Origin of the sequence: Pseudoxanthomonas broegbernensis, from assembly GCF_014202435.1 — a bacterium.
In the GTDB taxonomy this organism is placed as follows: Bacteria; Pseudomonadota; Gammaproteobacteria; order Xanthomonadales; family Xanthomonadaceae; genus Pseudoxanthomonas; species Pseudoxanthomonas broegbernensis.
The window spans coordinates 224,744-282,414 of the sequence record NZ_JACHGU010000001.1; the positions used below are offsets into that span (position 1 = coordinate 224,744).

Sequence of the window (57,671 nt, forward strand, 5' to 3'; positions counted from 1 at the left end):
GCCCGCCTGGGCGCGCGCGTGGGCGATGGGGGGTACCACGATTTCTCCGCCCGGCTGGAGGACGCGCCCATCGCGGCGGTGCCGGGCCCGGCGGCGGCGCGGCCGGCGCCCGTCGTGCCGGCCCCCGTGCCGGCCGCCGCCGAGGCGCCCAGGCCGGTGTCGGCGGTCCCGCCCGGTGTAGTCCAGGCCGAGCCGGGCAGGGACGCGGCCGCCCAGGGGGCGGCCAAGAGTTCGCTGGAACGGCTGTTCCAGCGCCTGGCCGAGGGCGGCCCGGCATCCCCCGAGCGCGAGGAAAGCCCGCTGCGGCGGATGCGTTTCCCCTGATCCACCGTTGCCGGCCTGTCCCCGGGACGTGGGGATGGGCGGCTCCACATGCACGAATTGCGACCGGACCCGCCACGAACGGAAGGGTCCGGCGGAGGAGAATTGATGGAACTGCGACCGGCCCCGCGCGAGGGTGACCTGCTGGCCACGATCGCGACGGCGTTCCTGTGGATCGTGGGGCTGCTGGCCCTGGCGTTCGTGGTCACCGTGCCGCTGGACGCGTGGCAGCAGTTCGCGTTTTCCGCGGTGGTGTTCGCGATCGCGCTGGCCCTGCGCAACCGCCGGAGCCGGCTGGTGGTGCTGGTGCTGATGGGCCTGTCGCTGGCGATGTCGGCGCGCTACATATGGTGGCGCCTGACCCAGACCCTGGGCGTGAGCAGCTTCGTCGACCTGACCCTGGGCTTCGGCCTGGTGGCGGCCGAGCTGTACGCCTTCATGATCCTGATCCTGGGCTACTTCCAGGTGGCCTGGCCGCTGAACCGCAAGCCGGTGCCGTTGCCGGAGGACCGGTCGCTGTGGCCCACGGTGGACGTGTTCATCCCCACCTTCAACGAGCCGCTGTCGGTGGTGCGCAACACCGTGCTGGCGGCCACGGTGCTGGACTGGCCGGAGGACAAGCTCAACATCTACCTGCTCGACGACGGGCGCCGCGAGGAGTTCCGCGAATTCTGCGAGGCGGTGGGCGTCCACTACCTCACCCGCACCAACAACAGCCACGCCAAGGCCGGCAACATCAACGCGGCGCTGAAGAAGACCTCCGGCGAGTTCGTCGCCATCTTCGACTGCGACCACATGCCGGCGCGCTCGTTCCTGCAGGTGTCGATGGGCTGGCTGGTGCGCGACCCGAGGATGGCGGTGGTGCAGACCCCGCACTACTTCTTCTCGCCCGACCCGTTCGAGCGCAACCTGGGCACCTTCGGCAAGGTGCCCAACGAGGGCGAGCTGTTCTACGGCCTGCTGCAGGACGGCAACGACGCCTGGAACGCGACCTTCTTCTGCGGCTCCTGCGCGGTGATCCGGCGCGGCCCGCTGGAGGAGGTGGGCGGGGTGGCCGTGGAGACGGTGACCGAGGATGCCCATACCGCGCTGCGGCTGCACCGCGCCGGCTACCGCAGCGCCTACATCCCGATCCCGCAGGCCGCCGGCCTGGCCACCGAGAGCCTGTCGGCGCACGTGGGCCAGCGCATCCGCTGGGCGCGCGGCATGGCCCAGATCTTCCGGGTCGACAACCCGATGCTGGGCAAGGGCCTGAGCCTGGTGCAGCGGCTGTGCTACACCAACGCGATGATGCACTTCTTCTACGGCCTGCCGCGCATCATCTTCCTGACCGCGCCGCTGGCCTTCCTGTTCTTCGGCGCGCACGTGATCCACGCCTCGGCGCTGATGATCCTGGCCTACGCGCTGCCGCACATCCTCCAGGCCAGCCTGACCAACCTGCGGGTGCAGGGCAAGCACCGCCACCTGCTGTGGAACGAGGTCTACGAGACCACCCTGGCCTGGTACATCCTGCGGCCCACGCTGATGGCGGTGATCAACCCGAAGCTGGGCAAGTTCAACGTCACCGCCAAGGGCGGCCTGGTCGAGCGGTCCTACTTCGACGCGCAGATCGCCAAGCCCTACCTGTTCCTGCTGGTGCTCAACCTGGCCGGCGTGGCCGCCGGTGCGATCAGGCTGCTGGCCAGCGATTCCAGCGGCGAGATCCAGACCATCTGGCTCAACCTGGGCTGGACCCTCTACAACGTGCTCATGCTCGGCGCGACCATCGCCACCTCCAGCGAGGAGCGGCAGATCCGCCGCGCGCACCGGGTGCCGCTGCAGATGCCGGCGGTGCTGCACCTGGCCGACGGCCGGGCGCTGCCGTGCAAGACCCTGGATTTCTCCAGCGGCGGCATGGCGTTGCAGTTGGACGAGCCGCGCCCGGTCGAGCCGGGCAGCGCGGTGGAGATCGAACTGATGAACCGCGGCCGCAGCCAGCACCTGCCGGCGGTGGTGCGCCAGGACCGCGACGAGCGCGGCCTGAGCATCGAGTTCGGCGCGATGAGCCTGGAGCAGGAACGCTGGCTGGTCGCCTCGACCTTCGCCCGCGCCGACCTGTGGGTCTCGCTGTGGGGCCGCCACGACCGCGACAGCCTGCTCGGTTCGCTCGGCGGCGTGCTCAAGGCCAGCGCGCGCGGCTTCCAGCGCCTGGGCCGGCACATCGTGTCCAGCGGCAGGCAGGGTTTCCGTGCCCAGCCGCGCGGGGATTCGGCATGACCGCCCGCCCGCACCTTCCTTCCCCTCCATCGCCCGGTTTCAGCATGCGCCTCCAAGCTCCGGCTGCCTTCGTCCTCACCCTCCTGTTCGGCCTGGCGCATGCGCAGGCACCGGTCGCGCCCGCGGCAACGGCCGGTGCGGCCGATGCCGCGGCGCTGGCCGCGCCCGTCGCGCCGCCGGTGTCCAGCCGCCAGGGGCGCTCCACGCTCAAGCAACTGGGCATCGACTACGAGATCACCCTGCGTGGCGTCCAGGGCACGGCCGGGGTGCCGTTCTCGGTGCGCAACGACCAGGTGGTCGACCGCGCGGTGCTGCACCTGAAGTACAGCTACTCGCCGGCGCTGCTGCCCGACCTGTCGCACCTGCGCGTGACCGTCAACGACGTCACCGTGGCCACCGTGCCGGTGCCGCTGGAGGATGCCGGCCGCCAGCTCGAGCGCGACATCCAGGTCGACCCGCGCCTGATCGTCGACTACAACCGGATCAACCTGCAGTTGATCGGCCACTACACCCGCGATTGCGAGGACCCGGACCACAGCAGCCTGTGGGCCAACATCGACAGCGCCAGCTACCTGGAGCTGGGCTGGACGCCGCTGCGCCTGAACAACGACCTGTCGCTGCTGCCGGTGCCGTTCTTCGACGCGCGCGACACCGGCCGGCTGGTGCTGCCGTTCGTGTTCGCGGGGCAGCCGGGCAGCGGTTCGCTGCAGGCGGCGGGCATCGTCTCCTCGTGGTTCGGCGCGCGTGCCGGCTATCGCGGCGCGCAGTTCCCGGTGGCGATCGACACCCTGCCGCTGGAAGGCAACGCGGTGGTGGTGGCCACTCCGCGCAACCCGCCGGCCGGCCTGGCCCTGCCGGAGATCGCCGGCCCCACCGTGGCGGTGATGGCCAACCCGCAGGACGCGGACGGCAAGCTGCTGCTGGTGCTGGGCCGCGACGACGAGGAACTGCGCATCGCGGCCAGCGCGCTGGCCCTGGGCATGCCGCTGACCGGCGAGGTGGCCAGGATCGCCGACTTCCAGGATGCCGCGCCGCGCGTGCCCTACGACGCGCCCAACTGGATCCCGGACGACCGGCCGGTGCGCTTCTCCGAACTGGTCCAGCACGGCAGCGAGCTGAACGTGGCCGGCTACCACCCGGACCTGATCCGGATCGGCCTGCAGTTGCCGCCGGACCTGTTCGTCTGGCGCCGCGACGGCATCCCGCTGCAGCTCAACTACCGCTACACGCTGCCCGAGGGCGCGGACAAGTCGGCGCTGAACATCAGCATCAACGACGCCTTCGTCACCACCCTGCCGCTGAATGGGCGCACGTTCGCGCAGTCGGTGCCGGCGCAGATGTGGCACGACCTGCGGCCGCGGGGACCGATGCCGGTCCGGCAGGCGCTGAAGCTGCCTACCGGCCCATTCTCGGCCAACAGCCAGTTGCGCTTCCACTTCTTCTTCGACCGGCCCCAGGCGGAAGCGTGCAAGAACACGTTCCCGGACGTGTCGGCCGCGATCGACGGCGACTCCAGCATCGACCTCAGCGGCTTCCACCACTACATGGCGATGCCCAACCTGGCCGCCTTCGGCAACGCCGGCTTCCCGTTCACGCGCATGGCCGACCTGTCGGAGAGCGCGCTGGTGATGCCGGACAACGCCAGCGCCGACGACGTGAGCAACGCGCTGACCCTGCTCGGCCGCCTCGGCGCCTCGACCGGCCTCCCGGCCCTGCGCAACCGCGTGATCCTGGCGCGGCAGGTGGACGAGTACGCCGACCACGACCTGCTGGTGCTGGGCTCGCGGCGCTCGCAGCCGCTGTTCGAGAAGTGGGCCGGGCACCTGCCGGTCGGCGATGCCGGCGGCGCGCGCCGCTTCAGCCTGTCGGACTGGGTCCACGCCAGGCTGCCGGACTTCCTGTCGCCCGATGCGCGCCGCACCGACCTGCCGACCACCGCCGACGTGGCGGTGAAGCCGGACGAGGGCGATGTGGTACTGATGGGCTTCCAGTCGCCGCTGCGCGACGGGCGCAGCGTGGTCGCGCTGATGGCCGACGACCCGGCCCAGGTCGGGCGCCTGTTCGAGGCCTGGTTCGATCCGGACCGCCTGCGCGACTTCCAGGGCAGCGTGGTGTTGCTGCAGAAGGAGAAGGTGTTGAGCCTGGCCGGCAACCAGACCTACTACGTCGGCCACCTGCCGCCGCTGACCGCGATGCGCTGGTTCTTCGGGCACAACCCGGTGTGGCTGGGGGGGGCTGGTGGGCGGGGTGTGCCTGTTGCTGGCGCTGGTCGCGCGCTGGCTGCTGCGCCGCCGTGCGGCGGCGCGGCTGAAGGCCGGCGGCTGACCATGCCCGGCCGCGGCCACGCCCACGACCCGTCGCGCCGCCTCGCCTTGCGCGGGCTGCTGGCGGCGTTGGCCGCCGCCGGCACGCTGCCGCTGCGCGCGGCGGTGCCGGCGGCGCCATCGCCATCGACGGCATGCAAGCCGTGGGACGCATGGCTTGCGTTCGTCGACCGCCACATCGAGGACGACGGCCGGGTCGTGGATTTCGTCCATGCCGACCGGCGCAGCACGTCCGAGGCGCAGTCGTACGCGCTGTTCTTCGCCCTGGTCGACAACGACCCGGTGCTGTTCGAGCGGGTCCTGGCCTGGACCCGCCGCCACCTCTGCGGCGGTCGCGCGGACCTGAACCTGCCGGCCTGGCTGTGGGGCCGGGCGGCCGACGGGAGCTGGCGCGTGCTCGACCCCAACACCGCCTCCGACGGCGAGCTGTGGATCGCCTACGCGCTGGCCGAGGCCGGGCGCCTGTGGAACCGGCCCGGCTTCCTCCATGCCGCCCGCCAGATCCTGGCACTGATGCGCACGGCCGAGATCGCCGACCTGCCCGGGTTCGGCCCCATGCTGCTGCCGGGCAACCGGGGCTTCGTCCAGGCCGGGCGCTGGGTGCTCAATCCCTGCTACCTGCCGCTGTTCGCGTTCCGCCGCTTCGCCGCGCTGGACCCCAAGGGGCCGTGGCCGCGGCTGGCCGAGCGCAGCGTGGACCTGCTGGGGCGCAGCGCGCCGGTCGGCTTCGCCCCGGACTGGACGGCGTGGGACGGCCGGGCCTTCGTGCCCGATCCGGCCAAGGGGCCGGGCGGCAGCTACGACGCCATCCGCACCTACCTGTGGGCGGGCATCACCGATGCCCGCGATCCGCTGCGCCCGCGCCTGCTGGAGGCGCTGTCCGGCCCGTTGCGGATGCTGCGCGCGCAGGGCACCTTCGCCGAGAAGATCGATACCCGCAACGGCGTCGGCAGCGGCACCCCGCCGCCGGGCTTCGCCGCCGCCCTGCTGCCCTACCTGAGCGCCTGCGGCGCGCCGGCGCTGGTGCGCGCGCAGGCCGCGCTGATCCCCGCGTCCGGCCCGGCCGCCGAGGCGCTGACCTACTACGATCGCTGCCTGCTGCTGTTCGGCAAGGGGTGGTTGGACGGCCGCTATCGCATATCCGCCGATGGGCGGTTGCAACCCGCCTGGAGTTCGCAATGTTCCGCAACAAGCTGAAGCCGATCGTCCTGGTCGGCCTGCTCGACCTGTGTGTGCTGGCCGGCCCGGCCATGGCGCAGGCCTCCGCCACCCAGCAACTGGTCAACCAGGGCAACTACTGGCAGGACCAGGGTCGCGAGGACCTGGCCGCCGATGCCTGGCGCAAGCTGCTGGCGGTCGATCCGGACCAGCCCGACGCGCTGCTGGGCCTGGGCCTGATCGACCTCAACCAAGGGCGCCGCGGCGAGGCGCAGCGGCGCCTGCAGCAGTTGCAGGCCAGCCACCCAGGCGCGCCGCAGGTCACCCGCCTGCGCATGGCCCTGGGCGGTGGCGGCAACAGCCCCCTGCAGAACGCGCGCCGCGCGGCGGCGGCCGGCCGCTACGTCGAGGCGGTGCAGGCCTACGACCAGGCTTTCGGCGAGGGCGGGCCGCCCGACGACCTGGCGCTGGAGTACTACCAGGTCCTGGCCGGCACCCCGGACGGCTGGGAGCGGGCCCGCGACGGCCTGCGCCGCGTCGCCGCGGTCCGCGACAACCCCGCCGCGTCGCTGGCCCTGGGCCAGGTGCTGACCTACCGTGAACCGACCCGGCGCGAGGGCATCGCCAAGCTGCGCGAACTGGCCGGCCGCAGCGACGTCGGCGGCCCGGCGCGCGCGGCCTGGCGCCAGGCGCTGCTCTGGCTCGACGCCCGCGCCGCCGATGCGCCGCTGTACCAGGCCTTCCTCCAGGCGCAGCCCAACGACCGCGAGGTCGCGGCCAAGCAGGCGCAGCTCCAGCAGCAGGCGACCGCGCGCGCGGCGCAGGACGATCCGGGCCAGCGCCTGCTCGGCGAGGGCTTCCGCGCCCTGGATGCGGGCGACCTGGCCACGGCCGAGGCGCGCTTCGCCCAGGTGCTGCGCGCACGGCCGCGCGATGCCGAGGCGTCGGGCGGGCTGGGTTCGGTGCGCCTGCGCCAGGAACGCTTCGCCGAGGCCGGCGAACTCCTGCAGCGGGCCGTGGCGTCCAATGCCAAGTGGCGGCCGGCGGCCGACACCGCACGCTACTGGCAGACCCTGCAGGAAGTGCGCGCCATGCCCGGCAACGGCGATGCGCTGGCGCGGGTGGAGCAGGCCGTGGCCCTGCGTCCGCAGGAAGCGGCCGGCTACGTCGCCCTGGGCGACCTGCAGGGCGGCAGCGACCCGGCCGCGGCCGAGCGCAACTACCGCAAGGCACTGGAACGGGACGCGGCCAACGCCGGTGCGCTGCAGGGCCTGATCGGCCTGTACGGCCGGCAGGGCCGGGCGGCGGAAGCCAGCGCGCTGTTCGACCGGCTCAGTCCGGCCCAGCAGGAAAAGGCCGGCGGCGCCGCCGCGCTGCGCGCCACCGTGTCCCGCGCCCGCGCGCAGCAGGCGCTGGCCGCCGGCGACGTGGACATCGCCCGGATCGAACTCGAGGACGCGCTGCTCGAACAGCCGGCCGACCCCTGGGTGCGCCTGGACCTGGCGCGCCTGTACCAGCGCGGCGGCCGCCCCGACCAGGCGCGCGGCATCATGGACGGCCTGCTGGCGCAGGACGATGCGCCGCAGGCCCTGTTCGCCCGCGCGCTGTACGCGCAGGAGCAGGACGACTGGGCCGGCGCGTACGCCAGCCTGGAGCGCATTCCCGCCGCCGCCCGCGACGCCGAGATGGCCGCGTTGCACGACACGGCCTGGATCCACCTGCAGGCCGCGCAGGCGCGCGCGCTGATGGCGCAGAACCGCGCCGGCGAGGCGCAGTTGCTGCTGGCGCGGGTGGAGGCCTCGCTGGGCGAGCGCCTGCGGCGGCCGGCCGCCGCCGCCGCGCTGGCCGGCGCCTATGCCGACATCGGCAGCCAGCAGCGGGCGCTGGTGCTGGCCCAGACGCTGGTCGCCGGCCCTGCGCCCAGCGTCGAGGATCGCCTGCAGTACGCCTCGGTGCTGCTGCGCGCGCGCCAGGACGCCGAGGTCGCGGCCCTGCTGCGGCAGTTGCGCGACGCGCCGATGTCGGCCGCCCAGGCCGGCCGCTACCGGGACCTGCGCACCGGTTACGTGCTGCGCCAGGTCGATGCCTTGCGCGAGATGGGCAACCTCGAGGGCGCGTACGAAGCGCTGGCCCCGATCCTGGCGCAGCAATCGCAGGACCCGCGCACCATCGCCGCGCTCGCCCGCCTGTATTCCTCCGCCGGCGACGAGCGGCAGGCGCTGGTGCTTTACCAGCAGCAACTGCAACTGGCTCCAGGCGACCTGGATGCGCTGGTCGCCGCCGCCCGCAGTGCCGCGGCGCTGCGCGACATGGACACGGCCGAGCGCTACCTGGAAGCGGCGCTGGCGCAGTCGCCCGAATCGCCGGAAGTGCTGGCCGCGGCCGGGCGCATCTATCGCGCCGCGGGCAAGAGCCGCAAGGCCGAGCGCTATTTCCGCGCCTCGCTGGCGGCGCAGGCGCGCGGCAGCGGCCAGCTCGACCATGGCTATCCGCTCGCCAGCGGCGCATTCGCCGGCAGCGGCGGACGCGCGTTCAATCCCTTCGCCGGGCTGACCGGCCCGGGCGCGCGCAGCGCCGCATTGCGCGGCGACCCGCTGCCGATGCCCGCGCCGGCCGCGCGCCTGGCGGCCGCTCCGCTGCCCGGCTACGCGTCCGCCGCGCCGGTCGAGGCCTACCCGCCGGTGGCCACCGCCGTGATCGATGCGGACGGCTTGCCGGCCCCGGTGGCGGCGAGCGCGCCATCGGCCGCCGGCGTGGCACTGCCGGTGCCGAACCCGCGCAGCGTGCCGGCCGCGTCCGCATTGCCGGCCGCGCCGTCGCCGGCGGCCGCTGCGTTCGCGCGCCCCTTGCCGGCCCCCGCCGGCGGCGGCGACAGCGTGCTCGACGAGCTGCGCGGCCTGCAGGGACAGAACAGCAGCAGCCTCGGCGTCGCCGCGGCGTACCGCACCCGCGACGGCGAGGCCGGCCTGGGCCGGTTGGACGACCTGGAGGTGCCGCTGGAGGGCCGCTTCGCCATGGGCGAGGGCAAGCTGCGGGTCGCCTTGACCCCGACCATCCTCGATGCCGGCAGCCTCGGCGCGGACTATCCGCTGGCCAGCCGCTTCGGCGCCGGCCCCGAGGCCGCGCTGGCCGGTGCGCTGACCGCCGACAGCACCCCGGTCGACGACCTGATCGGCTCGTCGCTGTACCAGACCCTGCTCACCCGCGGCGAAAGCAACGCCACCCGCAACCTGATCTACGAGAACGCGCTGGACAGCGGCCGCTACCAGGAGCTGTTCAACCAGACCGATGGCGCCCTGACCGCGGCCGAGCGCCGCGCCGCGGCGCTGGAGGCGCTGTACGCCGACCCGCTGCCCAGCTACATCCTCGGCCGCGACTTGGCCAACACCCCGATCGGCGCGATCGCCGACCAGATCCTCGGCAACGCCGTGCTGATGCGCGGGCTCACCGCGGGCGAGCAGGCGCAACTCAAGGCGCTGGCGCGGGGCAGCGCGGCCACGCAGACGCCGCTGTCCTTCCAGGACACGCTGTACGCGATGGTGGCCAATGCCGCGGGCGCACGCCCGGTCGACAGCCAGGACGCCAGCGGCGCCGGGGTGTCGGTCGGCTATGAGCAGGGCGGGTTCCGCGCCGATATCGGCACCACGCCGCTGGGCTTCCAGGAGTCGCAAGTGGTCGGCGGCATCGGCTATCGCGGCCAGGCCGGCGATGCGCTGACCTGGTCGGCCGAGGTCTCGCGGCGCGCGGTGACCGACAGCCTGCTGTCCTTCGCCGGCGTCGAGGATCCGCGCACCGGGCTGCAGTGGGGCGGCGTGGCCGCGGCCGGCGCCAAGCTCGCCGCGACCGTCGACAACGGCCTGCTGGGCGGCTACGCCAGCCTGGCCTGGCACCGCCTGGAAGGCGAGAACGTCGCCAGCAACGACCGCCAGGAACTGGGCCTGGGCATCTATGTGCACGCGCTGGAAACGGCCAGCCAGTCGCTGACCGCCGGTCTGAACCTGACCGCGATGCGCTACGACCGCAACCTCAGCGGCTTCACCTACGGCCATGGCGGCTACTTCAGCCCGCAGGAGTACGTGGACCTGGGCTTCCCGGTGCACTGGAACGGCCGCGGCCTCGGCCGCCGCTTCGCCTGGCAACTGGACGCCAGCGCCGGCGTGCAGCACTTCAAGGTCGATCCGGCGCCGTACTTCCCGGACGATCCGCAACTGCAGCAGGCCGCCTACGACGCCGCATCGATGGCGGCGCTGCTCGGGCTGACGCCGGAGTACGTGGAGCCGGTGTACCTGGGCCAGACCAAGACCGGCCTGTCGTACAACCTGACCGGCGCGGCCGAGTGGCAGCTTTCCAGCCAGTTGTTCCTGGGCGGGCGCATGGAGTTCAACAACGCGCGCGACTACCGCCAGTTCGGCGCCAACCTGTACCTGCGCTTCCTGCTGGACCGCCTCGGCGCGGCCCTGGGCAAGCAGCCGCAGCCGATCCGCTCGCCCTTCGCCAGCGGCGAGTAGGCGGGCCCGCGGACGGCGGCGGCGCCCTCCGGGCGCGTGCCGTCCACGGCGCCGCGGCGCCGGTGCTGGCGAAGGGGTCCGGCATCGGCCGGCCTCCTGGCTTCGACCGCCGCGCCGTGTTCGCGCGCGGCTATGCTGGCGACGGCGCGAACGGCGCGGGAGGGAACGACGGCATGACACGCATCCTCGGCATTTCCGGCAGCCTGCGCGCCGGTTCGTTCAATACCGCCCTGCTGCGCGCGGCGCAGTCGCTGCAGGTGCCCGGCGTCGAACTGGAACTGGCGACGCTGCACGGCATCCCGCTCTACGATGGGGACCTGGAACGCGACGCGGGCATGCCGCCGGCGGTACAGGCGCTCAAGGCGCGGGTGCTGGCGTGCGACGGCCTGCTGCTGGCCACGCCGGAATACAACAACGGCATCCCCGGGGTGTTCAAGAACGCGGTCGACTGGCTGTCCCGGCCCGCCTCGGACATCCCGCACCTGTTCGGGGGCAGGCCGGTGGCGCTGGCCGGCGCCTCGCCCGGCGGCTTCGGCACGATTCTGGCGCAGAACGCGTGGCTGCCGGTGCTGCGCACGCTGGGCGCGCGCCTGTGGTCCGGGCGCCTGATGCTTTCCCGGGCCGGCCAGGCATTGACCGACGACGGCACCCTGGCCGACGAGCGGGTCCAGGCCCAGCTCGCTGGGTTCCTCGCCGGCTACCGGGAGTTCATCGGTCCCTGATCGCGGCGGTGCGTGGGTCGGCGCAACATGGGACACGGCAAAAGTTTGCGCAGTATCACGCTTCGGACCCTTTCGGCTGCACGAATTCGGTGGCGTATGCCGATCTTCTTGCAAGGGCGATGGACCGGCGCCGGGAACTCAGGGGGCGCCAAGGCGGCCGGCCTTGCATACGTCGGCGCACGGATGACGGCCCCTCATTCTCGCCCTCGATAATCCTTATGGATGTCAGGGTCTTGTCCGATACGGATGCCGTTTGCGGCAGCAAAATGTCCGGCCCGGCATCCCCATTCGCCACCGAATTGCCTTCCGGTGTCATGAAGCCCTGGGTTTTCAGCGCCGGACCGTTGCTCCCGGAACTGTAAAAATTCTGTTGCGCTGCAGGGTGACACCCGTGTTAGCAGCGTGTTATTCCTGATTACGCATCATTTGATAGTGCTATCGGATATCGGGATGCACGCGGGACCATGCAACCGGCCTCGTGCCATGGAACAAGGCTCCAGCGGGTCGCCGCCGGCAGGCGGCGCATCCGGGTTCTGCCAGGGGGGCATGGAACCGTCTTGCCCGGGAAATGCTGTTTTCCGGGCGAATTAAGAAGCAGGCCCATTGCCTGTCAATGGCCCCACAAGGGGGCAGTTACATCAACCAAAGTTCCAAGGGGAGGGAAAGCACATGAATCTTTGCAGCTGTCGATGTCCAGCGCTGTCGAAGGGCGCGCCCACGGCTGGTGCCGTGACGCGTACGAACAATGCGCCGACCCACGTCCAAATCCAGTGCTGAGGACAATTGCATGAATCACAAGCTCAAGCGTTTCAAGTCCGCGGCGATGTTCACCATCGTCGGCGGCATCATCGTCATCAACCCTGCGTTCGCCCAGGACCAGCAGGACGCCACCACGCTCGATACCGTCGTCGTCTCCGGCCTGCGCAGCAGCCTCGACAACGCGATGAACATCAAGCGCGACACGCCCGGCATCGTCGACGCGATCAGCGCCGAGGACATCGGTAAGTTCCCGGACACCAACCTGGCCGAGTCGCTGCAGCGCATCACCGGCATCTCGATCGAGCGCCGCGACGGCGAAGGCGCCCAGGTCACCGCGCGCGGCTTCGGCCCCGGCTTCAACCTCGTCACCCTCAACGGCCGCCAGGTTCCGGGCGCGGACGGCTTCGGCAGCGGCCAGGCGGTAATCGGCGGCGTCGGCGCGGGTACCCGCGGCTTCAACTTCGCCCAGTTGGCCTCCGAGGCCGTCAACGGCGTGACCGTCTACAAGACCGGCCGTGCGGCGCAGCCCAGCGGCGGCATCGGCGCCACCATCGACATCCTCACCGCGCGTCCGTTCAACAACCGCGGCGGCGACGTGGTCGCCAGCGCCGGCGTCAAGGCGCTCTCCGACCAGTCGCAGACCATCGGCGACAACATCACCCCGGAAATCTCCGGCATCTTCAGCTACGCCAACCCGGACAAGACCTGGGGCGTGGGCCTGAGCGCCAGCTACCAGAAGCGTCGCGGCGGATCGGTCCAGGCCACGGAAGACACCTGGAACGTGGCCCGCTGGAGCGGCACCGACTCGCGCCTGCTGCCGGGTGCGGTGGTCGAGAACGCGCCGGCCATCGGCCAGCTCTACTCCATGCCGAACGACGTGCGCTACGCGTACCAGGACTTCCAGCGCGAGCGCATCAACGCGCAGGGCGTGCTGCAGTTCGCCCCGACCGACGCGCTGACCTTCACCCTGGACTACACCTACTCGACCAACGAGATCGCACAGAATCGTGGCGAGCAGACCATGTGGCTGCAGAACAACCTGACCCACGTGACCTTCGACGGCCACCCGGACGTGGCCACCCCGGTCTACATCCGCGACCTGGCCGGCGGCGGCAAGGACTTCGGCTTCGAGCAGCAGCGCGACGAGCAGAAGTTCACCCTGGACTCGCTGGGCCTGAACGCGAAGTGGGACGTCACCGACCGCTTCTCGCTGACCTTCGACGCGCACAACACCAAGGTCGCCAGCCGTCCGAACGATCCGCTCACCGGCGGCAGCTCCACCGCGTTCAGCTTCGGCGGCTTCGCCCCGGATCCCAGCACCAACAACTGGACCCAGGAATACTGGTTCAACAACGGCCTGCCGATCATGGCCCGCACGCTGTTCCCGACCACGGCTGACGCCCAGGCCAACACCAATGGCGTGGTCAACCCCGACTTCACCGTGGACCAGTTCGGCAGCCAGATCATGCGTATCTGGACGACCCGGCAGGATACCGAGGTCAAGCAGGGCCGCATCGACGGCGAGTTCGCCTTCGACAACGGCCGCTTCCTGTTCGGCGTGGATTCCTCCGAGACCAAGATGCGTCGCCTGGGCGTGGACGGCCATGCCCACCTGATGACCCTGGGCGACTGGGGCTCGAACGACCGCGGCACCCTGCAGAGCATGGGCCAGCTCCTGAGGCAGGTCAGCATCACCGACATGTTCAAGGACTTCAGCACCCGCGGCGCCGACTCCAATGCCTGGATCGGCAACGCCAGTGCCCTGGCCCAGTGGGCCGAGAACGTGTGCGCCGATGGCTCCGCGCCGGCGTCCTGGGCGGCCAACAACCGCTGCGACGACATCTCGTCGCGGGTCCGCTCGGTGTACGACAACGACAACATGGTCGAGGAGAAGACCCGCTCCTTGTACGTCCAGTGGGAACAGGACGGCATGCTGGGCGATTTCCCGACCTACCTGGTTGCCGGCCTGCGCTACGAGAGGACCGACGTGACCTCCACCTCGGTCATCCAGGTGCCCAGCGCCATCGTCTGGATGTCCAACAACGACTTCCGCAACCAGTCGTCGCCGGATGCGCAGCCGTTCAGCGAAAAGGCCAGCTACAGCTACCTGCTGCCGAACCTGGACTTCAGCATCGACCTGACGGCCGACCTGAAGGGCCGCGCCTCGTTCAGCAAGACGATCGCGCGTGCGCCGTACGGCAACCTGTTCGCCGGTCCGGGCGCGGGCAATCCCAGCGGTTCGACCCTGTACGGCGAGCAGTTCCGTGCCACCGGCGGTGCGCAGAACCCGTCGCTGCTGCCGCTGGAGTCGGATAACGTCGACCTGGGCATGGAGTGGTACTTCGCTCCGTCCAGCTTCATCGGCGTGACCTACTGGAACAAGCGGGTGAAGAACTTCATCGGCAACACCGTGGCCAGCGAGAACCTGTACGGCCTCACCGACCCGACCTCGGGCCCGGATGCGCAGGCGGCCAACGCGTTCCTCCAGAGCGCGGCTTGCGCGGCCCAGGTCACCGCCGCGGGCGTGGACCCGGAGATCGGCTGTAAGCAGGACTACACCACGCTGTTCGCCGCGACCGCGCTGCTGCGCTACGCGGCGGAGACCGGTGGCCTGGCCGCCTACGACGGCACCGACGCCCAGTCCCTCGCCCTGGAAGACAGGTACGACATCCTCGGCACCGCGGCTGACCCGCTGTACATGTACGACGTGAACAAGCCGGTCAACCAGCGGGCGGCCACGCTGCACGGCTGGGAAATCGGCGGCCAGTACTTCTTCGGCGACAGCGGCTTCGGCATCCTGGCCAACTACACCATCGTGAAGGGTGACGTGGGCATCGACCGTGCCGCCGACCCGGGCGCGGACGTGTTCGCCCTGACCGGCCTGAGCGACACCGCCAACGCCGTGCTGATGTTCGAGAAGTACGGCTGGTCGGCGCGTCTGGCCTGGAACTGGCGTGACGAGTACCTGCAGGCGGCCAACCAGCACGGCAACAACCGTAACCCGTTCTTCGTCGAGGCGTACGATCAGTTCGACCTGAGCGTCAGTTACAACATCACCGACAACCTCACCGTGTCGGCCGAGGCCATCAACATCACGGGTGAGGACGTGCGCTGGAGCGCCCGTACGCATAGGCAGCATCTGCGCGTACTGGACCAGTCGCCGCGTTACATGCTGGGCCTGCGTTACACGTTCTGATGCAAGCAGGGCACCTCGTGCCTGAGTGTTGAAGTCCGGGGACCGCTGCTTCGGCAGCGGTCCCTTTTACCTGAGGTCGAAGAGCCGATATGGCCCGATACGAACTGCTCAACAACATCGCGCACAAGGACTTGCGTGTTTCCACGCGCTTCGGCGAGGAATTCGGCGACAACATCGGCGTGGTCCAGGTGTTTCCGACCGAGTTCGCCGAGTTGCAGCGCGAATACCCGATCTTCTTCCGCGAGGTCGCGGAGGGCGGGTTCGAGACCGTGGCGCTGCTGGGGTTCGACCAGCGCGAGAACCTGTTCGTGCAAGACGGCGGCTGGCATGCCGCCTACCTTCCGGGGGCGATCGCCCGCGGACCTTTTCTGATCGGGTTCCAGGAGCAGATGGTGGACGGCCAACTGCGCAACGAACCGGTCATCCACGTGGACCTGGAGCATCCGCGCGTGGCGCGGGACCAGGACGGGCACCCGGTGTTCCTCGCCCAGGGCGGCAACAGCCCCTACCTGGAGCGGGTCATCGCCGTGCTGCGCGGCATCAACGACGGCGTGCAGGCCTGCAAGGCCATGGTCGCCGCGTTCCAGGCGCTGGATCTGATCCAGCCGATGCAGATGGAAGTGCGCTTCGACGAGGCGCACGCCGTGAACCTGACGGGGCTGCATGGCATCGACCGCGAGCGCCTGGCGGCGCTGGACGCGCCGTCGTTGCATGGGCTGCACCGGTCCGGCTGGCTGGAGGGCGCCTACCTGGTGAGCGCCTCGCTGTACAACATGCGCCGGCTCATCGCCGAGAAGCAACGCCGCCTGCGCGAGCAGGAGGCCACGGAGGCGGAGCAGGTCGCCTGACGCCATGTCCTGGGAGGCCGCCAGTGTCCGCGTCATGGAAGGTTCCAGCCCCGGTGCGCCGCCCTTGCAGACGCTGCTCGGGGACGGGGTGCCGACCCTGCTCAGGGGATTGGCGCGCGACTGGCCGCTGGTGCAACGCGGCCTGCAGTCGCCGCAGTCGGCGATGGACCACCTGCGCGAGCACTACAACGGCCGGCCGGTGCAGTATTCCTGGGGCGATCCCTCCACCCGCGGGCGCCCGTTCTACAACGCCGGCTTCACCGAGCTGAACTGCGAGGTCCGGCGCGGCGGCCTGGACCGGGTGCTGGAGGAACTGGCCTCGCACCTGGACGATGCGCACCCGCCCACCTACTACGTGGCATCGCTGCTGGTCGACCAGTGCCTGCCCGGCCTGCGCGCGGCCGGCAACGACCTGGATTTCTCCGACGCCGGCGTCCAGCCGCCGCCGAGCATCTGGATCGGCAACCGGGTCACCGCCTCGTGCCACTACGACGCGCCGAACAACATCGCCTGCTGCGCGGTGGGGCGCCGGCGCTTCACCCTGTTCCCGCCGGAGCAGATCGCCAACCTGTACCCGGGGCCGCTGGAGCCCACGCCCGGCGGCCAGGCCGTCAGCGTGGTCGACTTCTCCGCGCCGGACCTGGAGCGCTACCCGAGGTTCCGGCAGGCGATGCAGGCGGCCCGGTCGGTGGTGCTGGAGCCGGGCGATGCGCTGTTCATCCCCAGCATGTGGTGGCACCACGTGGAGGGGTTGGACCCGTTCACCGTGCTGGTGAATTATTGGTGGAGTAGCATGCCTGCGTGGATACCCACGCCGATGCATGCGCTCTACCATGCGATGTGGGCGATCCGCGACCGGCCCGAGGGCGAGAAGCGGGCCTGGCGCGAGGTGTTCGACCACTACGTGTTCGGCCCGGCGCCGCGCGCCGGCGAGCACCTGCCGGCACCGGCCCGCGGCATGCTGGGGGAGATCGACGAGATGCGCGCCCGGCAGTTGCGGGCGATGCTGATCGACAAGCTCAACCGCTGACGTGGGGGAGCATGCGAAGGGACGGCGATCGGGTGCGCCGCCCCGGCCGCGCCGGAAGGCGGCGGCGCGGTACCCGAAGGACGCGGCCATGGCCGCGATGTTGCAGATATCGTTGGGGAGAATCGAGTTGAACGAGAATGGCAGGATTCGCAAGGTCGTCATCGCCGGTGGCGGCACTGCGGGCTGGGTGGCCGCGTGCGCGCTGACCCATCAGTTCCGCGACCTTCTGGACATCACCCTGGTCGAGTCGGAGCAAGTCGGCACCGTCGGCGTGGGCGAGTCGACGATCCCGACCATCCGAACCTTCCACAAGCTGTTGCAGATCGACGAGCGCGAGTTCCTCAGCTCGGTCGCCGGCAGCTTCAAGCTGGCCATCTCGTTCGAGAACTGGATCCGCCCGGGGTCGCGCTACATCCATCCGTTTGGCACCACCGGTGTGAACACCTGGTCGGTCGACTTCCACCAGTTCTGGCTGGAGAGCCGCCGCCGCGGCATCCAGGGTGAACTGGGCGACTACTGCCTGGAGACCGCCGCCTCGCTCAAGGACCGCTTCGCCCTGCTCAACACCGGACAGAATAACCAGCAGTGGTCGATGCGCTGGACCAAGGCGCCCTCGACGATGGAGCGCCGCGACGTGAGCTACGCCTACCACTTCGACGCCGGGCTCTATGCCGCGTTCATGCGCGTCAAGTGCGAGGGCCGCGGGCTCAAGCGCATCGAGGGCAAGATCGCCCAGGTTCGCCAGGATCCGGAGAACGGATTCGTGCAGGCGCTGGTGCTGGAGGACGGACAGGTCATCGAAGGCGACCTGTTCCTCGACTGCACCGGCGCGCGCGCGCTGCTGAGCGAGCAGGCGCTGCAGACCGGCTACGAGGACTGGAACCACTGGCTGCCAAGCAACCGCGCGGTGGCGCTGCAGACCGAAGCCGATGGCCCACCGGTGCCGTACACCCGCGCGATCGCGCACGAGGCCGGCTGGCACTGGAAGATTTCGCTCCAGCACCGGATCGGGTGCGGCATCGTGTTTTCCGATGCGCACATGTCCGACGACGAGGCGACCGCCAAGCTGCTGGCCGAGAACCCGGCCAAGCGGCTGCGCGAGCCGTGGATCATCCCGTTCCGCACCGGGCGCCGGCGCAAGGCCTGGAACAAGAATGTGGTCGCCCTGGGACTGGCGAGCAGCTTCATCGAGCCGCTGGAGTCCACCAGCATCCACCTGACCCTGAGCGCAGTCACCCGCCTGGTGCAGTTCTTCCCCTTCGAAGGCATCAGCGAGGCGGCGGCGGAGCGTTACAACGAGGTCAGCCGCCAGGAGCTGGAGCACGTTCGCAACTTCGTCGTGCTGCATTACCACCTCAACCAGCGCGACGAGCCGCTGTGGAAGCAGTGCCGCGAAATGGAACTGCCGCCGGGCTTGGCCGAGCGCATCCAGGTATTCCGTGAGACGGGCTACGCGTGGCAGGGGGAGGACGAACTGTTCCGGCTCGACTCCTGGACCCACTGCATGCTCGGTCAGGGTGTCATGCCCCAGAACCACCACCCGCTGACCCGCGCGCTGTCGGACGCCGATCTCAAGGCCCTGCTCGACGGCGTACGCAAGCCGATCGATGCCGCAGTGGCGGCCATGCCCAGCCAACAGGACTTCATTGACAGCTACTGCAGGGCGCCGGACTCGGCCTGGGAGCAGATGTACGCACGCGCCCGGCAGCATGAGCAGGTGACCGGCAAGATCGCCGGCGTCGGCGGAGGCCTGAAGCAGTGATGCGCGGATGCTGATCGAGACGCACCCCGGACTGTGCCTCCAGCTACGGCGGATCGGTCTGGAACAGCATCACCCGCTGCCGCGGGCGATGTCCAACCAGGAGCAAGGGCATGTTCGAGCACATCCGCAAGCCGCTTGTCCAGGCGATGGCGCAGATGCCCTCGCACGTGGACTTCCTCAACAGCTACTGCAAGGCGCCCGACTCGGCATGGAACTCCCGCGGCCGCTCCACGGTGGGCTGAGCGGGCCGCCATGATCCTGGACCTGAGCCCGGACCTGCGCATCCAGCGGCGCTCCCTCGGCAACGAGGGGGCACCGCTGCTGATCGTCGACAGCCTGCTGGTCGACCCGGATCGGCTGGTGCGCAAGGCCGCGCGCAGCCAGTTCGTACCGCAAAGCAGCATGTTTCCAGGCATCCGCGCCAACGCGCCGTCGACCTACCCGCGCATGCTCGAACAACTGCTCCGGCCGCTGCTGGAGGAACACTTCGGCCTGCCGCGCGACGGCAGCCTGGCGTTCCCCATGTGCCACTACTCGCTGGTCACCACGCCCCCGGCGCAACTGGCGTTCCTGCAGCGGGTGCCGCACATCGACTCGCATGCGCACAACGGCCTGGCCACCGTGCACTACCTGTTTCGCGGCGACTGGGGCGGCACCGCGTTCTACCGCCACCGCAGCACCGGCTACGAATACGTGGACCATGCGCGCAAGCTGGCGTACTTCACCCGGCTGGAGGAGGAAAGCCGCAGCGAGGCCGCCACGCCGCCGGGCTACATCGGCGACGACACGCCGCTGTTCGAGCGCATCGACCGCGTCGACGCTGTGTTCGACCGGCTGGTGGTCTACCGGCGCAACTCGCTGCACTCGGGCGCCATCGACAACCGCAACGTGCCGCCGCCTGACCCGGTGGCGGGGCGGCTGTCGGTCAACAGCTTCATCGATGTACTGGACTGAGCGGACCGGGGACCGCATGCGCGGCACCGGCCCCGGCGACGGAATGGCCCGCACCCGCACGGCCCCGGCCGCCGGGCGCGGCGCCTTCCCGCAGGGATGCGACGACCTCTCCGGCGTCCGCCGGGCGATGCATCCGGGAGTTCCGACTTGAACACCACCTTGTTGCTGTTGATGCAATTGGTCGTGATCCTGGCCCTGGCGCGGCTGTGCGGTGCGGTGCTGGCCCGCGTCGGCCAGCCGCCGGTGATCGGCGAGATGGCCGCCGGCCTGCTGCTCGGCCCGATCGTGTTCGGCGCCTGGATGCCGGAGCTGCACGCGGCCCTGTTCTCGCCGGCCTCGCTGCCGGCGTTGTCCGGGCTGGGGACGATGGGCGTGGCGTTGTTCATGTTCATCGTCGGCGTCGAGCTGCGCGCGCCGGAGGGCAGCCGGGCGCAACTGCGCGCGGCGTTCTCCATCGGCATGCTCGGCATCGCCCTCCCGCTGGCGCTGGGCCTGGCGATCTCGCCGGTGCTGTACGACCGCTTCGCGCCGGCGGGCGTGGGCTACTGGCCGTTCGCGATGTTCATCGCCGCGGCGATGTCGGTCACCGCCTTCCCGGTGCTGGCGCGCATCCTCAAGGACCGTCGCCTGACCCACACCACCCCCGGCCGGCTGGCGCTGAGCGCGGCGGTGATCGACGACGGCTGCGTGTGGATATTCCTGGCGGTGGTGCTGGCCCTGGCCGGCGGTGGCTCCCCGGCCGGCGTCGTGCTTGCGATCGGCGGCGGGCTGGGCCTGGTCGCGGCGGTGTTCCTGGTGCTCAAGCCGCTGTACGCCTGGCTGCTGCGCCCGGCCGGGGTCGAGGGCGACCCGGCCGCATCCGGCCTGGTGTGGATCCTGGTGGGCATGCTGGGCTGTGCCGCGGTCGCCGAATGGATCGGGCTGCACGCGGTGTTCGGCGCATTCCTGTTCGGCGTGTGCCTGCCGCGCGAGGACCGCCTGCTGGCGTGCCTGGCCCGGCGCATCGAGCCGGTGGCGATCCTGCTGCTGATGCCGGTGGTATTCGCCCTGGCCGGGCAGAACACGACGCCGGAGGCCTTCGCCGGCGCGGGCATCGGCATGTTCGGGTTGATCCTGCTGGCGGCGGTCGCCGGCAAGGTGATCGGCTGCTCCGCCGGCGCGCGGCTGAACGGCTACGGCTGGCGCGACAGCCTGGCGGTGGGCTCGCTGATGAACGCGCGCGGGCTGATGGAACTGATCGTGATCAAGATCGGCTTCGACGCCGGGCTGATCGGGCCGGCGCTGTTCACCCTGCTGTTCGCGATGACCCTGGCCACGACCCTGATCGCTTCGCCGCTGCTGAGCCTGTTCTACCGGCACGGCAGCGGGCGCCTGGCGGGCCACGTCGCCGGGGCGGTGCCGCCGCCGCGCTGACCCCGCGTGTAGCGAGCGCTCGCACGCGGCCCCCTGCGCGCCGCGCGAGCCCGCAGCCGGAGCCCCGCGCGACACGGGCGTCCGGCCGCGTGCGCTATCTTCGGCCGGTGTTCCCGCGCGTGGCGGGCGAGGAGGGCGCGTGATCCGCGACATCGTGAGGATGGGCGAACCGGTGCTGCTGCGGGTGGCCGACCCGGTGGAGCACTTCGGCACCGGCGAGCTGCGCGACCTGGCCGCGGACATGTTCCAGACCATGGACGCTGCCGAGGGCGTGGGCCTGGCCGCACCGCAGATCGCGCTGGCCCGGCGGGCGATCGTGTTCGGCTTCGAGGCCAATGCGCGCTATCCCGACGCGCCGCCGGTGCCGCGCACCGCGCTGTTCAATCCGGTCCTGGAACCGCTGTGCGACGAGGTCGAGGACGGCTGGGAGGGCTGCCTGTCCATCCCCGGCCTGCGCGCGAGGGTCCCGCGCTGGCGGCGGGTCCGCTACGCCGGCTACGACGTGGAGGGCCGGCGCATCGAACGCGAGGCCGAAGGCTTCCACGCGCGCGTGGTCCAGCACGAGGTCGACCACCTGGACGGCATCCTGTACCCGTCGCGGATCCGCGACTTCCGCACCTTTGGCTTCACCGACGTGCTGTTCCCGGAGGTCGGGGAGGGGCGGTAGCCGCAACCTCCTCCGTTACCTCCCGTCTCGGCAGGCATCGCACCGGGGCGCTTGGAGGCGGCCGGTCGTTCGATGAAAGGCACGGCGCTTCGGCCTGCGCGGGACGGGCGGTGTCGCCGGGAAGACGATTCCCGGCCCGGGTCGCGTTACTTCAGCGCCTTGAACCGCAGCCGCTTGGGGCCGGCGTCGTCGCCGAGGCGGCGCTTCTTGTCTTCCTCGTACTCGCGGTAGTTGCCCTGGAAGAACTCCACGTGCGAGTCGCCCTCGAAGGCGAGGATGTGGGTGGCGATGCGGTCCAGGAACCAGCGGTCGTGGGAGATCACGAAGGTGTTGCCCGGGAACTCCAGCAGCGCGTCTTCCAGCGCGCGCAGGGTCTCGATGTCCAGGTCGTTGGACGGTTCGTCCAGCAGCAGCACGTTGCCGCCCTGCAGCAGGGTCTTGGCCATGTGCAGGCGGCCGCGCTCGCCGCCGGACAGCGTGCCCACCAGCTTCTGCTGGTCCTGGCCCTTGAAGTTGAAGCGGCCGATGTAGGCGCGCGACTGGATCTCGATGCCGTTGATGTTGAGGATGTCCAGGCCGCCGGAAATCTCCTGGAACACGTTGTGGTCGCCTTCCAGCTTGTCGCGGCTCTGGTCCACGTAGGCCAGGTTCACCGTCGGGCCGATGTCGATCTCGCCCGAATCGGGCTTGACCTGCCCGGTGATCATCTTGAACAGGGTCGACTTGCCGGCGCCGTTGGGGCCGATGATGCCGACGATGGCGCCGGCCGGCACCGAGAAGCTGAGGTCGTCGATCAGCAGCCGGTCGCCGAACCGCTTGCTGACGTTCTTGAACTCGATGACCTTGTTGCCCAGGCGCTCGCCCGGCGGGATGAAGATCTCGTTGGTCTCGTTGCGCTTCTGGTACTCGACCGACTGCAGTTCGTCCAGGCGCGCCAGGCGCGCCTTGCCCTTGGACCGGCCGCCCTTGGCGTTCTGCCGCGACCACTCCAGCTCCTTGGCGATGGCCTTCTGCCGCGCCTTCTCCTGGTTCTCCTCCTGCTTCAGGCGCTCTTCCTTCTGCATCAGCCACTCGGTGTAGTTGCCCTTCCACGGGATGCCGCGGCCGCGGTCCAGTTCGAGGATCCACTCGGCGGCGTTGTCCAGGAAGTAGCGGTCGTGGGTGACGGCCACCACGGTGCCGGTGTAGCGGGCCAGGAACTGCTCCAGCCATTCCACCGACTCGGCGTCCAGGTGGTTGGTCGGCTCGTCCAGCAGCAGCATGTCCGGCTTCTGCAGCAGCAGGCGGCACAGGGCCACGCGGCGCTTCTCGCCGCCGGAGAGCTTGCCGATCACCGCGTCCCACGGCGGCAGGCGCAGGGCGTCGGCGGCCACCTCGAGCTGGTTCTCCAGGGTGTGGGCGTCGCCGGCGGCCAGGATCGCCTCCAGGCGCTCCTGCTCCTTGGCCAGCGCGTCGAAGTCGGCGCCGTCCTCGGCGTAGGCCGCGTAGACCTTGTCCAGCGCGGCCTGGGCCTGCAGCACCTCGCCCACGCCTTCCTCGACCGCCTCGCGCACGGTCTTGGCCGGGTCCAGTTGCGGCTCCTGCTCCAGGTAGCCGACCTTGATGCCGGGCTGCGGGCGGGCCTCGCCCTCGAAGTCCTGGTCCACGCCGGCCATGATCCTGAGCACCGTCGACTTGCCGGCGCCGTTCAGGCCCAGCAGGCCGATCTTGGCGCCCGGGTAGAAGCTCAGCGAGATGTCCTTGATGATCTGCCGCCTGGGCGGGACCATCTTGCTGACCCGGTTCATGGTGTAGATGTACTGCGAGGACATGCTGGCTCCTGGGCGCGCGCCCGGCCCGGCCCGCGCAGGCGGGCAAGGCAGTGGTAAAGGGAAACGGGGATTATAGCGGGGTTCCCCTCCGCGGCCCCCCATGGCCTGGCCGGGCGGCCGGGACGGGCGCCGCGGCCCAGGGCCGCCCAGGTTCGTACGGCGCGGCGCGGGGGCTTACAATCGGCGGCCCGCCTTTCCCCTTCCCGGCTGCCTGGAGCTTCCATGTATTCGCGCGACGTCCTTCTCGAAACCTACGACCCCGAACTGGCCAGGGCCATCGCCCAGGAGTGCCGCCGGCAGGAGGACCACGTCGAGCTGATCGCCAGCGAGAACTACGCCAGCCCGGCGGTGATGGAGGCGCAGGGCAGCCAGTTGACCAACAAGTACGCCGAAGGCTACCCGCACAAGCGCTACTACGGCGGCTGCGAGTACGTGGACATCGCCGAGCAGTTGGCGATCGACCGCCTCAAGCAACTGTTCGGCGCCAGCTACGCCAACGTGCAGCCGCACAGCGGCTCGCAGGCCAACCAGGCCGTGTACTTCGCCCTGCTGCAGCCGGGCGACACCATCCTGGGCATGTCCCTGGCCCACGGCGGCCACCTGACCCACGGCGCCAAGGTCAATGCCTCGGGCAAGATCTTCAACGCCGTCCAGTACGGCGTGAACGACCAGGGCCTGCTGGACTACGAGGAGATCGAGCGGCTGGCCGTGGAGCACAGGCCGAAGATGATCGTGGCCGGCTTCTCGGCCTACTCGCGGGTGATGGACTGGGCGCGCTTCCGCGCCATCGCCGACAAGGTTGGCGCGTACCTGTTCGTGGACATGGCCCACGTGGCCGGGCTGGTCGCCGCCGGCGCCTACCCGAACCCGCTGCCGCACGCGCACGTGGTCACCTCCACCACCCACAAGACCCTGCGCGGCCCGCGCGGCGGCATCATCCTGGCCCTGGACGCGGGCGAGGAGATCGAGAAGAAGCTGCAGTCCATCGTCTTCCCCGGCATCCAGGGCGGCCCGCTGATGCACGTGATCGCGGCCAAGGCGGTGGCCTTCAAGGAAGCCCTGGAGCCGGAGTTCAAGGGCTACCAGCGGCAGGTGGTGAAGAACGCGCAGGCGATGGCCAGGACCCTGGTCGCGCGCGGCTACAAGATCGTCTCCGGCGGCACCGACAACCACCTGATGCTGGTGGACATGATCGGCAAGGACGTGTCCGGCAAGGATGCGGAGGCCGCGCTGGGCAAGGCCCACATCACCGTGAACAAGAACGCGGTGCCCAACGACCCGCGCTCGCCGTTCGTGACCTCGGGCCTGCGCCTGGGCACCCCGGCGGTGACCACCCGCGGCTACGTCGAGCAGGACTGCGTGGACCTGGCCAACTGGATCGCCGACGTGCTCGACGCGCCGGGCGACGCGGCGGTGATCGAGCGGGTGCGCGGGCAGGTCGCCGCGCAGTGCAAGAAGTACCCGGTCTACGGATGAGCCGCCGCGGCACGCCGCCCTGGGGTGCCCCGTCCGGGCCGCGCGGTGCCGCCGCCCGTGGCGGGTCCTGGTGACCGGCGCCGCCGTCCGCTGAGCCGCCGAACGCCGCCATGCATTGTCCCTATTGCCAGCATGTCGATACCCGCGTGATCGACTCGCGCGTGTCCGAGGACGGCGCCACCATTCGCCGCCGCCGCGCGTGCGAGGCCTGCGGCGAGCGCTTCAGCACCCTGGAGACGGTGGAGCTGAAGCTGCCGGCCATCGTCAAGGGCGACGGCCGGCGCGAGGCTTTCGACGCGCGCAAGCTGCGGGTGGGTTTCGACCGCGCCCTGCAGAAGCGGCCGGTGTCGGAGGACCGTATCGAGGCGGCGGTGCGCGCGGTGGTGCACGCGGTGCGCATGAGCGGCGAGCGCGAGCTGCCCTCGCGCCGCATCGGCGAGTTCGTGATGGACGAGCTGCGCAAGCTGGACCACGTGGCCTACGTGCGCTTCGCCTCGGTCTACCGCAGCTTCGAGGACGTGGCCGACTTCCGCGAGGAGATCGAGAAGCTGGAGCGCGACCTGCCGGCGGACAGCGGCCAGCTTCCGCTGCTGCAGGGCGGGGACGCGGCGGCGGCCGCGCCGCCCGGCGAACGGGCGAGGAAGCGCTGAGCCAGCGCTTTCCTGCAGGAGTCGGCTTCAGCCGGCGACCGCCAGGGCCCGCAAGCCGGCTTCTGCAGGGGGAATGTTGGCGCATCCCCGCCACGCTCCGCTGGCCGCTCACCCCGGTCTTTGTCAGACTCCCCCCGGATGACGCCTTTCGACGCCACCGACCATGCCCTGATGGCGCGGGCCCTGCGCCTGGCCGAGCGCGGCCTGTACACCGCCCGTCCCAACCCGATGGTCGGCTGCGTCATCGCCCGCGACGGCGAGGTGGTGGGCGAGGGCTGGCACCCGCGCACCGGCGAGCCGCATGCGGAAGCGTTCGCCCTGCGCCAGGCCGGCGAGCGGGCGCGCGGCGCCACCGCCTACGTCACCCTGGAGCCCTGCGCCCACCATGGACGCACGCCGCCCTGCGCCGGCGCGCTGGTGGACGCCGGCGTGGCGCGGGTGGTGGCGGCCATGCGCGATCCGTTCCCGCGCGTGGACGGGGCCGGCCTGGCGATCCTGCAGGCGGCCGGGGTCGAGGTCGCGGCCGGGCTGATGGAGGCCCAGGCGCGCGAATTGAACCGTGGCTTCCTCTCGCGCATCGAGCGCGGCCGGCCCTGGTTGCGGATCAAGCTGGCCGCCAGCCTGGACGGGCGCACCGCCCTGGCCAGCGGCGAGTCGAAGTGGATCACCGGCGCGGCCGCGCGCGCCGACGTGCAGCGCTGGCGCGCGCGCAGCGGCGCCATCCTCACCGGCGCCGGCACGGTGCTGGCCGACGACCCGGCGCTGACCGTGCGCATGGCCGACGCCGCCGCGTTCGTGCCGCCGCTGCGGGTGGTGCTCGACCGTCTCCTGCGCAGCCTGTCGATGCGCAAGGTGCGCGAAGGCGATGCGCCCACCCTTTACCTGCACGGCCCCGATGCACGGCCGCCGGAGGATGCGGATGCCCGGTTCGCCGCGCTGCCGCTGCGCGAGGGCGGCCTGGACCTCGAAGCGGCGCTGCGCCTGCTCGGCGAACGTGGGGTCAACGAAGTCCAGGTCGAGGCCGGCCCGGTGCTGTGCGGCGCGCTGCTGCGCGCCGGCCTGGTCGACGAGCTGCTGCTCTACCAGGCGCCGGTGCTGCTGGGCGACGGCGCGCGCGCGCTGTTCGCCGGCATGGGAATCGAAACCATGGCCCAGCGCCTGCATCTGCGGCGGGTCGAGGAGGCGGTGGTCGGCGAGGACCGCCGCCTGCTGCTGCGGCCGTAGAGCGCCGCGTGCGCGGGAGGTTCGCGTTTCGCCCTCCTCCCGTTGCGGGACGGCTGCGGTCGACCATGACCGCTCACGCGTTTTAATGTCGTCTTCACATCTCGGGGCGGGGTGCCGGCGCGGTGCTAGAATGCGCGGGCCGGTTCGCCGGCATGTCCAAACCATGTAGAACGTCTTCAGGGCGGGGTGGAATTCCCCACCGGCGGTAGGCGCGGCGCTCCGGCATTGCCGGGGAACCGGGCGAGCCCGCGAGCGCTTCCGGCGGCAGCGGCTTCCCCATCGAAGCTCGCCGCCTATGCGGGCAGACCGCATGCCGGAAGGTCAGCAGATCCGGTCCGATGCCGGAGCCGACGGTTGTGGCGTGGCCTCCGCTGCGGCGGTGCCGCGCCCTAGAGTCCGGATGAAAGAAGACGCCGCCGCTCGGCCATCGCCGGGCGTCCGTGCGTGTCCCGGGACGTTTTTCGCCACCTGCGGGAAACGTTATGCATCCGATCGAAAGCGCGGCCGTACACCCTCCCTTCCCTCCGTGCCGATGCGGCGCCCGCGTCCGGCCGGCGGAGGGGCGCTGATGTTCACCGGGATCGTCGAGGGCGTCGGCCGCCTGGCCGCGCGCGAGCCGCGCGGCGGCGACGTGCGCTTCGGCTTCGCCACCGGCACGCTGCCCTGGTTGAACGAACGCGTCGAGGACGTGCGCCTGGGCGAGAGCATCGCGGTCAACGGCGTGTGCCTGACCGTGGTCGCGTTCGACGCGTCCTCGTTCCAGGCCGATGCCTCCACCGAGACCCTGGCGCTGACCACCCTCGGCACGCTGGCCGAGGGCGCCGCGCTGAACCTGGAGCGGGCGATGCGGCCCAGCGACCGGCTGGGCGGGCACCTGGTCAGCGGCCATGTCGACGGCGTGGGCCGGGTGCTGTCGGTACACGAGGACGCGCGTGCGCAACGCTGGCGCTTCGCCGCGCCGGCGCCGCTGCTGAAGTACATCGCCAGGAAGGGCTCGATCTGCGTCGATGGCGTCAGCCTCACCGTCAACGAGGTCGACGCCGAGGGCTTCGAGGTTGCCCTGATACCGCATACCGTCGCCCATACGCGCTTCTCGGAGACGGGCGCGGGCGATGCGGTGAACCTGGAGATCGACCTGGTCGCGCGCTACGTCGAGCGCCTGCTCGGCGCGCGCGGCACCGGAGCGGCGGCATGAACTTCGCCCCGGTTCCCGAACTGCTGGAGGAGATCCGCGCCGGCCGCATGGTCGTGATCGTCGACGACGAGGACCGCGAGAACGAGGGCGACCTGATCATGGCCGCCGAGCGGGTCCGGCCGGCCGACATCAACTTCATGGTCACCCACGCGCGCGGCCTGGTGTGCCTGTCGCTGACCCGCGAGCGCTGCGCGCAGCTCGGCCTGGCGCCGATGGTCCGGCACAACACCGCCCAGTTCCGCACCAATTTCACCGTCAGCATCGAGGCGGCCGAGGGCGTGACCACCGGCATCTCCGCCCACGATCGCGCCCACACCATCCGCACCGCGGTGCGGCCGGACGCCGGGCCGTCGGACCTGAGCCAGCCCGGCCACGTGTTCCCGCTGATCGCCCAGCCGGGCGGCGTGCTCACCCGCGCCGGCCATACCGAGGCGGCCAGCGACCTGCCGCTGCTGGCGGGGCTGGAGCCGGCCGGCGTGCTGGTGGAGGTGATGAACGCCGACGGCACCATGGCCCGGCGCCCGCAGCTCGAAGCGTTCGCGCACGAGCACGGGCTGAAGATGGGCTCCATCGCCGACCTCATCGCCCACCGCCTGGCCACCGAGCACACCGTCGAGCGCGTGGACGAGCGCGACATCGACACCGAGTTCGGCCCGTTCCGGCTGGTGGCCTACCGCGACCGCATCGCCCATGAACTGCATTTCGCCCTGGTCCGCGGCACGCCCGACCGGGGTTCCCCGACCCTGGTCCGGGTGCAGGTGGAGAACCCGCTCAGCGACCTGCTGCACTGGCGCCGCGACGACTTCGGCGTGGCCGCCACCGATGCGCTGCGCGCGATCGCCGCCGAAGGCCGGGGGGTGATGGTGGTGCTGTCCGAGCCGCGCGACGCCGATGCCCTGCTGGCGCGGCTGCGCGCCGAGCCTTCCAGCGGCCGGCCGGAGCCGCGCGCCGAGGGCAAGGACGTCGGCCAGTGGCGGCGCAACGGCGCCGGCGCGCAGATCCTGGCCGACCTGGGGCTGGGCCGGTTGCGGGTGCTGGGCACGCCGCGCCGGCAGATCGGCCTGGCCGGCTACGGCCTGGAGGTCGTCGAGTACGTCTCCCCGTAGCGCACCTGCGCGGTGGATCGCGTGGATTCGGCGGCTGGCCTCTCCAGCGCCGCCGCGGGCCGAAACCGCCGGTTCGGCCCGTTCCTGCCGGCCCCATGCACTAAACTGCGCCATTCTCGCAACCAACCCACTCGCCCATGACTTTGTACGAAGGCGACCTCCGCCTCCCGGCCGGCGCCCGTTTCGCGATCCTGGCCAGCCGCTGGAACGCACGCATCACCGACGCCCTGGTGGCCGGCGCGCGCCGCTGCCTGGCCGACAACGGCGTGCCCGAGGACGCGGTGGACGTGGTGCGCCTGCCCGGCGCCTGGGAACTGCCCATGGCCGCGCGCACGCTGGCCGCCGCCGGCGGCCACCGCGCGCTGATCGTGCTGGGCTGCGTGGTCCGCGGCGATACCCGCCATTACGAACACGTCGCCGACCTGTGCGCCGAGGGGTTGATGCGGGTGGCGCTGGACAGCGGCGTGCCGGTGCTCAACGGCGTGCTGGCGGTGGAGAAGGTCGAGGACGCGCAGGCCCGCGCCGGCGGCAGCCATGGCAACAAGGGCGAGGAGGCCGCGCTGGCCGCGCTGGAGATGGTCAACCTGCTGGAGCGCCTGCCATGAGCCGCCCGCACCGCTCCCGCACCGGCGTCGACCCGGTCCTGCGCGCGCGCGCGCGCCGCCGCGCGCTGCAGGCGCTCTACGCCTGGCAGATATCCGGCGGCAACGCGCAGCAGGTGATCGCCCAGTTCGCGCACGAACAGGCCCACGAAATCGCCGACCTGGCCTATTTCGAGGAGCTGGTCCAGGGCGTGCTGGGCGAGCGCGCGGGCCTGGACGCGGCGCTGGCGCCGCACCTGGACCGCACCGTGGAGGAAGTGGACGCCATCGAGCGCGCGGTGCTGCGCCTGGCCGCCTACGAACTGCTGCACCGCCTCGACGTGCCCTACCGGGTGGTGCTGAACGAGGCCATCGAGATCGCCAAGCGCTTCGGTTCCGAGCACGGCCACACCTACGTCAACGGTGTGCTCGACCGCGCCAGCACCCAGTGGCGCGCGGCCGAGGTCCAGGCTTCGCGCGGCCGCTAACCCGGGCGGCGCACCGCGGGGCCGGCGCCCGGCGGGCCACGAAGGCGTCGAGGATCGAACGGCGGCATGCCGCGCGCATGGCGGCGGGAAGCGCGAGGCTCCGAACGAACCGAACGGCCGGGGCCGCACGCAAGCTGCCTGCCGGCCCAGCGCCGCTTTCGCAAGCCGAGGCCAGCCGGCCCCACCGCCCGGCGTGGCCGTGATCTGCCGCCGCCCCTCGATGGCCCGCCGTACGTGCCGCCCGTTGCCCGCGGGATGGCGGCGCGGCGCCGAATCCGGGCAAGATGCCGCGATGGCCGAATTCGATCTCGTCGAACTGATCCGCCAACGCACCCGCCCCCGCGCCGGGGCGCGCGGCGACATCGTGCTGGGCATCGGCGACGACGCCGCGCTGCTGCGCATGCCCGCCGGGCACGAGCTGGTGGTCACCGCCGACACCCTCAACGACGGCGTGCATTTCCCCACGGGCACCGCGGCGGCCGACGTCGGCTGGAAGGCACTGGCGGCGAACCTGTCGGACCTGGCGTCGATGGGCGCGCGCCCGGCCTGGTGCACGCTGTCGCTGTCCCTGCCGGAGGCCGACGCGGCCTGGGTGGAGGCCTTCCTCGACGGCTTCCTGGAGCTGGCCGGCGCCCATGGCATCGCCCTGGTGGGCGGCGACACCACGCGCGGCCCGCTGTCCATCGCCGTCACCGCGATGGGCCTGGTGGAGTCGGGTGCGGCCCTGCGCCGCGACCGCGCGCGCGCGGGCGACGATGTATGGGTGACCGGGACGTTGGGCGACGCGGCCGGCGCCCTGGTGCTGGGCGGGTACCTGCCGCCGCCGCCGGCCGCTGCGCCGGACCCGGCCGGCGCGGCCCATGCGATCTCTGTGATCGAGGCGACCCATGCGGCCGCTGTGCCCGAGGCGGCCGGTTCGATGCCGCCGGGCCAGCCGGCGACTCCCTCGCCACGGGCGGGCCGGGAGGCGGCCGCCTGCCTGGCCGCGCGCCTGGCACGGCCCACGCCGCGGGTGGAGGCGGGCTGCCGCCTGCTTGGCCTGGCGCATGCCTGCGTGGACGTGTCCGATGGTCTGCTCGCCGACCTGGGCCACCTATGCGAACGCAGCGGCGTGGGCGCGGAACTGGAGATCGCCGCATTGCCCGCTTCGGCCGCGCTGCGCGCCGCGTTCGGCGAGCGCCGGCATGCGCTGCAGCTCGCAGGCGGCGACGACTACGAGCTGTGCTTCACCGCGCCGCCGTCGCTGCGCGATGCGGTGCTGCTGGCGCTGGAACAGGCCGGGACCGAGGGCGCGCGCATCGGCCGCGTCGTACCCGGCGCCGGCGTGCGCGCACGGTCCGAGGACGGGCATGCCTGGCTGCCGCCGCGCACCGGCTACGTGCACTTCCGGTAGGGAGCCGGCCTCGGCCGGCGAGAGGGCGGGGAGCCGCTGAAGGCCGGTATTCCCCGGCCATGCCCGGTTCCTACAGTGCGGCCACGGCCGTGGCCATGCGCTCCACGGCCTCGGCCAGCAACGGCCGCGGCATGGCAAAGTTCAATCGCACGTGGCCCTCGCCGCCCTGGCCGCACTCGCCGCCGTCGGTCAGCGCCACCCGCGCCTGGCGGCGGAAGAACAGGTGCGGGGCCATCGGCAGCGGCAGCGCCCGGCAGTCCAGCCAGGCCAGATAGGTGCCCTGAGGCGGCAGGTAGCCGATCCGCGGCAGGCGTTCGCGCAGCAGCCGGCCGAGCAGGTCGCGGTTGCCCTGCAGGTAGTCCAGCACCTGCCGCCGCCAGGTTTCGCCCTCGCCCCAGGCCGCGGCATGCGCGATCACGCCCAGGGTGGAGGTGGCGCCGCCGGCGAAGCCGCCGATCCGGCGCCACGCCTGCAGGTCGTCGGCGCGGGTGAAGACCAGTTGCGCGCATTTCAGCCCGGCCAGGTTCCAGGTCTTGGAGGCGGAAACGGCGGTGATGGCCTGGTGCGCGGCCGGCTCCGAGACCGAGGCGTAGGGCACGTGGCGCTGGCCGGCATAGACCAGCGGGGCATGGATCTCGTCGGAGAACACGCGTGCGTCGTGGCGCCCGGCGATGGCGGCGATGCGCAGCAGCTCGCCGCGGGTGTAGACCTTGCCGATGGGGTTGTGCGGGTTGCACAGCAGCAGCATCCGCGCGCCGCCGGCGAACGCGGCATCCAGCGCCTCCTCGTCCAGCCGCCAGGCCTGGCCCTCGCGGTGCATGGGGACCTGCACCACCGGGTTGCCCAGCCACTCCAGCAGCGGGAGGAACGGCATGTAGCACGGCACCGGCAGCGCCACCGGGGCGCCGGCGGGCAGGCAGTGGCGCAGCACGGCCTCGAGCGCACCGAGCACGTCGGGCATGGCCTTGATCGACGAGGCGGCGATGTCCCAGCCGTGGTGGTCGCGCTGCCAGCGCGCGCAGGCCTGCGCCATCGCGCGCAGCGGCTCGGCGGAAAGGTAGCCGAGCCGGTCGCGCGCGATCGCGTCCCGCAGCGCCTCGCGCACCGCCGGTGCGGTGCCGAAGTCCATCTCGGCGACGAAGGCGCCGATGCAGTCCGGGAAGGCGCTCCACTTCAACCCGCCGCCGGCGCGCAGTTGGTCCAGGGTGATGGCGTCGAAGTCGCGGGTGTCCAAGCGTGCTCTCCGGGGCGGTCGCGCCCATTGTGCAGGAGACGTCGCGGTGCCGCCCCTGGCGGCCGGCCGGTGCCGCGTCGTCTCCATGGCGATCGAGGCGGTCGCCGACCTGCAAGAGCCGGCCGCGTCGTGCCGTTGTCGGAGCCGGACATGGCCGGCGACCGCAACAGGCGCACGCCGATCTTCGCGGCTGCCGGCCGTGTCGCCGACGGAAGTCGGCACCTACAGCGGCGGCAGCACCTTGCCGGGGTTGAGGATGCCGTCCGGATCCAGCGCGGACTTGACCGCGCGCATCGCCGCCAGGGTCGGCGCGTCGAAGGCACGGGCCATCCAGTCGCGCTTGGCCACGCCGATCCCGTGCTCGCCCGACAGCGTGCCTTCCAGCGCGAGCACGCACTCGAACAGGCGCGGCAGGGCGGCATGCGCGCGTGCGTTCTCGCCCGCGTCGTCCGGGCGGTACATGATGTTGACGTGCAGGTTGCCGTTGCCGGCATGGCCGAACACCACGATGGGCAAGGCGGACTCGGCGGAAAGCGCCTCCATCGCGGCCACCAGGTCGGGGATGCGCGAGACCGGCACCACCACGTCCTCGTTGATCTTGCCCGGGGCGATGCTGCGCAGCGCCGGCGAAAGCGCCCTGCGCGCGGCCCACAGGCGGTCGCGCGCGGCGCCGTCGGCGGCCACGTCCAGCGACAGCAGGCCCTCGCCCGCGGCTGCGTCGGCCAGTGCCTGCAGCGCATAGGGCAGGGTCTCGTGGTCGCCGTCGGCCTCCACCAGCAGCATCGCGCCGGCCTCGGGCACCTCGGTGCCGTTGCGGCGCAACAGGGCGATGGCGCTGGCGTCCATGAACTCCAGCATCGCCGGTACCTGCGGCTGGCGCATCAGCCGCGATACCGCCGCCGCCGCCGCCGCCGCATCGCGATAGAACATGCGCAGGCCGGCCTGCGCCTGCGGCCGGGGCGCCAGCCGCAGGGTGGCCTCGACGACCAGGGCCAGGGTGCCTTCGCTGCCCACGATCAGGTGGGTGAGGTCGTAGCCGGTGGCGTCCTTGGTCCATGGCCCGCCGCAGCGGATCAGCTCGCCCGCGCCGGTCACCGCGACCAGGCCCAGCACGTTGTCGCGGGTGGCGCCGTACTTCACCGCGCGCGGCCCGCCTGCATTGCACGCCAGGTTGCCGCCGATGGTGCAGCGCTCGGCGCTGGACGGGTCCGGCGGCCAGAACAGGCCATGCGGCTGCAGCGCCTGCTGCAGGTCGCCGTTGAGCACGCCCGGCTCGACCACCGCGCAGCGGTCGCCGGGGCGGATGTCGAGGATGCGGTCCATGCGCGCGAAGGAGACCACCACGCCGCCGGCGAACGGCACCGCCGCCGCCGCCGTGCCGGTGCCGGCGCCGCGGGCCACGAGCGGCACACGGTGCGCGCGGCAGGCGCGGACGATGGCGACGACCTGGCCGGGGTCGCGCGGCACCGCCACCGCGTCGGGCAGCGCCCATTGCCGCGAGTCGTCCTCGCCATGCGCGCGGCGCGCGGCCGCATCGGTGCGCCAGCCGTCGGCGCCGAGCAGGGAGGACAGTTCGGCGTCGAGGGCGGCAGGCAAGGCGTGGGTCATCGTCGAATTGTAGGCGGTGGCGGAGGGCGTGCGTCCGGCAGGCGCGGCGCAGCGACGGAACGCCGTGTTCCCATCCTCCCTGTGGAAACCGGCTTCAGTCGGCGAGCGCATCCGGAGCCAGGCAAGGCCGGTGCGCCGGATGCGCTCGCCGGCGACGCCCGATTCCTGCGGCGCTGGGCGGGTTGCCAGCTTTCCTGCAGGTGCCGGGAGCCGGCGCGCGCGCGCTCCAGGGGACGCGCCGCCGATGCCGGGGCTCAGGCATCGCCCAGCCGGAACGCATCCTTGAGCCAGTGCATCCGCGGCGCCTGCGGGTCGCCGCTGGCCTCGACCACGTCGAAGCGGCACGGGCGCGGGGCCAGGGCGGGATGCGAGGCCAGGTACAACTGCGCGGCGCGCACCAGCTTGCGGCGCTTGCCGGCGTCGACCGAGGCGAACCCGCCGCCGAACGTCCGCCCGGCGCGGTAGCGCACTTCCACGAACACCACGGTGCCGCCGTCGGCTGGATCGAGCATGACCAGGTCCAGTTCGCCGCTCCGGTAGCCGACGTTGGCGGCCAGGGTGCGCAGGCCGGCATGTTCGAGGCGCGCGCGCGCGGCCGCCTCGACCTGGGCACCGCGTGCGCGGCGGTCCGGTCCGGCGCCCATCCTTGGGCCGCGCGGGGGCGACATCGGTCAGCGGGTCAGGGGCACCGGCGTGCCGCCGCTGAAGGTGGCCCAGGCTGGCTGCCGGACCACGTTGCCGAAGCCGTCCAGGCGCAGGTCGCCGGTGGCGCCGCGAAGCTCGCCGTCGGTGCGCGTGACCAGCCGCTCCAGGTAGGCGGCGATGCGCCAGGCGTCGTAGCCGAAGGCGAACAGGCGCGCCGCCGCGCCGCGCGCGGTCGGCACCGTCGCGGCGGCCAGGCTGGCCTGGGGCAGGCCCGGGGCCCCGCGCGAGGACCAGGCCTCGGTGGGATAGACGATGCCGTCCAGGACGCCGTCCTCCTCGGGCCTGCCGGTGCCGGAGGTCAGTTGCGAGGTGCCGATGCGGGTGCGCGAAGCCAGCCCGGCCAGGGCCAACTGCGGGGCCAGCGCGCGCGCCTGCGGGCCGCGCACCGCCAGGAACACCGAATCGGCGCCGCCCGCCGCCGCCTGGACCAGCCGCGCCGACAGGTCGCCGGGCTGCTCGCCGACGGACAGGCTGGCCGCCACCTGGCCGCCGCGTTCGAGCAGCCGGGTGCGGAAGGCCTCCGCCGCGCGCTGCCCGTTCTCGTCGTTGCCGGCGATGACGAGGACGTTGCGGCGCTCGCGCGCGAGCAGGTAGTCGGCGGCGGCCACGCCGTCGTCCTCCGGCGCCAGCGAGAACATGACATGGCCCGGCGGCGCGGCGATGCCGGCGCGGTTGAGGGCCAGGCTGGGCACCGTGGCGGATGGGTCGCGGAACAGCGCGGTCGCCTCGTCGCGGCCGAGCGGCCCGATCACGAAGTCGCTGCCCTCGGCGACCGCCCGGCCGTAGGCGGCCACTGCGCCGGCCGGGGTGCCGGCGGTGTCGTAGAAGGCGATCTCCGGGCGCGCGCGCTGCTCGCCGTAGTAGCCGGCGAGCAGGCCGTCGCGCACCGGCACCGCGGCGGTGGCCAGTTGCCCGGACAGCGGCAGCAGCACGGCCAGCTTGCGTGGTGGGCGGTAGCCGTCGGCCGCGGCGGGCGGGCGCTGCGCGAAGTTCCAGACATCGCCGCTATCGAACGGCCGCGGCGGGGCCAGGCCGCGGCGGACCAGCGCGCGGGCGGCGAAGTTGTACAGCGCGTCCCCGGCCGGCAGGGCCGCCGCGCGCGCGGCCAGGGAGGCGTCGTCCAGCGAGGACAGCAGGCGTTCGATGGCACGGTGGTTCTGCTGCCGCGCCTCGCCCTCCAGGCCGGCATCGGCGCGCGCGCGCGCGGCGGCGGCGGCCAGCGCCTCGCCCCCCGCCTCGTGCGCGGCGGCCAGGGCCAGGTGCCAGCGCGCCTGCAGCGGCGCGGACAGGCTGGACGGGCTGCCGGCCAGCGCCGCCTGCACGGTGCCGGGCTGCTGCGCGGCCAGGGCCTGTTCGGCCTGCATCAATGCCAGGCGGGCGCGGCTGGCCCCGGCGATGCGGCGCGGATCCAGTTGCGCGGCCAGGCGCCGTGCCTGGGCCGGGTCGCCGGCCTCGTGCCAGGCGAAGGCGGCGTCGGCCAGCAGCGCGTTGCGCTGGCCGGGGCCGGCGGTGGCGGCCAGGGCCTCGAAGCGTTGCGCCGCCTCGCGCGCCTGGCCCTGTTCCAACTGCATCAGGGCGGCGGTGTACTCGGGCGCGGCGCTGGGCGCGGTGGCCACGCTGGCGCAGCCGGCGGCCAGCAGCACGGCCAGGCACGGGGCGAGCCAGCGCAGGCGGAAGGAGGGCGGTGCCGGTCGCGCGTGAGTGTGCATGTCCATCCGTCGGGCCGGGCCTGTCGGGGAAAGGGCTTAGGATTCTACCTTCCCGTCCGCACCCCCGGATTCGCATGCCCGCCGCCATCCTGCACGTCGTCGCCACGCCCATCGGCAACCTCGGCGACCTCTCGCCGCGCGCCCAGCAGGTACTGCGCGAGGCCGCGGCGGTCTGCGCCGAGGACACCCGCCGCAGCGGCCAGTTGCTGGCCCATTTCGGCATCGGCACGCCGCTGCTGGCCCTGCACGAGCACAACGAGCAGCAGTTGGCGCAGCGGCTGGTGGCGCGGCTGCTGGCCGGCGAGTCGCTGGCCCTGGTCAGCGACGCCGGCACCCCGCTGGTCAGCGACCCGGGGTACCGGCTGGTGCGCGCCGCGCGGCAGGCCGGGGTGAGGGTGAGCCCGGTGCCGGGCCCGTCGGCGCTGATCGCCGCACTGAGCGTGGCCGGCCTGCCCAGCGACCGCTTCGCCTTCGAGGGCTTCCTGCCGGCCAAGGCCGCCGCGCGGCGCGAGCGTTTGGCGGTGCTGGCGGGCGAGGCGCGCACGCTGGTGTTCTACGAGTCGGCGCACCGCATCGACGCATCGCTGGCCGACCTGCGCGCGGCCTTCGGCGACGGGCGCCCGGCGGTGCTGGCGCGGGAGCTGACCAAGCTGTTCGAGACGGTGCTGGACGGCTCGCTGGCCGGGCTGCATGCGCGGGTGCAGGCCGATGCCGACCAGCGCAAGGGCGAGTTCGTGCTGGTGGTGCAGGGCGCGGACGAGGATGCCGACGCCAATCTTGCTGAAGGTCGCCGGGTGCATGCGATCCTGGCGAAGCATCTGCCGCCCTCGGCCGCGGCCAGGCTGGCCGCCGAGATCACCGGCGCGCCGCGCAAGGCGCTCTATGGAGCGTCGGATTCCGGCGACTGATCTGCGGGGTCGTGGCTTGGCAGCGACAACGGCAACGGCAACCACAGAAGCGCTGGGGTCGGCTGGCTTCCGGGCGGACCGGGTGTGTTGTGGGCCGCTCGCGCGTACATCCATGTGCGCACTCGCTACCGCGGCCATCCCTGGCGCGACCAACGGTCCGCCGGCCATGGCGGGAGTCGGCATGCTGTTCCCGCAGGAACAGCCGCAAGGCCGTAGAATGCCCGCGGCGGAGTCGGCCAGGCAGTCGCGTCATTCCCTCGGGAATGCCGAGGAAAGTCCGGGCTCCACAGGGCACGGTGCCAGGTAACGCCTGGGCGGCGCGAGCCGACGGAAAGTGCAACAGAAAGATACCGCCGATGGCCTTCGCATCCTCGGGTGCGCGGGATCAGGCAAGGGTGAAATGGTGCGGTAAGAGCGCACCGCGAGTCCGGTAACGGACCGGCACGGCAAACCCCACCGGGAGCAAGGCCAAATAGGGACCTCATGACGTTGCCCGCGTCGGGTCCGGGTAGGCTGCTCGAGCGTAACGGCGACGTTGCGCCTAGAGGAATGACTGTCCACGACAGAACCCGGCTTATCGGCCGGCTCCGCCCCCTTCCTTTTCGACTGGCCCTGGCCCGGCGCGCAGGGCCGGTGGCTTTCGACCTTGGCCGTGAGTTGCCGGGGGCGAAGGGGCACAGCCCGGCAAAGACCAAGGCGAAGCGCCAGGGCCGTTCGATCGCCCGCCGCCCGGCCATGGCCCGCGGTGGCGCGGGTGTCCTCCGGCATCGGCCTGCGGCCGCTGCCTCCTCCTTCTCCTCACCATCGCCGGTCACGGCCGGAGGTTCCGGCCAGGGCGAGGCGGAACCGGATGGGTCGTGGCGGGTGCGGTGGGGGATTCGGCGCGGCGACGGGCCTGCGGCTCACGCACTCTCACGTCGTCTTCACAAATCATGCTGAAGTGGAAATCTCAAAATTTGAGACTAAACAGCGACTTGTGGAAAACCTTTGAACTTATCTGTCAACATTGCTGCAACCCATTGACTGAACAGGCGATTTTTGCCGCTGGAGCCTGTTGACAACCCTGTTGGTGAACCCTAAGGTGGGTATCTGCGGGTAAACCGGGATTTATGTGGTTTTCCGTGGTTGAATGATCTCCCACCAGCCGGGTCCGGGTAGCAGCGAACGTGTTCCAGGGCGAGACCGCCATCACAGTGGACGACAAGGGGCGCGTGGCCATCCCCACGGCCTATCGCGACCTGGTCGCAGGCGCGTGCGGCAACCGCCTGGTGCTGACCTACAACCCGTTCGAGGCCGGCTGCCTGTGGCTGTACGCGGAGAAGGAATGGCAGCGGGTCCGCGACGAGGTCATGGCCAAGCCCAACACCCAGCGCGTGGTCCGGGTCCTGCAGCAGAAGCTGGTCGGTTCCTCGGCCGTGCTGGAGCTGGACGCCAACGGCCGCATCGGCGTGCCTTCCAGCCACCGCAACGCGGTGGGCATCGAGAAGAAGGCGGTGCTGCTGGGCATGGGCGACAAGTTCGAACTGTGGAGCGAGCAGGCCCATCGCGCATTGATCCAGCAGACGCTGTCTGACGGGGATCTGGGCGATGGATTGCTCGACCTGCGGTTGTGAGCCGGGGTGCCCGGATGCGCGAACAGGCGCAGTCCGGTCACCCGGTGCCGCAGACGCCGGCGGCGCACCTGCCGGTGCTGTTCGCGCAGGTGATGGACGGGCTGCGGGTGATCGAGGACGGACGTTACCTGGACGGCACCTTCGGGCGCGGCGGCCATGCGCGCGGGGTGCTGCAACGACTCGGCCCGGGAGGCCGGCTGCTGCTGATGGACAAGGACCCGGAAGCGATCGCGGAGGCCGAGGCCAGCTTCGGCGGCGATGCGCGCGTGTCGATCCGGCGCGGCAGCTTCGCCGCGCTCGGCGGCTGGGAGCAGGCGCAGGGCCTGGATGGCGTGCTGTTCGACCTGGGCGTGTCCTCGCCGCAGCTTGACCAGGCGCAGCGCGGCTTTTCCTTCGGCAAGGATGGCCCGCTGGACATGCGCATGGACCCGGAGTCGGGCCGGAGCGCGGCACAGTGGCTGGCGGACGCCGACGAGGCGGAGATCGCCGACGTGCTGTGGCGCTACGGCGAGGAGCGGCAGAGCCGGCGCATCGCCCGCGCCCTCGTCGCCCGCCGCGCACAGCAGCCGATCGAGCGCACCGCGCAACTGGCCGAGCTCATCGCCTCGGCCATGCCGCGCGGCAAATCCGGTGCCGACAAGAGCCGGATCCACCCCGCCACCCGCAGCTTCCAGGCCATCCGCATCCACATCAACCGCGAGCTGGCCGACCTGGAGGCCGGGCTGGATGCGGCCCTGGCCGCGCTCAGGCCCGGCGGCCGGCTGGCGGTGATCAGCTTCCACTCGCTGGAGGACCGCATCGTCAAGCGCTTCGTCGCCGGCCACGCCAAGGCGCCGCCGGCCAACCGCCGGCTGCCCCCGGCGCAGGCCTTCGTGCCGGCGCTGGCCGCCATCGGCGGGGCGATCCGCGCCGAAGAGGACGAGCTGGCCGCCAACCCGCGCGCGCGCAGCGCGGTGCTGCGGGTGGCGCAGAAGCTGGAGCGACAGCCATGAGCCGCCTGCTGCTCGTCGCCCTGCTGCTGGCCACGGTGGGCAGCGCCATCGGCGTGGTCTACGAGCGCTACCGCCATCGCCAGTTGTTCGTCGATCTGACCCGGCTGGAGCGCGAGCGCGACGAGCTGAACATCGAGTTCGGCCGACTGCAACTGGAGCAGGCCACCTGGGCGCAGGCCAACCGCATCGACCAGCTCGCCCAGTCGCGCCTGGGGATGAAGTTCCCCGAGGCCGACGACATCGTGGTGGTGCGGCCATGAGCGCACCCCGCAGCCACCGCCGCCGCGGCAGCTTCAGCCTGCGCAGCCGGCTGCTGCTGGTCGGCGCCGCGCTGGGCCTGGCCTCGGTGGCGCTGGTGGGCCGGGCGGCCTACGTGCAACTGGTGGACGCGGACTTCTACCAGCGCCAGGGCGAGGCGCGCTTCGTGCGCGAGATCCCGATCCCGACCTCGCGCGGCATGATCACCGACCGCAACGGCGAGCCGGTGGCCGTGTCCACGCCGGTGGAATCGGTGTGGGGCAACCCGCAGGAGCTGCTGCGCCATCCCGACCGCCTGCCCGAGCTGGCGGCGGCCCTGGGCGTGCCGCTGGACCAGCTCACCAGCCGCCTGTCGCAGCGCGCGGACAAGGAGTTCGTCTACCTCAAACGCCGGATCAACCCGGACCAGGCCCGGGCGATCCTGGCGCGCAACGTGCCGGGCGTGTTCTCGCAGCGCGAGTTCCGCCGCTTCTACCCCCAGGGCGAGGCGATGGCGCACGTGCTGGGCTTCACCAACATCGACGACCGCGGCCAGGAAGGGCTGGAGCTGGCCTTCGACGAATGGCTGCGCGGCAAGCCCGGCAGCAAGCGCGTGATCCGCGACCGCCACGGCCGCATCGTCGAGAACATCGACCTGGTGCGCGCCGCCGAGCCGGGCAAGGACCTGACCCTGAGCATCGACCGCCGGATCCAGTTCCTGGCCTACCGCGAGCTGCGCAACGCGCTGACCGCGCACAAGGCCAGCAGCGGCTCGGTGGTGGTGCTGGACGTGGCCACCGGCGAGGTCCTGGCCATGGTCAACCTGCCCGGGTACAACCCCAACGCGGTCGCCGGCGGCGCCCAGGACGCCCACCGCAACCGCGCGGTGACCGACCTGGTCGAGCCCGGCTCGACGATGAAGCCGATCACCGTGGCCGCCGCGCTCAATGCCGGCAGGATCACCGCGGCCACGCGCTTCGACACCAGCCCCGGCTACATGGCGCTGGGCCGCTACACCATCCGCGACCACCGCAACTACGGGGTGCTGGACGTCACCGGCATCATCACCAAGAGTTCCAACCTGGGCTCGGTGAAGCTGTCCGAGCCGCTGCCCAACCAGTATTTCTACGACTTCATCCGCGGCTTCGGCTACGGCAGCGCCCCGCACAGCGGCTTTCCCGGCGAGGCGGCCGGGGTGCTGATGCCGCCGGCGCGGTGGAACGGCCTGACCAAGGCCACCATGTCCTACGGCTACGGCCTGTCGGCCACGCCGCTGCAGATCGCCCAGGCCTACGCGGCGCTGGGCAACCATGGCCGGCTGATTCCCCCGACCTTCGTCAAGGGCCAGATCAACGAGCCGCGCCAGGCGGTCAGGCCGGAGATCGCCGACCAGGTGCTGGCGATGATGCAGACGGTGACCGAGCCGGGCGGCACCGCCACCCAGGCCGCGATCCTGGGCTACCACGTGGCCGGCAAGACCGGCACCGCGCGCCAGGCCGCGGCCGGCGGCTACGCGCGGCGCTACACCACCACCTTCGCCGGCCTGGTGCCGGCCTCCAACCCGCGCTTCGCCACCGTGGTGGTGATCAACGACCCGCAGAGCGGGTCCTATTTCGCCGGCCTGGTGTCGGCGCCGGTGTTCCGCAGCGTGATGGAGGATGCGCTGCGGCTGATGGACGTGGCGCCGGACGACATCGAGACCTGGCTGGCCGCCCAGGCCAAGGGCGAGGCCAGGCGGCAGGCGGCGGTGGCGCCGCTGCCGCAGGCGATCGAGGAGACGTTCGACGATTCGACCATCCCGCCGGCCATGGCCGAGCTGGGCGCCGGCGACGGAGGGCGGCCATGAAGCGCCAGGTACCGCTGTCGCTGCTCCTGCCCGACGTCGCGCTGCCGCGCGACATCGTCGTTTCCGGGCTGGCGATGGACAGCCGCCAGGTCGAGCCGGGCGACGCCTTCGTGGCCATCGACGGCTTCGGCGCGCACGGCCTGGCCTACGCCGGGCAGGCCCGCGACGCCGGCGCGGCCGCGATCCTGTTCGAGCCACCGGCGCCGGATGCGCACCCGGCGCCGGCCGACGCCATTGCCGTGCCCGGCCTGCGCGCGCGCCTGGGCGCGATGGGCGACCATTTCCATGGCCATCCCTCCCACGCGATGACGATGGTCGGGGTCACCGGCACCAACGGCAAGACCTCCACCGTGCAGTTGCTGGCCCAGGCCTGGCACTTGCGCGGCCTGCGCAGCGGCAGCATCGGCACGCTCGGCGCCGGGCGCCACGGCCAGGTGCGGCCGACCGGCTTCACCACCCCGCTGGTGCTGCGCATGCACGCGCTGCTGGGCGGGCTGCGCGACGAGGGCGTGCAGGCGGTGGCCATGGAGGTCAGCTCGCACGCGCTGGACCAGGGCCGGGTGGACGGCGTGCGCTTCGACGTGGCGGTGTTCACCAACCTCACCCGCGACCACCTGGACTACCACGGCGACATGGACGCCTACGGCGCGGCCAAGGCGCGGCTGTTCGCATGGCCGGGGCTGAAGGCGGCGGTGCTGAACCTGGACGACGCCTACGGCCGTCGCCTGCACGCGGCGCTGGCGCCGGATGTACGGGCGGTGGGCATCAGCTCGCGCGGCCAGGCGGATGCGCGCCTGCGTGCCGAGGAAGTGCGGATGGACGGCCGCGGCATCGCCTTCGAACTGGTGGACGGCGGGCAGTCGCATCCGGTGCGCTCGCCGCTGCTGGGAAGGTTCAACGTCGACAACCTGCTGGCGGTGGCCGGTGTCATGCATGCGCTGGGCGATGCGCCGGACGCCATCGCCGCGACCCTGTCGCGGCTGCAGCCGGTGCCCGGGCGCATGAACCGCCTCGGCGGCGACGGTGCGCTGCCCCTGGTGGTGATCGACTACGCGCACACGCCCGATGCGCTGGAACAGGCCCTTGAGAGCCTGCGCGCGCACGCCGCCGCGCGGCTGGTGTGCGTGTTCGGCTGCGGCGGCGAGCGCGACCGCGGCAAGCGTCCGCAGATGGCGCGGATCGCCGAGCGGCGCGCCGACCTGGTGATCGTCACCGACGACAACCCGCGCGGCGAGGACGGCGATGCGATCGTGGCCGACATCGTCGCCGGCTTCGACGCGCCCGCCGGCGCGGCGGTCGAGCGCGACCGCGCCCGCGCCATCGCCCGCGCCATCGGCCAGGCCGGCCCGGACGACATCGTGCTGGTCGCCGGCAAGGGCCACGAGCCCTACCAGGAGGTGGCCGGCGTGCGCCATCCCTTCGACGACACCCAGGTGGCGCGCGCGGCGCTGGACGCGCGTGCCGCGCCTGCGCCGGAGGGCCGGGCATGAACCGCCTCCCGCTCTCGCTGATCGCGCACTGGGCCGGCGGCGAACTGCACGGCGAGGACGTGGCGGTGGACGCCATCGTCCACGACACCCGCGCGCTGGCCGCCGGCGGCTTGTACGTGGCGCTGCGCGGCGAGCGCTTCGACGGCCACGACTTCGCCGCCGAGGCGGTGGCCCGCGGCGCGGTGGCGCTGCTGGTCGAGCGCCCGCTGCAGGTGGAGGCGCCGCAGGTGGTGGTGGCCGACAGCCAGCGCGCGCTGGCCGGCATTGCCGCCGGCCTGCAGCGCGACCGCCCGGCCCGGGTGGTCGCCATCACCGGCAGCAACGGCAAGACCACGGTCAAGGCGCTGGTGCTGTCGATCCTGCAGCGCGCCGGCAAGGCGTATGCCAACCCCGGCAACCGCAACAACGAGATCGGCCTGCCGCTGGCGGTGATCGACGCGCCCGAGGATGCCGACTTCGCCGTCTACGAGATGGGCGCCGGCAAGCCCGGCGACATCGCCTACCTGGCCGCAGTGGCGCCGCCGCACGTGGCCCTGGTCAACAACGTCGCCGCCGCGCACCTGGAGCGGATGGGCAGCCTGCTGGGCGTGGCCCGGACCAAGGGCGCGATCTACCAGGCCCTGGGCGAAGGCGGGGTGGCGGTGGTCAACGCCGACGACGCCTTCGGCGCGTGGTTCGAGCAGGAGGCGATCGGCGCCGCCGACGGTGGACGCCGGGTGCTGCGCTTCGGCCTGGAGAGCGGCGCCGAGGTGAGCGCGCGCGACATCCGCGCCGCCGGGGACGGCAGCCGCTTCGTGCTGGTCGCCCCGCAGGGCGAGGCCGAGGTGGCGCTGGCGCTGCCCGGCCGCCACAACCTGCGCAACGCGCTGGCCGCCGCCGCCATCGCCCTGGCCTGCGAAGTGCCGCTGGCGGTCATCGCCGCCGGGCTGGCCCAGGCGCGGCCGGTGCCGGGCCGGCAGGTGGCGCACGCGCTGGCGGGCGGTATCCAGCTCGTCGACGACAGCTACAACGCCAACCCGGGCTCGCTGGCGGCCGCCATCCAGACCCTGGCGGCCTGCGGCGGCGAAGGCTGGCTGGTGCTGGGCGACATGCGCGAACTCGGCCCCGACGCCGAGGCGCTGCACGCACAGGCCGGCCGCCACGCGCGCGAGGCCGGGCTGTCCCGGCTGTATGCGCTCGGTCCGCTGAGCGCGGCGGCCGCGGGCGCCTTCGGCGAGGGTGGCCGGGTGTTCGCCAGCCATGCGGAACTGGCCGCGGCGCTGCGGGCGGACATCGGCGCGGCCGGGAGCCGGGAAGCGAAGGGCCAGGCGCAGGTGGACGGCGGCGTGCCGCGGCCGCTGCCGACCGTGCTGGTGAAGGGGTCGCGCGGCAGCGCGATGGATCGGATCGTGAACGCGCTGCTGGCGCAAGGGGACGCTACGGATGCTGCTTGAACTGGCGCGCTGGCTGCAGGGACTGGAGAACTTCTTCGGCCTGTTCGGCTACCTGACCTTCCGCGGCATCCTGGCGGCGCTGACGGCGCTGTTCCTGTCGCTGTGGTGGGGGCCGGCGGTGATCCGCAGGCTCGGCCAGCTCAAGGGCGGCCAGCCGATCCGCAAGGACGGCCCGCAGTCGCACTTCTCCAAGGCCGGCACGCCGACCATGGGTGGGGCGCTGATCCTGTTCACCGTGCTGGCCTCGGTGCTGCTGTGGGGCGACCTGCGCAACAAGTACGTGTGGACGGTGCTGCTGGTGATGCTGGCCTACGGCGCCATCGGCTGGTACGACGACTGGATCAAGATCGTGCGGCGCGACCCCAACGGCCTGAAGTCGCGCTGGAAGTACCTGCTGCAGTCGGTCTTCGGGCTGGCCGCCGGCCTGTACCTGTACCTGTACGCCGACGTGCCGGCGGCCACCACGTTCTACGTGCCGCTGTTCAAGTCCATCGCCTTGCCGCTGGCGGGGGTGGGCTTCGTGGCCATCGCCTACTTCTGGATCGTCGGCTTCTCCAACGCGGTCAACCTCACCGACGGCCTGGACGGGCTGGCGATCATGCCCACCGTGCTGGTCGCCTGCGGCCTGGGCGTGTTCGCCTATGCCTCGGGCAACGCGGTGTTCTCCAACTACCTGCAGATCCCGCAGGTGCCCGGCGCCGGCGAGCTGACCATCATCTGCGCGGCCATCGCCGGGGCGGGGCTGGGCTTCCTGTGGTTCAACACCTACCCGGCGATGGTGTTCATGGGCGACATCGGCGCGCTGGCGCTGGGCGCGGTGCTGGGCGCCATCGCGGTGATCGTGCGCCAGGAGCTGGTGCTGGTGGTCATGGGTGGCATCTTCGTCATCGAGACCCTGTCGGTGATGATCCAGGTGGCCTCGTTCAAGCTCACCGGCAAGCGCGTGTTCCGGATGGCGCCGATCCACCACCACTTCGAGCTGAAGGGCTGGCCGGAGCCGCGGGTGATCGTCCGCTTCTGGATCATCTCGGTGATCCTCGTGCTGGTCGGCCTGGCCACGCTGAAGGTGCGCTGATGAACGACCTCTCGCGCCAGGCGACCCGGCTGGAGGCCATCGGCGGCCGCTACGACCCGTGGCTGTACGGCGCGGTGGCGGCGCTGGCCTGCCTGGGCGTGGTGATGGTCGCCTCGGCCTCGATCGCCGTGGGCGAGAACCTGGGCGTGGGCCCGTTCCACTACCTGGTGCGGCACGTGTTCTTCGTCGCCGTCGGCATCGGCCTGGCGGTCGTGGCCATGCGCACCGAGCTGAAGACGGTGGAAAGGTACAACCAGCTCCTGCTGCTGGGCTGCGTGGTGCTGCTGGTGCTGCCGTGGCTGCCGGGCCTGGGCGTGAGCGTCAACGGCGCCCGGCGCTGGATCAACCTGGGCCTGTCGCGGTTCCAGGTGGTGGAGGCGGTGAAGGTGCTCTACATCGTCTGGCTGGCCAGCTACCTGGTGCGCTTCCGCGACGAGGTCAACGCCACCTGGGCGGCGATGCTCAAGCCGCTGGGCGTGGCCGTGCTGCTGGTGGGCATGCTGCTGGCCCAGCCCGACTTCGGCTCGGCCACGCTGCTGCTGGCGATCACCGCCGGCATGCTGGTGCTGGGCGGGGTGAACCTGCCGCGGATGTCGCTGCCGGTGGTGATCGGCCTGCCCCTGCTGGCGGCGGTGGCCATCTTCGAGCCGTACCGCATGCGCCGCATCACCTCGTTCCTGGACCCGTGGGCCGACCAGCTCGGCTCGGGCTACCAGTTGAGCAACGCGCTGATGGCGGTGGGCCGCGGCGAATGGTTCGGCGTGGGCCTGGGCGCCTCGGTGCAGAAGCTCAACTACCTGCCCGAGGCGCATACCGATTTCATCTTCTCGGTGATCGCCGAGGAACTGGGCTTCGCCGGTGTGTGCACGGTGGTGGGGCTGTACGCGCTGCTGGTGGGCCGTGCCCTGTACCTGGGCCTGAAGTGCGTGGAGATGCGCCGCCATTTCCCCGGCTACGTGGCGTTCGGCGTGGGCCTGTGGATCGGCATGCAGAGCTTCGTGTCCATCGGCGTCAACCTGGGCGTGCTGCCGACCAAGGGCCTGACCCTGCCGCTGGTGTCCTCCGGCGGCTCCAGCGTGATGATGACCTGCGTGGCCATCGGCCTGCTGCTGCGCGTGTCCTACGAACTGGATCGCGCCGAGCGGCAGGTCGCGCGCCTGCGCCAGGATGCCGCGCCGGCGGAGCCCGCCGACGAATCCCCGACCGTGGCGCCGGTGTCCGCCGGTGCCTACCGCAGCGCGGTGCGGGGCGCTGCGGCGAGTGCGCCGGTCGCCAGGCACGGGCGCGGCACCTCGCGGGTCGAGCCGACCTTCGGGGGCTTCGCATGAACGGTCGCCCGGTGATGGTGATGGCCGGCGGCACCGGCGGGCACATCTTCCCGGCGCTGGCCGTGGCCGACGAACTGCTCGCGCGCGGTGTGCCGGTGGTGTGGCTGGGCGCGGCCGGGGCGATGGAGACGCGGCTGGTGCCGCGGCACGGCATCGAGATCGATACGCTGCCCATCGCCGGGGTGCGCGGCAAGGGCGCGCTGGCGCTGCTGGGCGCGCCGCTGGCGCTGCTGCAGGCGGTCAACGCCGCGCGCGCGGCGCTGCGCCGGCGCCGGCCGCGGGCGGTGATCGGCTTCGGCGGCTTCGCTTCCGGGCCCGGCGGGCTGGCGGCGCGGCTGGCCGGGCTGCCGCTGCTGGTGCACGAACAGAACCGCGCGCCGGGCCTGACCAACCGGGTACTGGCACGGGTCGCCCGGCGCACGCTGGCCGGCTTTCCCGGCAGCTTCGCCCGCGAGGAAGTCACCGGCAACCCGGTGCGCGCGCAGATTGCCGCGCTGCCACCGCCCGGCGAGCGTCTGGCAGGCCGCGAAGGCCCCCTGCGCCTGCTGGTGCTGGGCGGCAGCCAGGGCGCGCGCGCGCTCAACCAGGCCCTGCCGCGCGCGCTGGCCGCGCTCGCCGGCACGGCGATCCGGGTGCGCCACCAGTGCGGGGAAAAGCTGCACGACGAGGCCGTGCGCGCCTACGCCGAGGCCGGGGTGGAGGCCGCGGTGGAGGCGTTCATCGCCGACATGGCCGCCGCCTACGCCTGGGCCGACCTGGTGGTGTGCCGCGCCGGCGCCTCGACCCTGGCCGAACTGTGCGCGGCCGGCGTGGGCAGCGTGCTGGTGCCGTTCGCCGCCGCGGTCGACGACCACCAGACCCGCAACGCCGAGTACCTGGTCGAGCACGGCGCCGCGCGGCTGCTGAAGCAGGACGCGGACCTGGCTGCGAACCTGGAACCCGTGCTGCGCGCCCTGGCCGCCGACCCGGCGCGCCGGCTGGCGATGGCCCAGGCCGCGCGCACGCTGGCCCGCCCCGACGCGGCCGCGCGCATCGCCGGCATCGTCCTCGAAGAATCCCTCACCGAACCTGGAGCTTGCGCATGATCCGCCGCCTCGACGACACCGACGACCTGGTGCGCGCCTTCCCGCGCGTGCACTTCGTCGGCATCGGCGGCACCGGCATGAGCGGCATCGCCGAGGTGATGCTGACCCTGGGCTACGAGGTGTCCGGCTCGGACACCGCCGACAACGCCGCCACCCGCCGCCTGGTGCGGCTGGGCGCGCGCATCGTCCGCGGCCACTCGGCGGCCAACGTGCTGGGCACCGACTGCGTGGTGGTCTCCAGCGCCATCCGCGAGGACAACCCCGAGCTGATGGAGGCACGCAGCCAGCGCATCCCCATCGTGCCGCGCGCGGCGATGCTGGCCGAGCTGATGCGCTTCCGCCGCGGAATAGCGGTGGCCGGCACCCACGGCAAGACCACCACCACCAGCCTGGCCGCCGCGGTGCTCAGCGAGGGCGGGCTGGACCCGACCTTCGTCATCGGCGGGCAGCTGCTGGCCGCCGGCGCCAACGCCAAGCTCGGCGGCGGCCGCTGGCTGGTGGCCGAGGCCGACGAGAGCGACGGCAGCTTCCTGCGCCTGAGCCCACTGGTGGCGGTGATCACCAACATCGACGCCGACCACCTGGAGAACTACGGCGGCGACTTCGCCCGCCTGCAGTCGGCCTTCGACGAATTCCTCAAGCGCCTGCCGTTCTACGGCCTGGCGGTGCTGTGCATCGACGACCCGGAAGTGGCCGCGCTGGCCGCGCGCACGCCCCGCCACGTGATGACCTACGGCACCGCCGCGGGCGCGGACGTGCGCGCCGACGACATCGTCCAGGACGGCGGCCGCATGCGCTTCACCCTGCGCCTGCCCGAGGGCGCGACGGTGCCGGTGACCCTGGCGCTGCCGGGCCGCCACAACGTGCTCAACGCCCTGGCGGCGGCGGCGGTGGCGTGGCAACTGGGGGTGCCCTCGGCAAGCATCGCCTCGGCGCTGGAGAAGTTCGCCGGCATCGGCCGGCGCTTCAACGACCTGGGCGAGGTGGCCACCGCGGCCGGCGCGCGCGTGCGCATCGTCGACGACTACGGACACCACCCGAAGGAACTGGCCGCGGTGCTGGCCGCCGCCCGCGGAGGCTGGCCGGACCGGCGCCTGGTGGTGGCCTTCCAGCCGCACCGCTACACCCGCACCCGCGACCAGTTCGACGCCTTCGCCGCGGTGCTGTCGGAAGCCGACGCGCTGGTGCTCAGCGAGGTCTACCCGGCCGGCGAGGCGCCGATCCCCGGGGCCGACGCGCGCGCCCTGGCCCGCGCCATCCGCGCCCGCGGCCGCAGCGAGCCGGTGGTGGTCGGGCAGGTGGCCGACCTGGCCCAGGTGCTGCCCGACGTGCTGCAGGACGGCGACCTGCTGCTGATGATGGGCGCCGGCGACATCGGCTACATCGCCCAGCAGATCGCCAGCGAGGGTTTCGCCGCCGCCGGAGGCCAGGCATGAGCGCGCACCTGCCGCCGCCGCGCGCCAGCGACCCGGCGCTGTTCGGCCGCGTCGCCGTGCTCCTGGGCGGCACCAGTTCCGAGCGCGAGGTCTCGCTGGACTCGGGCCGCAACGTGCTGGAGGCGCTGCGCGCGCGCGGCGTGGACGCGCACCCGGTCGACGGCATCGCGGCACTGGTGGCGGCGCTGGCGGAAAAGCGCTTCGACCGCGTGTTCAACATCCTCCACGGCCAGCGCGGCGGCGGCGAGGACGGCGTGGTCCAGGGCCTGATGGAGGCGCTGGGCGTGCCCTACACCGGCTCGGGCGTGCTCGGCTCGGCGCTGGCGATGGACAAGATCAGGACCAAGCAGGTGTGGCTGTCGCTGGGCCTGCCCACGCCGGGCTACGTGCGCCTGGCGCGTGGCGTGGACGCGGCGACCGTGCACGCGGCCGCGCGCGACCTGGGCCTGCCGGTGATCGTCAAGCCGTCCTCGGAAGGGTCCAGCGTCGGCGTGTCGCGGGTGCCGGACGAAGCGGGCCTGGACGGCGCGGTGGAGCTGGCCGCGCGCTACCCGGGCGAGCTGCTGATGGAGCGGATGGTGGTCGGCGACGAGTTGACCGTCGGCATCCTCGGCGACGTGGCGCTGCCGTCGATCCGGATCGTGCCCAAGGGCTGGTACGACTATCACGCCAAGTACCGGGCCGACGACACCCAGTACCTGTGCCCGGGCCTGGACGCGGCCGGCGAGGCGCAGGTCGGCGCGCTGGCGCTGGCCGCGTTCCGCGCGGCCGGCTGCGGCGGCTGGGGCCGGGTGGACCTGATGCGCGACCGCGGCACGGGCGCGTTCTTCCTGCTGGAGGTGAACACCGCGCCGGGCATGACCAGCCACTCGCTGGTGCCCAAGGCCGCCGGCCAGGTCGGCGTCGGCTTCGAGGAACTGTGCTGGCGGATCCTGGAGCAGACGCTATGAACGCCGTCCTGCGCATCCTGGCCTGGCTGCTGGCGGTGGCGCTGGTCGCCGCGCCGGTGGTGGCCGTGCTCAACGGCTGGGTCGGCGCCGAGCGCTGGCCGCTGTCGCGCCTGCGCGTGACCGGCCAGTTCGAGCGCGTCCAGGCCGAGCAGGTGCGCCAGGTACTGGCGCAGCACGCGCGTACCGGCTACTTCGCGGTGCGGCTGTCGCAGGCCCAGCGCGCGGTCGAGCAACTGCCGTGGGTGGAGAGCGCGGTGGTGCGCAAGCAGTGGCCCGACGTGCTGGAAGTGCAGGTGGTCGAACATCGGCCGTTCGCGCGCTGGGGCACGGACCGGCTGCTGTCCGAGCGCGGCCGCCTGTTCCCCTTGCCGCAGGACCTGGCCGACGCGCACCTGCCGTGGCTGGACGGTCCCGATGCGCGCACCGCCGAGGTGGTGGCGCTGTACGACCAGACCCGCGCCCTGTTCGCGCCGCTGGGCTACGGCGTGGCGCGCCTGGGCATGGACGCGCGCGGGAGCTGGTCGCTGGTGCTGGACAACGGCACCGTGGTGGTGATCGGGCGCCACGACGCGCGCGCGCGCCTGGCCCGCTTCGTGCGCGTGCTGCCGCAGTTGCTGGTCCGGCATGCGCGCCCGCTGCAGCGCGCGGACCTGCGCTACACCAATGGTTTCGCCCTGGAATGGGCGAAGCCGGGGGCGGGGACCGGGGGCCGGGGGACGGGAGGGGCGATGGCCGCCGCCGCTCCGGTCCGCCGCGCATTCCCCGGCCCGGCTTCCACAACGCCCGTTTCCCGCTTCCCGTTCCCCGTTCCCGGCTCCCAAACATGAACCGCAAAGGCGACAAGTCCCTCATCGTCGGTCTCGACATCGGCACCTCCAAGGTGGTGGCGCTGGTGGGCGAGTACTCGCCGGGCAACCCGATCGAGGTGATCGGCATCGGTTCCCACGAATCGCGCGGGCTCAAGCGCGGCGTGGTGGTGGACATCGAGTCGACCGTGCAGTCGATCCAGCGCGCGGTCGAGGAGGCCGAGCTGATGGCCGGCTGCGAGATCCGCTCGGTCTACGCCTCGATCTCCGGCAACCACGTGCAGTGCAAGAACTCGCCGGGCATCGTCCCGATCCGCGACGGCGAGGTCACCTGGGCCGACCTGGACCGGGTGCTGGACGCGGCCAAGGCGGTGGCGATCCCGGCCGACCAGCGCATCCTCCACGCGATCCCGCGCGAGTACGTGCTGGACGACTCCCAGGAGGACATCCGCAACCCGGTTGGCATGACCGGCGTGCGCCTGGAGGTGCATGCGCACCTGGTCACCTGCGCGCAGTCGGCCGCGCAGAACATCACCAAGTGCGTGCAGCGCTGCGGCCTGCAGGTGGACGACCTGATCCTGTCCTCGCTGGCTTCCTCGGTGGCGGTGCTGACCGCCGACGAGCGCGAGCTGGGCGTGGTGCTGGTGGACCTGGGCGCGGGCACCACCGACATCGCCGTGTTCGTGCAGGGCGCGATCTGCCACACCGCCTCGCTGCCCATCGCCGGCGACCACGTCACCAACGACATCGCCCACATGCTGCGCACGCCCACGCCGGAGGCCGAGCAGATCAAGGTGCGCTACGCCTGCGCGCTGGCGCAGTTGGCCACCGCCGAGGAAAGCATCCAGGTGCCCAGCGTCGGCGACCGGCCGCCGCGGCGGATGCCGCGCGCCTCGCTGGCGCAGGCGGTGCAGGGCCGCTACGAGGAGATCTTCGAGATGGTCCAGGCCGAGCTGCGCCGCTCCGGGTTCGAGGAGCTGGTGCGCGCGGGCATGGTCCTGACCGGCGGCGCCTCGAAGATGGAAGGCGTGATCGAGCTGGCCGAGGAGATGCTGCAGATGCCGGTGCGCATCGGCATCCCGCAGCACGTCAGCGGCCTGGGCGAGGTGGTGGGCAACCCGGTCCACGCCAGCGGCGTGGGCCTGCTGCTGATGGGCAGCCAGATCGAGCACCCGCGCCGGCCGTCGCTGCCCAGCGGCCGGGCGGGCAGTTTCTTCAAGAAGCTGCGCAACTGGTACCGCGGCGAGTTCTGACGATGTACCCCGCGGCGCGTGGAACGCCGCGGCTGCCGTAGGAGCGGCATGGCCGCGACAGAAGGAAGGGAAGGCGGAAGCGAGTCAACAGGCAATACCGGAAGGCCCCAAGGCGACAACGCAGTACCCCGACAAGAACGCCGGAGCACAGAAAGCCGGCACGAATAATCAGAGGACAACGGACATGGCACATTTCGAACTGATCGAGAAGATGGCTCCCAACGCGGTGATCAAGGTCATCGGCGTGGGCGGCGGCGGCGGCAACGCCGTGGCGCACATGGTCAACAGCAGCGTGGACGGGGTGGAGTTCATCACCGCCAACACCGACTCGCAGGCGATCAAGAACTGCGGCGCCAAGCTGCAGTTGCAGCTCGGCGACAACGTCACCAAGGGCCTGGGCGCGGGCGCCAACCCGGAGGTCGGCCGCCAGGCCGCGCTGGAGGACCGCGAGCAGATCATCGCCGCGCTGGACGGCGCGGACATGGTGTTCATCACCGCCGGCATGGGCGGCGGCACCGGCACCGGCGCGGCGCCGGTGGTGGCGCAACTGGCCAAGGAGATGGGCATCCTCACCGTGGCCGTGGTCACCAAGCCGTTCCCGTTCGAGGGCCGCCGGCGCATGCAGGTGGCGCTGAAGGGCATCGAGGAGCTGAGCCAGCACTGCGACTCGCTGATCACCATCCCCAACGAGAAGCTGATCACCGTGCTGGGGCGCAACGCGACCATGGTGCAGGCGTTCCGCGCCGCCAACGACGTGCTGCAGGGCGCGGTGCAGGGCATCGCCGACCTGATCGTGCGCCCGGGCCTGATCAACGTCGACTTCGCCGACGTGCGCACGGTGATGAGCGAGATGGGCCTGGCGATGATGGGCACCGGCACCGCGCGCGGCGACGACCGCGCCCAGGCCGCGGCCGAGTCGGCGATCCAGAACCCGCTGCTGGACGACGTCAACCTGGCCGGCGCCAACGGCATCCTGGTCAACATCACCGCCGGCCCGGACTTCACCATGGCCGAGTTCGACGAGATCGGCCGCACCGTCGAGGGCTTCGCCTCGGAGGACGCGACCGTGGTGGTGGGCACCGTGCTCGACCCGGAGATGCAGGACGAGGTGCGGGTGACCGTGGTCGCCACCGGCCTGAACCGCTCCGTGGCGCGGCAGCCGGTGCGCGGCGGCGACGCCGGCCGTGCCGAATTCGGCCTGCGCGAGCCGGCGCGCGCGCCCGTGCGCCTGGTCCGCGACGGCACCACCGGCCTGCCGATCGACGAAGGCTTCAACGCCGACCCGGTGGCCGGTGCGGTCGGCGGCCTGGGCCTGCGCCGCAGCGGCACCGCGGGCGCGGCGGCGGCCACGTCGTCGCCGGCCAGCGCGCCGGTGCCCGCCGAGCTGCCCAGCGACTACCTGGACATTCCCGCTTTCCTGCGCCGCCAGGCCGACTGATCCCGTGTTGCCCGGAAGGCGCGCCCGCCAAGCGCGCCGCGGTTTCCGGAAGTCCGTGGTTCCTTGCTGCCGGGCCTTCGCGGGCCCGGCAGGTTTTCCCCGCGTGCGCCAGCCTGCGGGCGGTGCGCGGCCCCGGCGCTTGCGACGGGATTCAGGCCCGCGCGTGATATTCTCGGCACTTCGCGTTCCCAACGCTTCACGCGACCCGGCCCGGTCCTTCCCGGACCCGGCGCCCAGCCTCCAACGATGACCCGGCAGCGCACCCTCAAGAACACCATCCGTGCCACCGGCGTCGGCCTGCACAGCGGCAACAAGGTCTACATGACCCTGCGCCCGGCCCCGGACGACCACGGCATCGCCTTCCGCCGCACCGACCTGGAGCCGGCGGTGGAGGTGCCCGCGGCCGCCGGCCTGGTCACCGAGACCACGCTGTGCACCGGCCTGAGCCGCGGCGCGGCCAAGATCCAGACCGTCGAGCACCTGATGTCGGCCGCCGCCGGCCTGGGCATCGACAACATGATGGTGGAGCTGTCCTCGGCCGAGCTGCCGATCATGGACGGCTCCGCCGGTCCCTTCGTGTTCCTGCTGCAGTCGGCCGGCATCGTCGAGCAGGACGCGCCCAAGCGCTTCATCCGCATCCTGCGCGAGGTGGAGGTGCGCGACGGCGACAAGATCGCCCGCTTCGCCCCGCACGACGGCTACCGGCTGGACTTCACCATCCAGTTCGACCACCCGATGATCCCGGCCAAGCAGTCGCACCACCGCCTGGAGTTCTCCACCGCCGCCTACATCCAGGAGATTTCGCGCGCCCGCACCTTCGGCTTCATGCGCGACCTGGAGTACATGCGCGAGCTCAACCTCGGCCTGGGCGGCTCGATGGACAACGCCATCGTCCTGGACGAGTTCCGCGTGCTCAACGACGACGGCCTGCGCTACGCCGACGAGTTCGTGCGCCACAAGATCCTCGATGCCATCGGCGACCTGTACCTGGTCGGCGGCCCGATCCTGGGCGCCTACGAGGGCTACAAGTCGGGGCACGCGCTCAACAACAAGCTCGCCCGCGCCCTGCTGGCCGATGCCGGCGCCTGGGAGAAGGTGAGCTTCGAGGAGGCCGGTGCGGCCGCGCCCCTGGCCTACGGCACCACCGCGCTGGCCTGAAACGGGGCCGGCTTCCAGCCCGATCCGGAGTGGCGGCGCGGGCTTGCGCCCCTCTTTTCCCTGAGTCCGCGGCCGCGCCGCGATTGTCCGGCCTGCTCCGGCCCCATGGCGGATGTCCTTCGGACACTTCTCCAAAGCGTGAATCCCGCCCACGCCATCTTCGTTTCGTAACGAATATCTAACTTCCTGCTAACGACGTGATGGCGTTGTGAGGCTAGGATTCCCCGCGGGTTGGCCGGAAGGGGGCGTCGGATACGGGCGCATCCGGTCCCGCGCCGGACCCCGGGGGAGGATTCCCGGAACCCATGGAATCCCCCGGACGGGATTCCCGCAAGGACGCCAAGGCATCGCTCACGGCTTGCCGCGCGGTCGCCGAAACCGGGGAGGCAGCCGTTGCCGTCGCCATCGGCGGTCGCAGTGGCGGAGGGGTCGTCTTGATGACGATCGCAGTGGGATTCAGCCCGACGGAGCGGGCCGCATCGAGGAGTTCGGGCTCGGCCAGGCGCAAGCGCGCCCGCCAGACCGGCGAATCGGTGACAAAGACGAGCTGTCCGCCGGAGACGTTGGCCAACCGGCAATGGGGCGCCAGCCCCGGCGGCAGCAGGGGGCGCAGTTGCTGGTCCAGCGCATCGAGCCACAGGGCACGGCGCAGCAGGGCGCCGGCGTCGTCCGCCAGCGCGGCTTCGGCCGCCAGGCGCGGGACGGCAGGGCGCCGGGCGTTGGGCTTCGAATCGGGCATACCTAAAGCATGAGCTACAAATTCATCGTAAGGAACCCGCACGACGCGCATGTGGGCGGGTGGCGAGGCCGGATGCGGCACTGGGGGGCACGGCGTCCGTGGGCGTTGCTCGCCGCGGTCCTGGTCGCCGGGGCCGGGCTCGGCGCCGGCGCCAGCGCGGGCATCGGCCTGGCCGACGCGCAACGGATGGAATCGCAACTGGCACGGCAGCAACAGGAACTGGAACAGGTGCGCCGCCAGTCGCAGCAGGAGATCAACGCCCTGGCCGCGCGCCTGGGCGAACTGCAGGCCCAGGCCAACCGGCTCAACGCGCTGGGCGAGCGCCTGACCCAGGCCGGCCAACTGGAAGACGGCGAGTTCGACTTCCAGGGCGCGCCCGGCCAAGGCGGCGCCGACCTGGCCGGCGACATGCCGCTGCCGGAACTGACCGCCGGGCTGGACGACATCGAGCGCCAGTTCGCCGCTTCCGGCCAGCAGCTTTCGGTGATCGAGTCGCTGCTGTTCGACCGCCAGATGGAAAGCAACGCGATGCCCTCGCGCTCGCCGGTGCGGCGCAGCTACATCACTTCCAGCTTCGGCAGCCGCGCCGATCCGTTCGGCCGCGGCCGCCAGTTCCACAAGGGCATCGACTTCCACGCCAGCGTCGGCGATCCGGTGATGTCGGTGGCCGACGGCGTGGTCAGCTTCGCCGGCACCCGCAACGGCTACGGCAACACGGTGGAGGTCGACCACGGCAACGGCTACGTCACCCGCTACGCGCACAATTCGCGGCTGACGGTGAAGCCC

At 72.1% G+C, this 57,671-nt stretch carries 44 protein-coding genes, 1 other RNA gene and 1 pseudogene (2 of these 46 running past the window's edge); 40 read left to right on the forward strand and 6 right to left on the reverse strand.

What is annotated here, in order from left to right; translation table 11 throughout:
• The 14 genes and pseudogenes from HNR76_RS01000 to def form a co-directional block, all read left to right on the forward strand.
• Nucleotides 1–324: the 3' portion of a hypothetical protein gene (locus tag HNR76_RS01000; RefSeq protein ID WP_183982045.1), read on the forward strand. Its footprint begins 72 nt before the window's first position; 324 of the gene's 396 nt are visible here — the last part of the coding sequence; its start codon lies beyond the left edge, outside the window; its stop codon occupies nucleotides 322–324.
• Nucleotides 325–429: 105 nt separating this feature from the next.
• Nucleotides 430–2,577, forward strand: a complete 2,148-nt coding sequence (bcsA, locus tag HNR76_RS01005; RefSeq protein WP_162310689.1) for a UDP-forming cellulose synthase catalytic subunit — start codon at nucleotides 430–432, stop codon at nucleotides 2,575–2,577.
• Between the two features lie 44 nt (nucleotides 2,578–2,621).
• Nucleotides 2,622–4,902: pseudogene (gene bcsB, locus HNR76_RS01010) on the forward strand (cellulose biosynthesis cyclic di-GMP-binding regulatory protein BcsB).
• A gap of 2 nt (nucleotides 4,903–4,904) precedes the next feature.
• Nucleotides 4,905–6,098 (forward strand): cellulose synthase complex periplasmic endoglucanase BcsZ, encoded by a 1,194-nt coding sequence (bcsZ, locus tag HNR76_RS01015; RefSeq protein ID WP_162311386.1) that lies wholly within the window; start codon nucleotides 4,905–4,907, stop codon nucleotides 6,096–6,098.
• On the forward strand, nucleotides 6,080–10,567 hold the full coding sequence (locus HNR76_RS01020; protein ID WP_183982047.1) for a cellulose biosynthesis protein BcsC: 4,488 nt from the start codon (nucleotides 6,080–6,082) through the stop codon (nucleotides 10,565–10,567). Before bcsZ ends, HNR76_RS01020 begins: the two co-directional genes overlap by 19 nt.
• A 173-nt stretch (nucleotides 10,568–10,740) precedes the next feature.
• Nucleotides 10,741–11,289 carry an NADPH-dependent FMN reductase gene (locus HNR76_RS01025; RefSeq protein WP_162311384.1) on the forward strand — a complete coding sequence of 183 codons (549 nt, stop codon included), beginning with the start codon at nucleotides 10,741–10,743 and terminating at the stop codon, nucleotides 11,287–11,289.
• 787 nt (nucleotides 11,290–12,076) lie between these two features.
• Nucleotides 12,077–15,244 (forward strand): TonB-dependent receptor, encoded by a 3,168-nt coding sequence (locus HNR76_RS01030; protein WP_162311383.1) that lies wholly within the window; start codon nucleotides 12,077–12,079, stop codon nucleotides 15,242–15,244.
• A gap of 89 nt (nucleotides 15,245–15,333) precedes the next feature.
• Nucleotides 15,334–16,092 (forward strand): SapC family protein, encoded by a 759-nt coding sequence (locus HNR76_RS01035; RefSeq protein ID WP_162311382.1) that lies wholly within the window; start codon nucleotides 15,334–15,336, stop codon nucleotides 16,090–16,092.
• Nucleotides 16,093–16,126: 34 nt separating this feature from the next.
• A complete protein-coding gene (locus HNR76_RS01040) occupies nucleotides 16,127–17,122 on the forward strand; it encodes a cupin-like domain-containing protein (RefSeq protein ID WP_246428950.1) in 996 nt (331 codons plus the stop codon).
• Between the two features lie 127 nt (nucleotides 17,123–17,249).
• A complete protein-coding gene (locus HNR76_RS01045) occupies nucleotides 17,250–18,884 on the forward strand; it encodes a tryptophan halogenase family protein (RefSeq protein WP_281383358.1) in 1,635 nt (544 codons plus the stop codon).
• A 110-nt stretch (nucleotides 18,885–18,994) separates the two neighbouring features.
• Nucleotides 18,995–19,126, forward strand: a complete 132-nt coding sequence (locus HNR76_RS15540; protein ID WP_281383359.1) for a hypothetical protein — start codon at nucleotides 18,995–18,997, stop codon at nucleotides 19,124–19,126.
• Between the two features lie 10 nt (nucleotides 19,127–19,136).
• The gene (locus HNR76_RS01050; RefSeq protein ID WP_162311380.1) at nucleotides 19,137–19,838 is read left to right on the forward strand and encodes a DUF6445 family protein; all 702 of its coding nucleotides are present in this window, start codon (nucleotides 19,137–19,139) and stop codon (nucleotides 19,836–19,838) included.
• 147 nt (nucleotides 19,839–19,985) lie between these two features.
• Nucleotides 19,986–21,251, forward strand: a complete 1,266-nt coding sequence (locus HNR76_RS01055) for a cation:proton antiporter (protein ID WP_162311379.1) — start codon at nucleotides 19,986–19,988, stop codon at nucleotides 21,249–21,251.
• Nucleotides 21,252–21,390: 139 nt separating this feature from the next.
• Entirely contained in the window at nucleotides 21,391–21,918 is a 528-nt protein-coding gene (gene def, locus HNR76_RS01060) for a peptide deformylase (RefSeq protein WP_162311378.1), read from the forward strand.
• A gap of 146 nt (nucleotides 21,919–22,064) precedes the next feature.
• Here the strand turns inward: def and ettA are convergent, their stop codons facing one another.
• A complete protein-coding gene (gene ettA, locus HNR76_RS01065) occupies nucleotides 22,065–23,729 on the reverse strand; it encodes an energy-dependent translational throttle protein EttA (RefSeq protein ID WP_162311377.1) in 1,665 nt (554 codons plus the stop codon).
• 222 nt (nucleotides 23,730–23,951) lie between these two features.
• On the opposite strand from ettA, the gene glyA reads away from it, so the two are divergent.
• The 8 genes from glyA (at nucleotide 23,952) to thiL (ending at nucleotide 31,842) form a co-directional block, all read left to right on the forward strand.
• Nucleotides 23,952–25,205 carry a serine hydroxymethyltransferase gene (glyA, locus tag HNR76_RS01070; RefSeq protein ID WP_162311376.1) on the forward strand — a complete coding sequence of 418 codons (1,254 nt, stop codon included), beginning with the start codon at nucleotides 23,952–23,954 and terminating at the stop codon, nucleotides 25,203–25,205.
• Nucleotides 25,206–25,315: 110 nt separating this feature from the next.
• The gene (gene nrdR, locus HNR76_RS01075; RefSeq protein WP_162311375.1) at nucleotides 25,316–25,855 is read left to right on the forward strand and encodes a transcriptional regulator NrdR; all 540 of its coding nucleotides are present in this window, start codon (nucleotides 25,316–25,318) and stop codon (nucleotides 25,853–25,855) included.
• A 138-nt stretch (nucleotides 25,856–25,993) separates the two neighbouring features.
• The gene (ribD, locus tag HNR76_RS01080; RefSeq protein WP_162311374.1) at nucleotides 25,994–27,079 is read left to right on the forward strand and encodes a bifunctional diaminohydroxyphosphoribosylaminopyrimidine deaminase/5-amino-6-(5-phosphoribosylamino)uracil reductase RibD; all 1,086 of its coding nucleotides are present in this window, start codon (nucleotides 25,994–25,996) and stop codon (nucleotides 27,077–27,079) included.
• A gap of 568 nt (nucleotides 27,080–27,647) precedes the next feature.
• Nucleotides 27,648–28,274 carry a riboflavin synthase gene (locus HNR76_RS01085; protein ID WP_162311373.1) on the forward strand — a complete coding sequence of 209 codons (627 nt, stop codon included), beginning with the start codon at nucleotides 27,648–27,650 and terminating at the stop codon, nucleotides 28,272–28,274.
• Nucleotides 28,271–29,380, forward strand: a complete 1,110-nt coding sequence (gene ribB, locus HNR76_RS01090) for a 3,4-dihydroxy-2-butanone-4-phosphate synthase (RefSeq protein ID WP_162311372.1) — start codon at nucleotides 28,271–28,273, stop codon at nucleotides 29,378–29,380. Before HNR76_RS01085 ends, ribB begins: the two co-directional genes overlap by 4 nt.
• Nucleotides 29,381–29,517: 137 nt before the next feature.
• Complete coding sequence (gene ribH / locus HNR76_RS01095) at nucleotides 29,518–29,985, forward strand: 6,7-dimethyl-8-ribityllumazine synthase (RefSeq protein WP_162311371.1); 468 nt, start codon at nucleotides 29,518–29,520, stop codon at nucleotides 29,983–29,985.
• Nucleotides 29,982–30,449, forward strand: a complete 468-nt coding sequence (gene nusB / locus HNR76_RS01100; RefSeq protein ID WP_162311370.1) for a transcription antitermination factor NusB — start codon at nucleotides 29,982–29,984, stop codon at nucleotides 30,447–30,449. The genes ribH and nusB overlap by 4 nt, the downstream gene beginning before the upstream one ends.
• Before the next feature lie 292 nt (nucleotides 30,450–30,741).
• On the forward strand, nucleotides 30,742–31,842 hold the full coding sequence (gene thiL / locus HNR76_RS01105) for a thiamine-phosphate kinase (protein ID WP_162311369.1): 1,101 nt from the start codon (nucleotides 30,742–30,744) through the stop codon (nucleotides 31,840–31,842).
• A gap of 70 nt (nucleotides 31,843–31,912) precedes the next feature.
• On the opposite strand, the gene HNR76_RS01110 is transcribed toward thiL, so the two are convergent.
• The 4 genes from HNR76_RS01110 to HNR76_RS01125 form a co-directional block, all read right to left on the reverse strand.
• The gene (locus HNR76_RS01110; protein WP_211373181.1) at nucleotides 31,913–33,076 is read right to left on the reverse strand and encodes a MalY/PatB family protein; all 1,164 of its coding nucleotides are present in this window, start codon (nucleotides 33,074–33,076) and stop codon (nucleotides 31,913–31,915) included.
• Nucleotides 33,077–33,298: 222 nt separating this feature from the next.
• Nucleotides 33,299–34,684, reverse strand: coding sequence for an FAD-binding oxidoreductase (locus tag HNR76_RS01115; RefSeq protein ID WP_162311367.1), 1,386 nt, complete (start codon nucleotides 34,682–34,684; stop codon nucleotides 33,299–33,301).
• Between the two features lie 254 nt (nucleotides 34,685–34,938).
• Entirely contained in the window at nucleotides 34,939–35,328 is a 390-nt protein-coding gene (locus tag HNR76_RS01120; protein WP_162311366.1) for a YraN family protein, read from the reverse strand.
• 27 nt (nucleotides 35,329–35,355) lie between these two features.
• Nucleotides 35,356–37,098, reverse strand: a complete 1,743-nt coding sequence (locus HNR76_RS01125) for a penicillin-binding protein activator (RefSeq protein ID WP_162311365.1) — start codon at nucleotides 37,096–37,098, stop codon at nucleotides 35,356–35,358.
• 74 nt (nucleotides 37,099–37,172) lie between these two features.
• On the opposite strand from HNR76_RS01125, the gene rsmI reads away from it, so the two are divergent.
• The 17 genes from rsmI (at nucleotide 37,173) to lpxC (ending at nucleotide 56,146) form a co-directional block, all read left to right on the forward strand.
• On the forward strand, nucleotides 37,173–38,006 hold the full coding sequence (rsmI, locus tag HNR76_RS01130; protein WP_162311364.1) for a 16S rRNA (cytidine(1402)-2'-O)-methyltransferase: 834 nt from the start codon (nucleotides 37,173–37,175) through the stop codon (nucleotides 38,004–38,006).
• A 228-nt stretch (nucleotides 38,007–38,234) separates the two neighbouring features.
• An RNA gene (gene rnpB, locus HNR76_RS01135) (RNase P RNA component class A) lies at nucleotides 38,235–38,599 on the forward strand.
• A 573-nt stretch (nucleotides 38,600–39,172) separates the two neighbouring features.
• Nucleotides 39,173–39,619: a division/cell wall cluster transcriptional repressor MraZ gene (gene mraZ, locus HNR76_RS01140; RefSeq protein WP_162311363.1), complete on the forward strand. Its 447-nt coding sequence runs from the start codon at nucleotides 39,173–39,175 to the stop codon at nucleotides 39,617–39,619.
• Nucleotides 39,620–39,633: 14 nt separating this feature from the next.
• Nucleotides 39,634–40,611 (forward strand): 16S rRNA (cytosine(1402)-N(4))-methyltransferase RsmH, encoded by a 978-nt coding sequence (rsmH, locus tag HNR76_RS01145; protein ID WP_162311393.1) that lies wholly within the window; start codon nucleotides 39,634–39,636, stop codon nucleotides 40,609–40,611.
• Nucleotides 40,608–40,871: a cell division protein FtsL gene (gene ftsL / locus HNR76_RS01150; RefSeq protein ID WP_162311362.1), complete on the forward strand. Its 264-nt coding sequence runs from the start codon at nucleotides 40,608–40,610 to the stop codon at nucleotides 40,869–40,871. Before rsmH ends, ftsL begins: the two co-directional genes overlap by 4 nt.
• Nucleotides 40,868–42,694 carry a peptidoglycan D,D-transpeptidase FtsI family protein gene (locus HNR76_RS01155; RefSeq protein WP_162311361.1) on the forward strand — a complete coding sequence of 609 codons (1,827 nt, stop codon included), beginning with the start codon at nucleotides 40,868–40,870 and terminating at the stop codon, nucleotides 42,692–42,694. Before ftsL ends, HNR76_RS01155 begins: the two co-directional genes overlap by 4 nt.
• The gene (locus HNR76_RS01160; RefSeq protein ID WP_162311360.1) at nucleotides 42,691–44,184 is read left to right on the forward strand and encodes a UDP-N-acetylmuramoyl-L-alanyl-D-glutamate--2,6-diaminopimelate ligase; all 1,494 of its coding nucleotides are present in this window, start codon (nucleotides 42,691–42,693) and stop codon (nucleotides 44,182–44,184) included. The genes HNR76_RS01155 and HNR76_RS01160 overlap by 4 nt, the downstream gene beginning before the upstream one ends.
• On the forward strand, nucleotides 44,181–45,617 hold the full coding sequence (locus HNR76_RS01165; protein ID WP_162311359.1) for a UDP-N-acetylmuramoyl-tripeptide--D-alanyl-D-alanine ligase: 1,437 nt from the start codon (nucleotides 44,181–44,183) through the stop codon (nucleotides 45,615–45,617). The genes HNR76_RS01160 and HNR76_RS01165 overlap by 4 nt, the downstream gene beginning before the upstream one ends.
• Entirely contained in the window at nucleotides 45,607–46,692 is a 1,086-nt protein-coding gene (gene mraY / locus HNR76_RS01170; RefSeq protein ID WP_162311358.1) for a phospho-N-acetylmuramoyl-pentapeptide-transferase, read from the forward strand. Before HNR76_RS01165 ends, mraY begins: the two co-directional genes overlap by 11 nt.
• The gene (gene ftsW / locus HNR76_RS01175) at nucleotides 46,692–48,020 is read left to right on the forward strand and encodes a putative lipid II flippase FtsW (RefSeq protein ID WP_162311357.1); all 1,329 of its coding nucleotides are present in this window, start codon (nucleotides 46,692–46,694) and stop codon (nucleotides 48,018–48,020) included. The genes mraY and ftsW overlap by 1 nt, the downstream gene beginning before the upstream one ends.
• Complete coding sequence (gene murG, locus HNR76_RS01180; protein ID WP_162311356.1) at nucleotides 48,017–49,105, forward strand: undecaprenyldiphospho-muramoylpentapeptide beta-N-acetylglucosaminyltransferase; 1,089 nt, start codon at nucleotides 48,017–48,019, stop codon at nucleotides 49,103–49,105. Before ftsW ends, murG begins: the two co-directional genes overlap by 4 nt.
• A complete protein-coding gene (murC, locus tag HNR76_RS01185) occupies nucleotides 49,102–50,541 on the forward strand; it encodes a UDP-N-acetylmuramate--L-alanine ligase (RefSeq protein ID WP_162311355.1) in 1,440 nt (479 codons plus the stop codon). Before murG ends, murC begins: the two co-directional genes overlap by 4 nt.
• Nucleotides 50,538–51,491 (forward strand): D-alanine--D-alanine ligase, encoded by a 954-nt coding sequence (locus HNR76_RS01190; protein WP_162311354.1) that lies wholly within the window; start codon nucleotides 50,538–50,540, stop codon nucleotides 51,489–51,491. The genes murC and HNR76_RS01190 overlap by 4 nt, the downstream gene beginning before the upstream one ends.
• Complete coding sequence (locus HNR76_RS01195; RefSeq protein WP_162311353.1) at nucleotides 51,488–52,318, forward strand: cell division protein FtsQ/DivIB; 831 nt, start codon at nucleotides 51,488–51,490, stop codon at nucleotides 52,316–52,318. The genes HNR76_RS01190 and HNR76_RS01195 overlap by 4 nt, the downstream gene beginning before the upstream one ends.
• Complete coding sequence (gene ftsA, locus HNR76_RS01200; RefSeq protein ID WP_162311352.1) at nucleotides 52,315–53,550, forward strand: cell division protein FtsA; 1,236 nt, start codon at nucleotides 52,315–52,317, stop codon at nucleotides 53,548–53,550. Before HNR76_RS01195 ends, ftsA begins: the two co-directional genes overlap by 4 nt.
• 184 nt (nucleotides 53,551–53,734) lie before the next feature.
• Nucleotides 53,735–54,988, forward strand: a complete 1,254-nt coding sequence (ftsZ, locus tag HNR76_RS01205; RefSeq protein ID WP_162311351.1) for a cell division protein FtsZ — start codon at nucleotides 53,735–53,737, stop codon at nucleotides 54,986–54,988.
• 246 nt (nucleotides 54,989–55,234) lie between these two features.
• The gene (lpxC, locus tag HNR76_RS01210; RefSeq protein ID WP_162311350.1) at nucleotides 55,235–56,146 is read left to right on the forward strand and encodes a UDP-3-O-acyl-N-acetylglucosamine deacetylase; all 912 of its coding nucleotides are present in this window, start codon (nucleotides 55,235–55,237) and stop codon (nucleotides 56,144–56,146) included.
• Nucleotides 56,147–56,360: 214 nt separating this feature from the next.
• Here the strand turns inward: lpxC and HNR76_RS01215 are convergent, their stop codons facing one another.
• A complete protein-coding gene (locus HNR76_RS01215) occupies nucleotides 56,361–56,885 on the reverse strand; it encodes a DciA family protein (RefSeq protein WP_162311349.1) in 525 nt (174 codons plus the stop codon).
• Nucleotides 56,886–56,894: 9 nt separating this feature from the next.
• Here HNR76_RS01215 and HNR76_RS01220 point away from each other — a divergent pair, with 9 nt between their 5' ends.
• Nucleotides 56,895–57,671, forward strand: partial view of a M23 family metallopeptidase gene (locus HNR76_RS01220; protein WP_162311348.1) — the 5' portion only. 165 nt of this gene lie beyond the right edge of the window; 777 of the gene's 942 nt are visible here — the first part of the coding sequence; its start codon is at nucleotides 56,895–56,897; its stop codon lies beyond the right edge, outside the window.

Coding starts and splice junctions, on each gene's coding strand:
- lpxC (WP_162311350.1), top strand. CDS start 55,235: ATGACCCGGCAGCGCACCCTCAAGAACACCATCCGTGCCACCGGCGTC.
- HNR76_RS01155 (WP_162311361.1), top strand. CDS start 40,868: ATGAGCGCACCCCGCAGCCACCGCCGCCGCGGCAGCTTCAGCCTGCGC.
- HNR76_RS01020 (WP_183982047.1), top strand. CDS start 6,080: ATGTTCCGCAACAAGCTGAAGCCGATCGTCCTGGTCGGCCTGCTCGAC.
- HNR76_RS01215 (WP_162311349.1), bottom strand. CDS start 56,885: ATGCCCGATTCGAAGCCCAACGCCCGGCGCCCTGCCGTCCCGCGCCTG.
- nusB (WP_162311370.1), top strand. CDS start 29,982: ATGAGCCGCCCGCACCGCTCCCGCACCGGCGTCGACCCGGTCCTGCGC.
- rsmH (WP_162311393.1), top strand. CDS start 39,634: ATGCGCGAACAGGCGCAGTCCGGTCACCCGGTGCCGCAGACGCCGGCG.
- murC (WP_162311355.1), top strand. CDS start 49,102: ATGATCCGCCGCCTCGACGACACCGACGACCTGGTGCGCGCCTTCCCG.
- HNR76_RS01120 (WP_162311366.1), bottom strand. CDS start 35,328: ATGGGCGCCGGACCGGACCGCCGCGCACGCGGTGCCCAGGTCGAGGCG.
- ftsZ (WP_162311351.1), top strand. CDS start 53,735: ATGGCACATTTCGAACTGATCGAGAAGATGGCTCCCAACGCGGTGATC.
- ftsL (WP_162311362.1), top strand. CDS start 40,608: ATGAGCCGCCTGCTGCTCGTCGCCCTGCTGCTGGCCACGGTGGGCAGC.
- bcsZ (WP_162311386.1), top strand. CDS start 4,905: ATGCCCGGCCGCGGCCACGCCCACGACCCGTCGCGCCGCCTCGCCTTG.
- ribH (WP_162311371.1), top strand. CDS start 29,518: ATGACTTTGTACGAAGGCGACCTCCGCCTCCCGGCCGGCGCCCGTTTC.
- ftsW (WP_162311357.1), top strand. CDS start 46,692: ATGAACGACCTCTCGCGCCAGGCGACCCGGCTGGAGGCCATCGGCGGC.
- HNR76_RS01085 (WP_162311373.1), top strand. CDS start 27,648: ATGTTCACCGGGATCGTCGAGGGCGTCGGCCGCCTGGCCGCGCGCGAG.
- bcsA (WP_162310689.1), top strand. CDS start 430: ATGGAACTGCGACCGGCCCCGCGCGAGGGTGACCTGCTGGCCACGATC.
- thiL (WP_162311369.1), top strand. CDS start 30,742: ATGGCCGAATTCGATCTCGTCGAACTGATCCGCCAACGCACCCGCCCC.
- HNR76_RS01035 (WP_162311382.1), top strand. CDS start 15,334: ATGGCCCGATACGAACTGCTCAACAACATCGCGCACAAGGACTTGCGT.
- ribB (WP_162311372.1), top strand. CDS start 28,271: ATGAACTTCGCCCCGGTTCCCGAACTGCTGGAGGAGATCCGCGCCGGC.
- HNR76_RS15540 (WP_281383359.1), top strand. CDS start 18,995: ATGTTCGAGCACATCCGCAAGCCGCTTGTCCAGGCGATGGCGCAGATG.
- HNR76_RS01190 (WP_162311354.1), top strand. CDS start 50,538: ATGAGCGCGCACCTGCCGCCGCCGCGCGCCAGCGACCCGGCGCTGTTC.
- HNR76_RS01195 (WP_162311353.1), top strand. CDS start 51,488: ATGAACGCCGTCCTGCGCATCCTGGCCTGGCTGCTGGCGGTGGCGCTG.
- glyA (WP_162311376.1), top strand. CDS start 23,952: ATGTATTCGCGCGACGTCCTTCTCGAAACCTACGACCCCGAACTGGCC.
- HNR76_RS01050 (WP_162311380.1), top strand. CDS start 19,137: ATGATCCTGGACCTGAGCCCGGACCTGCGCATCCAGCGGCGCTCCCTC.
- nrdR (WP_162311375.1), top strand. CDS start 25,316: ATGCATTGTCCCTATTGCCAGCATGTCGATACCCGCGTGATCGACTCG.
- ribD (WP_162311374.1), top strand. CDS start 25,994: ATGACGCCTTTCGACGCCACCGACCATGCCCTGATGGCGCGGGCCCTG.
- ettA (WP_162311377.1), bottom strand. CDS start 23,729: ATGTCCTCGCAGTACATCTACACCATGAACCGGGTCAGCAAGATGGTC.
- murG (WP_162311356.1), top strand. CDS start 48,017: ATGAACGGTCGCCCGGTGATGGTGATGGCCGGCGGCACCGGCGGGCAC.
- HNR76_RS01040 (WP_246428950.1), top strand. CDS start 16,127: ATGGAAGGTTCCAGCCCCGGTGCGCCGCCCTTGCAGACGCTGCTCGGG.
- mraY (WP_162311358.1), top strand. CDS start 45,607: ATGCTGCTTGAACTGGCGCGCTGGCTGCAGGGACTGGAGAACTTCTTC.
- HNR76_RS01030 (WP_162311383.1), top strand. CDS start 12,077: ATGAATCACAAGCTCAAGCGTTTCAAGTCCGCGGCGATGTTCACCATC.
- HNR76_RS01125 (WP_162311365.1), bottom strand. CDS start 37,098: ATGCACACTCACGCGCGACCGGCACCGCCCTCCTTCCGCCTGCGCTGG.
- HNR76_RS01160 (WP_162311360.1), top strand. CDS start 42,691: ATGAAGCGCCAGGTACCGCTGTCGCTGCTCCTGCCCGACGTCGCGCTG.
- HNR76_RS01115 (WP_162311367.1), bottom strand. CDS start 34,684: ATGACCCACGCCTTGCCTGCCGCCCTCGACGCCGAACTGTCCTCCCTG.
- rsmI (WP_162311364.1), top strand. CDS start 37,173: ATGCCCGCCGCCATCCTGCACGTCGTCGCCACGCCCATCGGCAACCTC.
- HNR76_RS01165 (WP_162311359.1), top strand. CDS start 44,181: ATGAACCGCCTCCCGCTCTCGCTGATCGCGCACTGGGCCGGCGGCGAA.
- ftsA (WP_162311352.1), top strand. CDS start 52,315: ATGAACCGCAAAGGCGACAAGTCCCTCATCGTCGGTCTCGACATCGGC.
- HNR76_RS01025 (WP_162311384.1), top strand. CDS start 10,741: ATGACACGCATCCTCGGCATTTCCGGCAGCCTGCGCGCCGGTTCGTTC.